Source organism: Burkholderia sp. BCC1999 (genome assembly GCF_905339975.1).
Classification (GTDB): Bacteria; Pseudomonadota; Gammaproteobacteria; order Burkholderiales; family Burkholderiaceae; genus Burkholderia.
The window spans coordinates 57,672-115,342 of the sequence record NZ_CAJPHP010000010.1 but is presented as its reverse complement, the minus strand read 5'-3'; the positions used below and the strand labels follow the sequence as shown (position 1 = coordinate 115,342).

General features: G+C 65.6%; 52 protein-coding genes (2 of these 52 cut by a window edge). 20 read left to right on the top strand and 32 right to left on the bottom strand.

The window, feature by feature from the left end; genetic code table 11:
* The 8 genes from U5809_RS16385 to U5809_RS16350 form a co-directional block, all read right to left on the bottom strand.
* Window positions 1-523, bottom strand: partial view of an aromatic ring-hydroxylating dioxygenase subunit alpha gene (locus U5809_RS16385; RefSeq protein ID WP_322087292.1) — the start only. 719 nt of this gene lie to the left of the window's left edge; only the first 523 of its 1,242 coding nucleotides appear in the window; the start codon lies at window positions 521-523; the stop codon falls past the left edge of the window.
* 52 nt (window positions 524-575) lie between these two features.
* Complete coding sequence (locus U5809_RS16380) at window positions 576-1,361, bottom strand: electron transfer flavoprotein subunit beta/FixA family protein (protein ID WP_322087291.1); 786 nt, start codon at window positions 1,359-1,361, stop codon at window positions 576-578.
* Entirely contained in the window at window positions 1,358-2,527 is a 1,170-nt protein-coding gene (locus U5809_RS16375) for an electron transfer flavoprotein subunit alpha/FixB family protein (protein WP_322087290.1), read from the bottom strand. The genes U5809_RS16380 and U5809_RS16375 overlap by 4 nt, the downstream gene beginning before the upstream one ends.
* 4 nt (window positions 2,528-2,531) lie before the next feature.
* Window positions 2,532-4,457 carry a (Fe-S)-binding protein gene (locus tag U5809_RS16370; RefSeq protein ID WP_322087289.1) on the bottom strand — a complete coding sequence of 642 codons (1,926 nt, stop codon included), beginning with the start codon at window positions 4,455-4,457 and terminating at the stop codon, window positions 2,532-2,534.
* A gap of 3 nt (window positions 4,458-4,460) precedes the next feature.
* Window positions 4,461-6,524, bottom strand: a complete 2,064-nt coding sequence (locus U5809_RS16365) for an NADH:flavin oxidoreductase (RefSeq protein WP_322087288.1) — start codon at window positions 6,522-6,524, stop codon at window positions 4,461-4,463.
* A gap of 68 nt (window positions 6,525-6,592) precedes the next feature.
* Window positions 6,593-7,126, bottom strand: a complete 534-nt coding sequence (locus tag U5809_RS16360) for a DUF5943 domain-containing protein (RefSeq protein ID WP_089475447.1) — start codon at window positions 7,124-7,126, stop codon at window positions 6,593-6,595.
* A 140-nt stretch (window positions 7,127-7,266) separates the two neighbouring features.
* On the bottom strand, window positions 7,267-8,238 hold the full coding sequence (locus tag U5809_RS16355; RefSeq protein ID WP_059239233.1) for a dipeptidase: 972 nt from the start codon (window positions 8,236-8,238) through the stop codon (window positions 7,267-7,269).
* 39 nt (window positions 8,239-8,277) lie between these two features.
* A complete protein-coding gene (locus tag U5809_RS16350) occupies window positions 8,278-9,552 on the bottom strand; it encodes a serine hydroxymethyltransferase (RefSeq protein ID WP_059239231.1) in 1,275 nt (424 codons plus the stop codon).
* A 448-nt stretch (window positions 9,553-10,000) separates the two neighbouring features.
* On the opposite strand from U5809_RS16350, the gene U5809_RS16345 reads away from it, so the two are divergent.
* Window positions 10,001-11,026: a GlxA family transcriptional regulator gene (locus U5809_RS16345; RefSeq protein WP_322087287.1), complete on the top strand. Its 1,026-nt coding sequence runs from the start codon at window positions 10,001-10,003 to the stop codon at window positions 11,024-11,026.
* 58 nt (window positions 11,027-11,084) lie between these two features.
* On the opposite strand, the gene U5809_RS16340 is transcribed toward U5809_RS16345, so the two are convergent.
* Window positions 11,085-12,497, bottom strand: a complete 1,413-nt coding sequence (locus U5809_RS16340) for a discoidin domain-containing protein (protein WP_322087286.1) — start codon at window positions 12,495-12,497, stop codon at window positions 11,085-11,087.
* 270 nt (window positions 12,498-12,767) lie between these two features.
* On the opposite strand from U5809_RS16340, the gene U5809_RS16335 reads away from it, so the two are divergent.
* Together U5809_RS16335 and U5809_RS16330 are read left to right on the top strand one after the other, a co-directional pair.
* A complete protein-coding gene (locus U5809_RS16335) occupies window positions 12,768-14,189 on the top strand; it encodes a PLP-dependent aminotransferase family protein (RefSeq protein ID WP_322087285.1) in 1,422 nt (473 codons plus the stop codon).
* 189 nt (window positions 14,190-14,378) lie between these two features.
* Complete coding sequence (locus tag U5809_RS16330; protein ID WP_322087284.1) at window positions 14,379-15,122, top strand: hypothetical protein; 744 nt, start codon at window positions 14,379-14,381, stop codon at window positions 15,120-15,122.
* A gap of 149 nt (window positions 15,123-15,271) precedes the next feature.
* On the opposite strand, the gene fdhA is transcribed toward U5809_RS16330, so the two are convergent.
* From fdhA to U5809_RS16290, 8 genes are all read right to left on the bottom strand, one after another.
* Complete coding sequence (gene fdhA / locus U5809_RS16325; protein WP_176048381.1) at window positions 15,272-16,468, bottom strand: formaldehyde dehydrogenase, glutathione-independent; 1,197 nt, start codon at window positions 16,466-16,468, stop codon at window positions 15,272-15,274.
* Between the two features lie 265 nt (window positions 16,469-16,733).
* Entirely contained in the window at window positions 16,734-17,924 is a 1,191-nt protein-coding gene (locus tag U5809_RS16320; RefSeq protein ID WP_322087283.1) for an efflux RND transporter periplasmic adaptor subunit, read from the bottom strand.
* A complete protein-coding gene (locus tag U5809_RS16315) occupies window positions 17,924-19,801 on the bottom strand; it encodes an efflux transporter outer membrane subunit (protein ID WP_322087282.1) in 1,878 nt (625 codons plus the stop codon). The genes U5809_RS16320 and U5809_RS16315 overlap by 1 nt, the downstream gene beginning before the upstream one ends.
* 2 nt (window positions 19,802-19,803) lie before the next feature.
* On the bottom strand, window positions 19,804-20,742 hold the full coding sequence (locus U5809_RS16310) for a glycosyltransferase family 2 protein (RefSeq protein ID WP_176048384.1): 939 nt from the start codon (window positions 20,740-20,742) through the stop codon (window positions 19,804-19,806).
* Window positions 20,743-20,752: 10 nt separating this feature from the next.
* Complete coding sequence (locus tag U5809_RS16305) at window positions 20,753-22,354, bottom strand: DHA2 family efflux MFS transporter permease subunit (RefSeq protein ID WP_322087281.1); 1,602 nt, start codon at window positions 22,352-22,354, stop codon at window positions 20,753-20,755.
* Window positions 22,351-23,634: a glycosyltransferase gene (locus U5809_RS16300; RefSeq protein ID WP_322087280.1), complete on the bottom strand. Its 1,284-nt coding sequence runs from the start codon at window positions 23,632-23,634 to the stop codon at window positions 22,351-22,353. The genes U5809_RS16305 and U5809_RS16300 overlap by 4 nt, the downstream gene beginning before the upstream one ends.
* Before the next feature lie 17 nt (window positions 23,635-23,651).
* Window positions 23,652-24,221, bottom strand: a complete 570-nt coding sequence (locus U5809_RS16295) for a methyltransferase family protein (protein WP_011547084.1) — start codon at window positions 24,219-24,221, stop codon at window positions 23,652-23,654.
* A gap of 67 nt (window positions 24,222-24,288) precedes the next feature.
* Entirely contained in the window at window positions 24,289-25,191 is a 903-nt protein-coding gene (locus U5809_RS16290; protein WP_322087279.1) for an alpha/beta hydrolase, read from the bottom strand.
* Between the two features lie 722 nt (window positions 25,192-25,913).
* On the opposite strand from U5809_RS16290, the gene betI reads away from it, so the two are divergent.
* The 3 genes from betI to betA are packed head-to-tail and all read left to right on the top strand — an operon-like array spanning window position 25,914 to window position 29,726.
* A complete protein-coding gene (betI, locus tag U5809_RS16285) occupies window positions 25,914-26,498 on the top strand; it encodes a transcriptional regulator BetI (RefSeq protein WP_322087278.1) in 585 nt (194 codons plus the stop codon).
* Window positions 26,499-26,530: 32 nt separating this feature from the next.
* Entirely contained in the window at window positions 26,531-28,000 is a 1,470-nt protein-coding gene (gene betB / locus U5809_RS16280; protein ID WP_176048389.1) for a betaine-aldehyde dehydrogenase, read from the top strand.
* Window positions 28,001-28,025: 25 nt separating this feature from the next.
* Window positions 28,026-29,726, top strand: a complete 1,701-nt coding sequence (betA, locus tag U5809_RS16275) for a choline dehydrogenase (RefSeq protein WP_322087277.1) — start codon at window positions 28,026-28,028, stop codon at window positions 29,724-29,726.
* Window positions 29,727-30,039: 313 nt separating this feature from the next.
* Here the strand turns inward: betA and U5809_RS16270 are convergent, their stop codons facing one another.
* Genes U5809_RS16270 through U5809_RS16260 form a run of 3 tightly spaced genes read right to left on the bottom strand, consistent with a single transcriptional unit; the run spans window position 30,040 to window position 34,794 of the window.
* Complete coding sequence (locus U5809_RS16270) at window positions 30,040-31,131, bottom strand: hypothetical protein (RefSeq protein WP_322087276.1); 1,092 nt, start codon at window positions 31,129-31,131, stop codon at window positions 30,040-30,042.
* Window positions 31,128-33,848, bottom strand: coding sequence for a toxin VasX (locus tag U5809_RS16265; RefSeq protein ID WP_322087275.1), 2,721 nt, complete (start codon window positions 33,846-33,848; stop codon window positions 31,128-31,130). Before U5809_RS16265 ends, U5809_RS16270 begins: the two co-directional genes overlap by 4 nt.
* Window positions 33,849-33,867: 19 nt before the next feature.
* On the bottom strand, window positions 33,868-34,794 hold the full coding sequence (locus U5809_RS16260; RefSeq protein ID WP_322087274.1) for a hypothetical protein: 927 nt from the start codon (window positions 34,792-34,794) through the stop codon (window positions 33,868-33,870).
* Window positions 34,795-34,994: 200 nt separating this feature from the next.
* Here U5809_RS16260 and U5809_RS16255 point away from each other — a divergent pair, with 200 nt between their 5' ends.
* The gene (locus U5809_RS16255) at window positions 34,995-35,135 is read left to right on the top strand and encodes a hypothetical protein (RefSeq protein ID WP_322087273.1); all 141 of its coding nucleotides are present in this window, start codon (window positions 34,995-34,997) and stop codon (window positions 35,133-35,135) included.
* Window positions 35,136-35,214: 79 nt separating this feature from the next.
* Here U5809_RS16255 and U5809_RS16250 read toward each other — a convergent pair whose 3' ends face one another.
* The 9 genes from U5809_RS16250 to U5809_RS16210 form a co-directional block, all read right to left on the bottom strand.
* Window positions 35,215-35,799: a dual specificity protein phosphatase family protein gene (locus tag U5809_RS16250; RefSeq protein ID WP_322087272.1), complete on the bottom strand. Its 585-nt coding sequence runs from the start codon at window positions 35,797-35,799 to the stop codon at window positions 35,215-35,217.
* Between the two features lie 6 nt (window positions 35,800-35,805).
* Window positions 35,806-36,300, bottom strand: coding sequence for a hypothetical protein (locus tag U5809_RS16245; protein WP_322087271.1), 495 nt, complete (start codon window positions 36,298-36,300; stop codon window positions 35,806-35,808).
* Window positions 36,297-37,439: an MGDG synthase family glycosyltransferase gene (locus tag U5809_RS16240; RefSeq protein ID WP_322087270.1), complete on the bottom strand. Its 1,143-nt coding sequence runs from the start codon at window positions 37,437-37,439 to the stop codon at window positions 36,297-36,299. Before U5809_RS16240 ends, U5809_RS16245 begins: the two co-directional genes overlap by 4 nt.
* A 360-nt stretch (window positions 37,440-37,799) precedes the next feature.
* Window positions 37,800-38,924: a hypothetical protein gene (locus U5809_RS16235; protein ID WP_322087269.1), complete on the bottom strand. Its 1,125-nt coding sequence runs from the start codon at window positions 38,922-38,924 to the stop codon at window positions 37,800-37,802.
* Window positions 38,925-39,159: 235 nt separating this feature from the next.
* Window positions 39,160-39,663, bottom strand: coding sequence for an activator protein (locus U5809_RS16230; protein ID WP_322087268.1), 504 nt, complete (start codon window positions 39,661-39,663; stop codon window positions 39,160-39,162).
* A gap of 121 nt (window positions 39,664-39,784) precedes the next feature.
* Window positions 39,785-40,609: an OmpW/AlkL family protein gene (locus U5809_RS16225; protein WP_322087267.1), complete on the bottom strand. Its 825-nt coding sequence runs from the start codon at window positions 40,607-40,609 to the stop codon at window positions 39,785-39,787.
* Between the two features lie 73 nt (window positions 40,610-40,682).
* The gene (locus U5809_RS16220; protein WP_322087266.1) at window positions 40,683-41,936 is read right to left on the bottom strand and encodes a DUF2957 domain-containing protein; all 1,254 of its coding nucleotides are present in this window, start codon (window positions 41,934-41,936) and stop codon (window positions 40,683-40,685) included.
* A gap of 71 nt (window positions 41,937-42,007) precedes the next feature.
* Window positions 42,008-43,621, bottom strand: a complete 1,614-nt coding sequence (locus tag U5809_RS16215; protein ID WP_322087265.1) for a DUF2957 domain-containing protein — start codon at window positions 43,619-43,621, stop codon at window positions 42,008-42,010.
* A 617-nt stretch (window positions 43,622-44,238) separates the two neighbouring features.
* Window positions 44,239-44,535 carry a cupin domain-containing protein gene (locus tag U5809_RS16210; protein ID WP_202589387.1) on the bottom strand — a complete coding sequence of 99 codons (297 nt, stop codon included), beginning with the start codon at window positions 44,533-44,535 and terminating at the stop codon, window positions 44,239-44,241.
* A gap of 423 nt (window positions 44,536-44,958) precedes the next feature.
* On the opposite strand from U5809_RS16210, the gene U5809_RS16205 reads away from it, so the two are divergent.
* The 4 genes from U5809_RS16205 to U5809_RS16190 all read left to right on the top strand — a co-directional run bounded on the left by U5809_RS16205 (window position 44,959) and on the right by U5809_RS16190 (window position 49,141).
* Window positions 44,959-45,903, top strand: a complete 945-nt coding sequence (locus U5809_RS16205; RefSeq protein WP_282508614.1) for an ABC transporter ATP-binding protein — start codon at window positions 44,959-44,961, stop codon at window positions 45,901-45,903.
* 3 nt (window positions 45,904-45,906) lie between these two features.
* Window positions 45,907-46,668, top strand: coding sequence for an ABC transporter permease (locus tag U5809_RS16200; RefSeq protein ID WP_322087264.1), 762 nt, complete (start codon window positions 45,907-45,909; stop codon window positions 46,666-46,668).
* Window positions 46,669-46,819: 151 nt separating this feature from the next.
* Entirely contained in the window at window positions 46,820-48,244 is a 1,425-nt protein-coding gene (locus U5809_RS16195) for an MFS transporter (RefSeq protein ID WP_322087263.1), read from the top strand.
* Between the two features lie 195 nt (window positions 48,245-48,439).
* Complete coding sequence (locus tag U5809_RS16190) at window positions 48,440-49,141, top strand: MBL fold metallo-hydrolase (RefSeq protein ID WP_322087262.1); 702 nt, start codon at window positions 48,440-48,442, stop codon at window positions 49,139-49,141.
* A 46-nt stretch (window positions 49,142-49,187) separates the two neighbouring features.
* Here the strand turns inward: U5809_RS16190 and U5809_RS16185 are convergent, their stop codons facing one another.
* Window positions 49,188-49,418, bottom strand: a complete 231-nt coding sequence (locus U5809_RS16185) for a hypothetical protein (RefSeq protein WP_046549636.1) — start codon at window positions 49,416-49,418, stop codon at window positions 49,188-49,190.
* A 206-nt stretch (window positions 49,419-49,624) separates the two neighbouring features.
* Here U5809_RS16185 and U5809_RS16180 point away from each other — a divergent pair, with 206 nt between their 5' ends.
* From U5809_RS16180 to U5809_RS16150, 7 genes are all read left to right on the top strand, one after another.
* Window positions 49,625-50,056, top strand: coding sequence for a YciI family protein (locus tag U5809_RS16180; protein WP_322087417.1), 432 nt, complete (start codon window positions 49,625-49,627; stop codon window positions 50,054-50,056).
* Between the two features lie 105 nt (window positions 50,057-50,161).
* Entirely contained in the window at window positions 50,162-50,968 is an 807-nt protein-coding gene (locus U5809_RS16175; protein WP_322087261.1) for a DinB family protein, read from the top strand.
* The gene (locus U5809_RS16170; protein ID WP_415877950.1) at window positions 50,965-51,165 is read left to right on the top strand and encodes a hypothetical protein; all 201 of its coding nucleotides are present in this window, start codon (window positions 50,965-50,967) and stop codon (window positions 51,163-51,165) included. The genes U5809_RS16175 and U5809_RS16170 overlap by 4 nt, the downstream gene beginning before the upstream one ends.
* A gap of 110 nt (window positions 51,166-51,275) precedes the next feature.
* On the top strand, window positions 51,276-52,154 hold the full coding sequence (locus U5809_RS16165; protein ID WP_322087260.1) for an alpha/beta hydrolase family protein: 879 nt from the start codon (window positions 51,276-51,278) through the stop codon (window positions 52,152-52,154).
* Between the two features lie 76 nt (window positions 52,155-52,230).
* Window positions 52,231-53,124: a LysR family transcriptional regulator gene (locus U5809_RS16160; protein ID WP_322087259.1), complete on the top strand. Its 894-nt coding sequence runs from the start codon at window positions 52,231-52,233 to the stop codon at window positions 53,122-53,124.
* Between the two features lie 141 nt (window positions 53,125-53,265).
* Window positions 53,266-53,592 carry a carboxymuconolactone decarboxylase family protein gene (locus U5809_RS16155; protein ID WP_322087258.1) on the top strand — a complete coding sequence of 109 codons (327 nt, stop codon included), beginning with the start codon at window positions 53,266-53,268 and terminating at the stop codon, window positions 53,590-53,592.
* A gap of 49 nt (window positions 53,593-53,641) precedes the next feature.
* Window positions 53,642-54,649: an aldo/keto reductase gene (locus tag U5809_RS16150; RefSeq protein ID WP_322087257.1), complete on the top strand. Its 1,008-nt coding sequence runs from the start codon at window positions 53,642-53,644 to the stop codon at window positions 54,647-54,649.
* A 101-nt stretch (window positions 54,650-54,750) separates the two neighbouring features.
* On the opposite strand, the gene U5809_RS16145 is transcribed toward U5809_RS16150, so the two are convergent.
* Together U5809_RS16145 and U5809_RS16140 are read right to left on the bottom strand one after the other, a co-directional pair.
* Complete coding sequence (locus U5809_RS16145) at window positions 54,751-54,981, bottom strand: hypothetical protein (protein ID WP_322087256.1); 231 nt, start codon at window positions 54,979-54,981, stop codon at window positions 54,751-54,753.
* A 207-nt stretch (window positions 54,982-55,188) separates the two neighbouring features.
* Window positions 55,189-56,088, bottom strand: coding sequence for a hypothetical protein (locus tag U5809_RS16140; RefSeq protein ID WP_176048409.1), 900 nt, complete (start codon window positions 56,086-56,088; stop codon window positions 55,189-55,191).
* A gap of 78 nt (window positions 56,089-56,166) precedes the next feature.
* Between U5809_RS16140 and U5809_RS16135 the strand changes: the two genes are divergently transcribed.
* Window positions 56,167-56,505 carry a helix-turn-helix domain-containing protein gene (locus U5809_RS16135; RefSeq protein WP_012339501.1) on the top strand — a complete coding sequence of 113 codons (339 nt, stop codon included), beginning with the start codon at window positions 56,167-56,169 and terminating at the stop codon, window positions 56,503-56,505.
* A gap of 1,047 nt (window positions 56,506-57,552) precedes the next feature.
* A protein-coding gene (locus U5809_RS16130; RefSeq protein ID WP_322087255.1) for a S53 family peptidase crosses the window boundary here: on the top strand, window positions 57,553-57,671 show its beginning. 1,810 nt of this gene lie beyond the right edge of the window; only the first 119 of its 1,929 coding nucleotides appear in the window; its start codon is at window positions 57,553-57,555; the stop codon falls past the right edge of the window.

Here is a 57,671-nt window from a genome sequence, read left to right as displayed (position 1 = left end):
GGTCGTGCGGCAGCAGGTACGGCTCCATCTCGGCGCGCATCTGCGCGAAGTCGACCGGCGGCTCGTCGGCGAGGCAGATGAAGACCAGGCCCGCGAGGTTCTCGACGTGCACCGACTTCAGGCTGTGCTTGCAGCGATCGAACTTCTCGCCCATGTGCTCGGCGAACATCAGCTGGCCCGTCAGGTTGTAGGTCCAGCTGTGGTACGGACACACGATGTTGCCGACCGAGCCCTTGTCCTCGTTGCACAGGCGCGCGCCGCGGTGACGGCACACGTTGTGGAACGCGCGGATCGCCATGTCGTCGTCGCGCACGATCAGGATCGAATCGCTCCCCAGTTCCACGGTCACATAGTCGCCCGGCTCGGGAATATCCGGCTCGATTGCCACCTGGATCCAGTGCTGGCGGAAAATCGCCTCCATGTCGAGCGCGAAGATGTCCTCGCTCGTGTAGAACGGTGCGTCGAGGCTGTGCCCTTCCTTGCGCCGCTCGATCAATGCACGAATGTCTGCCGATACTTTCATCGTTTGCTCCGGATTCCTTGCATCCCTGGGTTCTTGCCGACAGGCATCAAAATCAGTAGTCGATGAGCTGATGCTCGCGCAAATACGCGAGGATCACTTGTGCTTTTTCGACCGAACTCCCTTCATTTACGACGTTGCCGCCGCGGCTTTCCGTCGTCGTCGCGGACAGCATCCGGGCATGCCCGGAGCGCTTCTCGGCGGCGACCAGTTTTACGGGTTTACGCTCGACCGGACCGACCGTCCACGCGGCCGCATCGGCGTTCGCGCCGGGCGCCGCGAGCGCCGGCCGGATCGCGCCTGCGCGCAGCCGCGCGTACGCGTAGCGTGGCTCGGCATTGGCGAGTGGATGGACGGCAATCACGGCCGGCAGCGCGGCATCGACGCGCCGCCGCAACCCTTTCGGCAAAAATTGCCGGACGGCCGCGCGACCGCCTTCGACCGTCACGTCGACGGCCGAGCCGACCAGCGGATAGCCGAGCGTCGCGGCGATGCGGTAAGGCAGCATGCCGGTGTCGTACGCACCCTCGGCGCGCGTGCCGGTCAGCACGAGGTCGTAGTCTTCGATGCGCGCGGCGAGCGCGTGCACGGCATCGTCGCCGTCGCGGCAGGCCAGCACCTCGACCTCCCGCGCGCCGAGCGCGAGATATTCGGCAAGCGCCCCGTTCGCGGGGTCGCCTGCATGGATCACGTCGAGCGTCGCGCGATGCTGCTCGGCGAGCTGGCGGCCGGTTTCAAGTGCGGCCGCATCGTTGCGGCTGTAGCGCGCGACGCCGCTGACCGGATGCCGGCCAATGGACACGAGCACCGCGATGCGTTGCAAGGGACGGGGGGCGTTCATGCGGCAACTCCTTCCGGTTCACGGGTGCCGACCGCGGCCGGCGATTCGCCGCGCGCGGCACGCGCGGCCTGCACCTGTTCGATCAACGCGGCGATCGTCGCCTGCGCGTCGCCCACCACCGTCAGGTTCGCGCGCTTCGCGATCGGCGCGCTGCCGTCGAGGTTCACCGCGATCACGTGGCGGCAGTCCTTGATCCCCTGCAAGTGCTGCACCGCGCCCGAGATGCCGAACGCGATGTACACGCTTGCCTCGACCGTCTTGCCGGTCGCTCCGACCTGCTTGTCGCGCGTGAAATGGCCGTTGTCGACCGCGACGCGGCTCGCGCCGATCGCGGCGCCGAATGCACCGGCCAGCTGCTCGAACGCGCCGATGTCGGACACGCCGTTGCCGGCCGACACGATGAAATCGGCTTCCTCGAGCGCGACCTGCGCCGCATCGATTTCGTCGAGGCCGAGATCGCGGTACGGCTGCGTGGCGTCATGGGCCGGGCGGATGAAATCCGCGGCCAGGCGTTCGCCCGCACCGACGAACGGCAGCTTCGCGTCGACCGCGTTCTGCGCGAGCAGGATCACGTCGGGCAGCGCGCGCGTGGCAAACGCGCGCCCGGCCTGCGCATACGCGCCGACGTGCTTCGCGTCGATCTCGACGACGTGCGTCGCGACGCTCGCGCCGGCGGCTGCCGCGTAACGCCGGCCAAGATCGCCGTCACCCGTTGCGTTGTCGGGTACGAACACGTGCTTCGGTGCGAGCGCGGCCACACAGGCCTGCAATGCTTGCAGTTCGCTTTCGGGATCGAACGTGCGGCGATCGAAGCCGGTCAACTCGAGCAGCTTGTCGACGCCGAGTTCGGCTACGTCATCCTTCAACTCGCCGAACGCGAGCAGCGCGACTTCGGTTTGCGCGTCGGCGAGCACGGCTGCAGCGGCGATCGCCTGCCGCGAATGGTCGTCGAGCGCGCCGCGTTCGCCGTGCGCGACCACCAGCATCACGTGCTTCGGATCCTGCAGCGCGCGGCGCGGCTTCGCGGCCGCTGCGCCATGGCCGTGAGCGGCCCCGTATGCGACGTTCGCATCGGCGCTGCCTTCCTCGCCGAGCGTGATGCGCTTCAGGCCGGCGGCCGTGATGATGAACGGCCGGCGCGGATCGATTCGTTTGATCGTGTTCATCGATTCACTCCAGCGAGGCGGCGACGAGTTCGGCGACGTCGAGCACGTCGGGGCGCGGGCCCACGACGCCTTCGAGCATGGCCGTGCAGTTCGGGCAGGCAACCGCGACCACATCCGCGCCGATCGTACGTGCGTCGGCGATGCGGATGTCGGGAATGCGCTGCTTGCCGGGGATGTCGGTCAGCGGCGCACCGCCGCCACCGCCGCAGCAGCGGCCGCGCATGCCGTTGCGCTCCATCTCGACGACCTGGATGCCGATCGTCTTCAGCAGCTTGCGCGGCGCTTCCGTCTCGCCGTTGTAGCGGCCGAGGTAGCACGGATCGTGGTATGTCGTGCGCTTCTCCTGCAGCGCCTCGATGGCCTTCGGCGCGATCTTGCCGCTGTCGGCGAGTTCGGCGAGATAGGTCGTGTGGTGCTTGACCGTCACGCGCAGCCCGAGCGCGCGGTATTCGTTGCGCAGGCTGTGCATCACGTGCGGGTCGGCCGTCACGATCTGCTTGTACGACAGCGTGCCGAGCGTGCCGATCAGGCGCTTCGCCATCTGCTGGAACGTCGCTTCGTCGCCGAGCCGGCGTGCGACGTCGCCCGTGTCGGTCTCGGTCGAGCCGAGCACCGCGTAGTCGACGCCCGCCTTGTTCAGCACCTTCACAAACGCACGCAGCGTGCGCTGGTAGCGCATGTCGAACGCACCTTCACCCGCGACGAACAGCACGTCGACCGGCTTGCCCGGCTGCGCGACGGGCGCGCTCAGGTCGACCGACCAGTCGTAGCGCGCGGCCGTGTCGTAGCCGCCCATCGTGCCCGTCTCGCGCAGGTTCGCGAGCACTTCCTGGCCCTTGCCCGGCACCGTGCCGTGCACGAGCGTGCGGTTGCGGCGCATGTCGACGATCGCGTCGACGTGCTCGATCAGCATCGGGCATTCCTGCACGCAAGCGCGGCAGGTCGTGCACGACCACAGTGTCTGCTCCTCGATCAGGCCCGACACGATCGGGCCGTTCGGCTCGCCGCGATGCTGGCCGACCGCGAGGCCCGGCGACGGGCTGCCCGCGTAAGCCGCATCGGTGCCGCCGGCCATGCCGACGACAAGATCCTGGATCAGCTTCTTCGGGTTCAGCGGCTGACCCGACGCAAACGCGGGGCACGCGGCTTCGCACTTGCCGCACTGCACGCAGGCGTCGAAACTCAGCAGCTGGTTCCAGCGGAATTCGACCGGCTTCGCGACCCCGTATTCCTGATGCTCGATGTCCGGCAGCTTCAGTGCGGTCGGCGGCGTGGCCGTGCCGTTGCCCGTGAACGATTCACGCGTGGCGGCAAACCGTTCCTGGCGCGGGTGGAATGCAAGGTGCAGCAGGCCGGCGATCGCATGCTTCATCGGGCCGCCCTTCGCGGCGCCGACCGTCATCGTGAATGCACCGACACCGATCAGCACTGCGCAGAGCACCGCGAACGCACCCGACATCGCGCCGGTCGGCACCAGCATGAACAGCACGAGGCCGAGCGCGAACGAGCCGAGCAGCCAGGGCAGCGTATTCCACGGACCTTTCGACAACCGCGCGGGCACGTCCTTCGCCGCGCGCCGGCGCCACACGAACACCGCGCCGACCAGCATCGCGAGCGCCGCGAGGAAGATCAGCTTGTCGAGCCACGGCGAGTAGATCGCGAGGCCATAGTTGATGAACACCAGCGCAAGCGCGCCGATCGCGCCGCCGGCCGTCGCCACGTGCGTCTTCGCGATGTACGGATCGCGGGCGACTACGTGGTGCAGGTCGACGAAATAGCGCTTCGGGATCGCGAACAGGTTCGCGACGCCGAACGAGCCGGGTGCCGTGGCGCGGCCGAGCCGCCAGTAGGACGAGCGCTTCGCGACCGCGAACGCGAGCCCCGCCACCGACAGCCACAACAGGGCGGTAATGAGGAAGGACGGGTTCATCGTTTAGAAATCCTTCACGAGACGCAGCGAGTCGTAGATCGCACCGTGGACGTTGTGCATCGAGATGCAGTCGCCGACACGGAACAGCAGGAAACGGCCGTTGCCGAGTTCTTCCGACAGGCACGGTTGCGGCTCGGCCGCGAACAGCGTGTGCGGATCGATCTGGCCACGGTTCACCGATTCCGGCTTGAGCTTCCAGTACAGCTCGTCGTTCGGCGACGAACCGTTCTCGATCACCACCTGGTCGACCGCGCGCTCTTCCAGTTCTTCCGTGTACTCGTTGCGCAGCACGGCAATCATCTTGCCGTCCTCCTGATAAACGCGATCGAGCATCGTGTTCGGTGTCGGGATCACGCCGAACGCATACAGGCGGCGATAGAAGATCGGGAACGTCGTGCCGCCGCAATCGTCGGCGACCTTCACGTCCGGCGTGACGACCTCGACCTTCGAGCCGCGGCTCGCCATGAAGTCGGCCACGCCCGCGCCGGCATGCGTGCTCACGCCGTCGAACAGCAGCACGTTCTGCTTGGGCTCGACCTTGCCGGTCAGGATGTCCCACGAGCTGACGGCCAGACCTTCAGCCACGCCCCAGCCCGGCACCTGCCACGTGAAGCTCGACCCGCCCGTCGCGAGCACGACGATGTCCGGCTTCTCGGCCATGATCATCTTCTCGTCGGCGGCCACGCCGAGGCGGCGATCGACGCCCAAGCGCTTCGTTTCCATGTCGAACCAGCGGATGATCCCCGACATCTGTTCGCGCTGCGGCGCCTTGGCGGCGATCATCACCTGCCCGCCCACTTCCGAGTTCTTCTCGAACAGCACGACGTCGTGGCCGCGCAGCTTCGCGACGCGCGCGGCTTCAAGCCCCGCCGGGCCCGCGCCGACCACCACGACCTTGCGCTTCGGGCCGCGCGACTTCTCGATGATGTGCGGCATCGTCGCTTCACGCGACGTCGCCGCGTTCTGGATGCACAGCACGTCGAGGCCGTTGTACTGGCGGTCGATGCAGTAGTTCGCGCCGACGCACTGCTTGATTTCGTCTTCGCGGCCGTCGCGGATCTTGATCACCATGTGCGGATCGGCGATCTGCGCGCGCGTCATGCCGACCAGGTCGATCATGCCGGTCGCGAGCAGGCGCTCGGCCTGGCCCGCATCGCGGATGCTCTGCGCGTGCATCACCGGAATCTTCACGACCGACTTGATGCCGGCCGCGAGGTGCACGAACGGCTCCGGCGGCAATGCCATCGGCGGCATGCAGTTCGCGATCGTATTGTGCGTGTCGCCACCCGAGCCGACCACGCTCAGGTAGTCGATCAGGCCCGTCTCCGACATTGCCTGCGCGATTTCCTTCAGCGCTTCGTGGTCGAGGCCGTCCTCGTGGAATTCGTCGCCGCACATGCGCAGGCCGACACAGAAATCCTTGCCGACCGCCTCGCGCACGGCCGTCAGCACTTCGATACCGAAGCGCAGGCGGTTTTCCAGGCTGCCGCCCCATTCGTCGGTGCGGTGGTTCGAACGCTTGCTCCAGAACTGGTCGATCAGGTGCTGGTGGGCGGCCGAGATTTCGATGCCGTCCATGCCCGCTGCCTTCACGCGCTTCGCGGCCGCCGCGAAATCGCCGATGATGCGGCGGATTTCCTCGATCTCGATGATCTTCGCGTTGCCGCGGTGCACGGGTTCGCGCACACCCGACGGCGACATCAAGTGCGGCCAGTGCTCGCCGTGGAACGACGAGCGGCGGCCCATGTGCGTCGCCTGGATCATGATCTTCGCGCCGTGCTTGTGCATCGTGTCGGCGAGGCGCGTGAGCGGATCGATGATCTTGTCGGTCGACAGGTTCACCGATTTCCACCAGCCCTGCGGGCTGTCGATCGACACGGGGCTCGACCCGCCGCAGATGGCCAGGCCGACGCCACCCTTGGCCTTTTCTTCGTAGTAGCGGATATAGCGGTCGCCCGGCAGGCCGCCCGGCTCGGCATACACCTCCGCATGCGCGGTGCTGACGATCCGGTTACGCAGCGTCAGCTGGTTCAGCTGCATGGGTTTGAACAGGTGGGGATAACGCATCGCTGGCGACCTCTGGCGTTCGAATGTCTCGTGTTGCGGGTGTTGTTTTGTAGCGGTGTATCAGTGCGTCAGTGCGCGATCGGCGACACTTCGAAGACGCAGTGGTCGTGATGCTCGGCCGCGCACTGCACTTCCAACGATCGCGCACGCGGGGCGCCCTTGCCTTCCGGCGTCGTGTCGTTGACCCAGTCCATCGCGCCGGCGAACCAGCCTGCGAACATGTAGCAGAGCTTGCCTTCCTTGCCCGGCTGCTGGAGCACGAACGACGAATGGCGCAGCTCGATCTTTGCGCGCGCACTGGCCGGATCGGCCTCGATGATCGAGAACAAGCCCCAACCGCGTTGCGACAGTCGCTTCAGGTAGTGCTCGAACACGGCCATGCCGGTCAGCCCGTGCAGCTTTGCTTCCTTGTCGCACCAGTGGTATGCGGACTTGTAGCCGGCCTTGTAGAGGATCTCGGCATACGCTTCGACGCCGAGCGCTTCTTCGACGGCGACGTGGTTGTTCGTGAAGAAGTGGCGCGGCACATACAGCATCGGCAGCGCGTCGGTGGTCCAGACGCCGGTATCGGGATCGACGTTGATCGGCAGTTGCGGTTGCATCGTGGTGACTCCGTGAGGAAATTGGCCGCGCGGCTCAGTGCGCAGGCGCGACATCGTCCGCGCGCCCGCGCGGCTTGCGCGGGCACGTCCCGATTTTTCTGTTGTTGAATCGCGGGTGGCGGTTCGGCTCGAAGCGGCGCTTACGCGCCCCACACGTCCTTGAACACGCGCACCCAGTTCTCGCCCATGATCTTGCGGATACGCGACTCCTTCCAGCCGTGGCGTTCCATCGCCGCGGTCAGGTTCGGGAATTCGCCGATCGTGCGGATGCCGTCCGGGTTGATCACCTTGCCGAAGTTCGTCAGCTGGCGATAGCGGCCCTTGTCATGCGTCAGCATGTCGAAGAATTCCTTCGCGAAATCCTGCGTGAAGTCCGTGCCGATGCCGACCGCGTCTTCGCCGATCAGGTTCACGACGTAGTCGATCGCCTCGATGTAGTCGTCGATGTTCGCTTCGATCCCGCGCTTCAGGAACGGCGCGAACATCGTCACGCCGACGAAGCCGCCCGCATCGGCGATCTCCTTGAGCTGCACGTCGCTCTTGTTGCGCGGATGCTCCTTCAGGCCCGAGGGCAGGCAGTGCGAGTAGCACACCGGCTTCTTCGAGAACGCGATCGCTTCCGACGACGTGTTGCCGCCCACGTGTGACAGGTCGACCATGATGCCGACGCGGTTCATCTCGGTGATCACTTCGCGGCCGAAGTCCGACAGGCCGCCGTCACGCTCGTAGCAGCCGGTGCCGACCAGATTCTGCGTGTTGTAGCAGAGCTGCACGACACGCACGCCCATGTCGGCGAACGCTTCGATGTAGCCGAGGTTGTCCTCGAACGCATGCGCGTTCTGGAAGCCGAGGATGATCCCGGTCTTGCCTTCCTTCTTCGCGCGGAAGATGTCGTCCGTCGTGCGCACGAGCGTCAGCAGCTCGCCGTTGTCGCGGATCTTCTTCTTCATCACGCCGATGTTGTCGACGGTCTTGGCGAAGTTCTCCCACACCGACACCGTGCAGTTCGCGGCCGTGATGCCGCCACGGCGCATGTCCTCGAACACCGGCTTCTCGAACTTCGAAATGTTCAGTCCGTCGATGATGATGCTGTCCTGATGCAGCGTGCTCATATCTGCTCTCGCTCGTGGGTCTGTTCTTGTGGGGGTCGATCAGTAGATCGGGAAGCGTTCGCACAACGCGAAGATCTCGCGGCGCACACGCTGTTCGGTCGCGTGGTCGCCTTCCGGGTTCGCGCGCAGCGCGTCGAACACTTCGAGGATCAGGCGGCCCACTTCACGGAATTCCGCGACGCCGAAACCGCGCGTCGTGCCGGCCGGCGTGCCGAGACGGATGCCCGACGTGACGGTCGGCTTCTCGGTGTCGAACGGGATGCCGTTCTTGTTGCAGGTGATGCCCGCGCGTTCCAGCGCCTGCTCGACCGGCGCGCCCTTCAGGCCCTTCGGGCGCAGGTCGACCAGCAGCAGGTGGTTGTCGGTGCCGCCCGTGACGAGATCGACGCCGCCGGCCTTCAGCACTTCACCGAGCGCCTGCGCGTTCGCGAGCACGTTGTCGATGTAGGTCTTGAAGTCCGCATGCAGCACTTCGCCGAACGCGACGGCCTTGCCGGCGATCACGTGCATCAGCGGGCCGCCCTGCAGGCCGGGGAACACGGCCGAGTTGATCTTCTTCGCGATGTCCTCGTCGTTGGTCAGCACGAAGCCGCCGCGCGGGCCGCGCAGCGTCTTGTGGGTGGTCGACGTGACGACGTGCGCATGCTCGACCGGGTTGGCGTGGCGGCCCGCGGCGATCACGCCGGCGATGTGCGCCATGTCGACCATCAGCTTCGCGCCGACGCTGTCGGCGATCGCGCGGAAGCGCGCGAAGTCGAGCGCGCGCGGGTATGCCGAGAAGCCGGCGATGATCAGGTTCGGCTTGTGCTCGTGCGCCAGCGCCTCGACCTGGTCGTAATCGATCCGCATCGTGTCGCGGTTCACGCCGTACTGGACGGCGTTGAACCACTTGCCCGACAGCGCCGGCTTCGCGCCGTGCGTCAGGTGGCCGCCGGCGTCCAGCGACATGCCGAGCACCGTGTCGCCCGGCTTGGCCAGCGCGAGCATCACCGAGCCGTTCGCCTGCGCGCCCGAGTGCGGCTGTACGTTCGCATAACCGGCGTTGAAGATCTGCTTGACGCGCTCGATCGCCAGCGCCTCGACTTCATCGGCGAACTCGCAGCCGCCGTAGTAGCGCTTGCCGGGATAGCCTTCCGCGTACTTGTTCGTCAGTACCGAGCCCTGCGCCTCGAGCACGGCGCGCGACACGATGTTTTCCGACGCGATCAACTCGACCTGCGACTGCTGACGCTCGAGTTCCTTCAGGATGGCGCTGCGTACCGGCGCGTCGCGCTCGGCAAGGGGCTGCGAGAAGAAAGGCTGGGTGTTCGACATAGTGCGTCCGTGACGAAGAATAAAGGGCTGTAACCAAAGCTCAAGGCCCGCCCTGCCTGGGTTTCCCGCTGCGCCAGTACAAGGTTGCCGACGGCTCTATTCTTGTCGTTCGGATTTTCGGCGGATTGATGAATTTAGACGCGTTCTTTGCCTTTTCCGCCATGCACGTCCGTTTTATACAAGTGACCGGTCGTGCTTTTTCGGATGACCAACCAAAACGGCGTCGGCTGTTCACCTATGGATACGCACACGGGCAGTGCGTTTGCCGCCCGTTCGGGGTGCGGTGTCTCCCGGTTACGGTGCAGTGCAACATCGGCCTTACACCCAGACAACGTATGGAGCTAGGGTTTAGCCGTATGGCACGCTTGTTGCGCTCGCTCACACAATACCGCTGCCCGACCCGTGCTCCCCGGGCGTATAGCTATTAGAGATTCTAGGAACGCTCCCCATGTCGCCCGACCGCACAGCGTCGCTGTCCCACTTCGCGTTCATGCCGTTACCGAACTTCACGATGATCGCGTTCACCAATGCGATCGAGGTGCTTCGGATGGCGAACTACCTGAGCGGCCAGCCGCTCTACCGCTGGTCGGTGATCAGCCCGGACGGCGGCCCGGTCACGGCGAGCAACGGCCTCACGGTCGACACGGGCCCGGCCGAATGCGCGGGGCAGCCAGACATCGTATTCGTGTGCGGCGGCGTCGACGTGCAGCGTGCGACCACGCCGGCCCACCTGTCGGCACTGCGCCGCTTCGCGCGCTCGGGCATCCCGCTTGGCAGCCTGTGCACGGGCACCTATGCACTCGCGAAATCGGGGCTGCTCGCGGGCTACGCGTGCGCGATCCACTGGGAGAACATGTCGGCGCTGAAGGAAGAGTTTCCGGACACGTGCTTCCTGAAGGAACTGTTCGTGATCGACCGCGACCGCATCACGTGCACGGGCGGCGTCGCGCCGCTCGACATGATGCTGAACCTGATCGCCGCGCGCGTGGGCACTGCGCGCGTCACGCAGATCGCCGAGCAGTTCATCGTCGAACACGTGCGCGACACGAGCGCGCAGCAACGCATGCCGCTCGTCGCACGCCTCGGCTCGGCGAACAAGTCGCTGTTCGAAGTGATCTCGCTGATGGAGAACAACATCGAGGAGCCGCTGTCGCGCGAGGAGCTCGCGCGGCTCGCGAACATGTCGCAGCGGCAACTGCAGCGCCTGTTCCGCGAGCACCTCGGCATGACGCCGACGCATTACTACCTGACGCTGCGGCTGCGCCGTGCGCGCGAGCTGCTGCTGCAGACCGACATGTCGATCATGCACATCACGATGGCGTGCGGGTTCCAGTCGGCGTGCCATTTCAGCAAGAGCTATCGTGACGCGTTCGGCGTCGCGCCGACCCGCGAGCGCCGCAAGCAGGTCGCGCCGCTTGCGCAGGGTGCGGCGAGTGCGGCCCCCGCGTTTCCCACCCATGTACTGCATGCGTGAGCGATGCTGTGCGTGACGCATGAAAAAAACGGCCATCAAGGCCGTTTTTTTATTGTGCTCAGGATCCCCACACCTGCATTTCATAGAGCGAGTAACCCCACTGCGTCGCGCGCTGCGCGCCGAGCATCCGAACGTAACGACCGCTGCCGTTGAGATTCGGCAGCGTGACGTGGGTATATGAAACGCCGTTGCTCGTCGAATAGATCGTCGTCCAGTTGACGTTGTCGTTCGACGTCTGGATCTGATAGACGAGCGCGCCCGCATCCCAGTACAGATCGACGTGATCGATGTGCTTCACCGCGCCGAGATCCACGGAGATCCACTGCGAACCGACACCGGCGCCTTCCGGCGAATCCCAGCGCGTGCCCGTGGTGTTGCCGTCGAACGCTTTGTCGGGCGTGAGCGACGCGTTGTAGCTCGCCGATGCGGCAGCCGGACGCCCTTGCGACAGCAGCGTCGGCTGCGTGGCGGCCGGGCCGCCGTAATAGCTCGACCCGAGCTTCGCCTTCGTCGTGTCGGCATTCACGCCGAACTGCGACAGGCTCCAGCGCTGGCCGGTCGTCACGTCACCGACGTAGAGCTGATAGCCGCCCGCCGTCGTCGACGAGAAGAACAGGTAGTTCGTGCCGCTCACCGGCGCCGGATCCGAGTTGTTGCTCACGCAGTCGTTGAGCGCCAGCGCGTTCGGCGTCGAGGCCGGGTCGGCCGTCTTCGAATAGATCTGGTCGGCCCCGCCGCTGTCCTTCCAGCGCGCATAGAACACCATGCCGTCCGCCCGCACGATCGGGTAGTAGGTCTGCAGCCCGGCCGGATGATCGAACACGGCGGTCGCGCCGGTCGCGATCGTGCGCTTCATCAACCCCATGTTCGAGCCGCTGCCGGTCGCGTAGTACACGGCGCTCGCATCCGGTGCGAGGTACGGCATCGAGTATTCGGTGCCGGACGGCGCGTTCGTCAGGCTCACGACCGACGTGAACGTCGGGCCCGCGCTCGTGTACGACAGCGTCGCCTGCTTCACGTCGCCGTTCTGCTTGAACACGAGCGACTTGCCGTCCGCGCTGAATTTCGGGTCCTCGTTGCGCGTCGCACCCGTGCTGTTCGTCAGGTTGACGGGCGGCGTGCTGGCGCCGAGCTGCAGCATGAACACGTTCCATGCGCCGTTGCTGATGCCCATGAACGCGAGCCACTTGCCGTCGGGGCTGAACACGCCGTTCATCGGATCGGTGATGCCCCACGTGCTCTTGCTCAGTTGCGTCAGCGTATGGGCCGAGAAGTCGTAGAGGAACAGCTGGCTCGTGCCGTCGCCGTACTTCACGTAGCTGTGATAGACGAGCTTGCCGGTCAGCGCGGCGGGAAACGTCGTATTCGGCTGGGCGGCGGGATTGCTGACGCAGGCAGCCTGTGCGGCGGCGCCGAACAGGGTGAGGGCGAAGCCGGCCACGAGGCCGGCGGCGAGAGTCTTCAGTTTCACGCTGGATGCTTCCGGATAGGGTCAGGACGCCGCAGGCGAGAACCCGTGCAAGACACGCGTGGGTCACGGTGCCGCCGCCATGCAGCGTGGATTCCGTCTCGCCCGGACATCGGGAATAAAACGTGCTGCAGAATGCCCGCTTGTCAGACGAAAGAACAGCATCAGAGCGCTCAAAAAACATACGGATCAGCGATTGGGGGCGCGCTTGCGTGCGGCGGGTGCCGTGCCCTACTCTTTTTTCAGCGAGGCTTCGAGCGGCCGGGGGCAGGCATGAAGCGATATGCGGCGCTGGCACAGACGATCGCCGACGCGATCCGGCGCGGCGACCTGGCAGTCGGCGCGCGCATCCCCACCGTGCGCGCCGCGTGCCGCGCATATGGCGTGAGCCCGTCCACCGTGTTTCGCGCGTACTACGCGCTCGAAAGCGAGGGTCTGATCGTCGCGCGAGCCCGCTCCGGATATTTCGTTGCGAACCTGGAAGACAAACACGTGCGGTTCGGCCACGATCCGCCGCGCAAGCCGGCCGCCACGCCAGCCGGCGACGACGACACGCTGCTCCGCCTGCTCGACTCGCTCAAGTGCGACGACATCGTCCCGCTCGGTTCGGCCTTCGCCAGCTATTCGCTGTTCCCGATGAGCAGCCTGTGGCGCTACATGGCGTCGGCGGCCCGCGGCATGGACCGCACGAAACTGCTGTCGGGACTACCGCCCGGCAATGACGCATTGCGCCGGCAGATCGCGTTGCGTTACCTGAACGCGGGCGCCGCCTTGCCGATGGACGAGATCGTCATCACGACCGGCGCGCTCGAAGCGTTGACGCTCTGCCTGCAGGTGCTGACACGTCCCGGCGACATCGTCGCGATCGAACGGCCGGCATTCCACGCGGTGCTGCACGCCGTCCAGCGCCTGCACCTGAAAGCCGTCGAGATTCCGGTCGACCCGCGCACGGGCCTCGATCTCGATGCACTCGCGCAAGCGCTCGACACGCATCCGGTGCGCGCGTGCTGGTTCATGACGTCGTTCCACAACCCGACCGGCGCGACGTTGACCGACGAGCGCAAGCGCGCGCTGATCGACCTGCTCGCGGCGCGCGGCGTGCCGCTGATCGAGGACGACGTGTACAACGAACTGCATTTCAGCACGGCGCCCACGCGCCCCGCGAAACTGTATGACGACAGCGGGCTCGTCCTGCATTGCGGGTCGTTCTCGAAATGTCTCGCGCCCGGGTTCCGGATCGGCTGGGTCGCGGCCGGGCGCTACGTGCGGCAGATTCGGCAGGCGAAGGGCGCGAGCGCGCCGGCCGCCGACGTGCCCGCACAGCTGGCGATTTCGAGCTACCTGCGCGACGGCGCATACGACCGTTTCCTGCGCAAGCTGAGGCGCAATCTCGCCGCGCACCAGGCGCAAATGCTCGCGGCCGTGCGCGCGTATTTTCCGGCGGACACCGAAGTATTCGCGCCACGTGGCGGGTATTTCCTGTGGATCGAACTGCCGCCGCGCGTCGATGCAATGCACCTGTTCGACGCTGCGATGGAAAGCGGCGTCAGCATCGCGCCGGGACCGATCTTTTCCGCGACCGGCGGATTTCGCCGCTACCTGCGGCTCAACTACGGCCGGCCGTGGACGCCGGCCGTCGAGCGCGCGATGGAGACCATCGGGACGCTCGCGGCGCGGCAACGACACGACGGCTAGCGCCAGACGCACGGCTCGGGACGACCGACATCGTCCTTGCGTTTCACGCGCAAGCGACAAAGAATGAAGCGACAGGTAGCTGCGGACGAATGGATTCCACGCGTCCGATGTTATGGAGAATCACATGAACACCGAACGCGAACGATCGTCGACGTGTGCTCCGTTGATGGCGCCCGCCGGCCGCTGACGATGCGTGTCCTGCCCAACCGGAACGTCCGTACGCGCGATGCATGGCGCGTCGTGTCGAACGCACGCGCCGAATCGCGGCACGCCGCGCGTTGCCGGTGCAGGGAGTGCGGATTCGTCACGCCCCATGCACTCGAGCGCTGCCCCGCCTGCGGCCAGTGGGACTGGCCGTTCGATCCGATTCGTCATACGCCCGATCCTGCGCACGCCGCACAAGCGCCGCATACCGTCCGTTCGTGGTCGTCGCGTGTCGCGCACTCGCTGCGCAACGCGGCGCTCCGCCGGCCGAGCGCATCGAGCGCACCGCTCCTGAGCATCCTGACACTCGTGCTGCTGGTCGGCGGCTATGTGGTGGTCGACCGCACATGCAAGGCCGATCCCGTCTGCCGAGGGTCCGCGACCGAATCCGGCTTGCATACAGTGAACGAGCCGATGCTGCCGGTATTGCCGACGCCCATTTTTCCATTTCATTCGCCCGACGGCACGCCGCAACTGGCTGCCATCCCGCCACACGACGACGCAAACGCCAGCCCGCCTGCCGGCAAGATGCAGGTTGCGCACGCCGCACCGTCGATGCGCGCCCCCGACCGGACACGCGCCAGCGCAGTTCGCGTGGCGGACTGGAAAGGCAGCCGCGATGCCGCGCATCGCACGCATCCGATTCGCCGCGTGAGCCTGCATACCCGCCACGGGCGGTACACCGCATCCGGCCACGCAGAGATCGCGAAACTCTATCGCGGCCACTGAGTGCGGAGTCCGGCCGTTCGCGCCTGCCGATTCGCTATCCGAACCAATCTTCGGCCCCTCGATCGCCCCGCGCCCGAAACAAAAACGGGCGGCCCGTTTCCGGAGCCGCCCGTTTTCCTTCAGCACGTAGCGTATCGAACGCTAGCGCATCACGCCGCCAGCAACCCGTGCGGGTCGATGACGAATTTGCGCGGCGCGCCGCCGTCGAACTTCTTGTAGCCTTCCGGCGCCTGGTCGAGCGAGATCACTTCGACGTTGACGATCTTCGCGATCGGCAGCCGGTCGAACAGGATCGCCTGCATCAGGTTGCGGTTGTACTTCAGCACCGGCGTCTGGCCCGTGAAGAACGAGTGCGACTTCGCCCAGCCGAGGCCGAAGCGGATGCTCAGGCTGCCGTGCTGCGCCGCCTTGTCCTTCGCGCCCGGATCGTCCGTCACGTACAGGCCCGGGATGCCGATCGCGCCGGCCGGCCGCGTGATTTCCATCAGCGAGTTCAGCACCGTCGCGGGTGCTTCCTCCGCATGGCCCGACGAACCGTGGCCGTGCGCCTCGAAGCCGACGCAATCGACCGCGCAGTCGATCTCGGGTACACCGAGGATCTGCTCGATCTGCTCGCCGAGCGAAGCGTCCTTCGACAGGTCGACCGTCTCGAAGCCCATCGCACGCGCATGCGCGAGACGTTCTGCATTCATGTCGCCGACGATCGTGACGGCCGCGCCGAGCAGGCGCGCGGATGCGGCGGCAGCCATCCCGACCGGGCCCGCGCCCGCGATATAAACCGTCGAGCCCGGCTTCACGCCCGCGCTCACCGCACCGTGATAACCGGTCGGCAGAATGTCGGACAGGCAGGTCAGGTCGCGGATCTTCGACATCGCCTGATCGCGGTCCGGGAATTTCAGCAGGTTGAAATCGGCATACGGCACGAGCACGTACTCGGCCTGGCCGCCGATCCAGCCGCCCATATCGACGTAGCCGTACGCACCGCCGGCACGCGACGGATTCACGTTCAGGCACACGCCCGTATGCGTGTCCTTGCACATCGCGCAGCGACCGCAGGCGACGTTGAACGGCACCGACACGAGATCGCCGATCTTCAGCGTCTCGACGTCGCGGCCCACTTCGACCACTTCGCCGGTAATCTCGTGACCGAGCACGAGGCCGACCGGTGCGGTCGTGCGGCCACGCACCATGTGCTGGTCGGAGCCGCAGATGTTCGTGCTGACCACTTTCAGGATCACGCCGTGGCCGATCGCGCGGCCGCTCGGGTCGACCATCTTCGGATAATCGATTTTCTGGACTTCGACCTGACCCGGCCCAAGATAGACGACACCTCGATTGCTGCTCATCGTATTGTCTCCATGTCTCGTTGGATGGCGCCGCGGCGCGCCGTCTCATGCGGCGCACACGCAACGTGCTGTTCGAGAGTAGTCCCGGAGGCAGGGGCGCCGATGTCTCAAACGCGACATGCGTTTGATCGGCGCCGACATCGATGGCGGAAATACGAAAGTCGGGCGGGAAACGACGGGACGGCGCCGGGCGGAACGCGGGACGCGCGCCGTGCCGGGGGGCGGACCGGCGCTCGCGGCCGGCCCTTTCCTTTTCCGACGGGTGTCAGCCGCCCTGATTCTCGCGGATGATCGCGGCAGCCGCCGCTTCCGCGTCGCTCGCGACGCCGTCGTGCACGCGCGTGCTGACGGCCGGCGTCGGCGGCTCGCTGTCGAGCGCGTGGCCGTTGCGGTCGCGCGTGTCGACCGTCGCGCGCATCGACAGCCCGACGCGCAGCGGATGCGCGGCGAGATCGCGCGAATCGAGCGCGATCACGACCGGCACGCGCTGCACGACCTTGATCCAGTTGCCGGCCGCGTTCTGCGACGGCAGCATCGAGAAGGCGCTGCCCGTACCGGCCGAGAAGCCCTGCACGCGGCCGCGATAGGCGACCCGCGAGCCGTAGAGATCCGACACGACCTCGACCGGCTGGCCGACGCGCATGTGGCGGATCTGCCCTTCCTTGAAGTTCGCCTCGATCCACAGTTGGTTGAGCTGCACGACCGACATCAGCGGCACGCCGGGCCCGACCTGCTGGCCGACCTGCACCGAGCGCTGCCCGATCGTGCCGTCGACGGGTGCGACGATCGTCGTTCGTTTCAGGTTCCGGTACGCGAGCTTGAACTGCGCGGCCGCCTGCACGACGGCCGGGCTTTCGTCGACGGGCAGCTTGCTGCCGAGCGCGCGCGCCGCGTCGAGCTGGGCCTGCGCGGCCGCGAGGTTCGCCTGCGCACCGGCCACCGCCGCGCGCGCGCGCGCCAGTTCCTCCGGCGCGACGATCTCGACCGACGCACCCGAGCGGGCGACGAATGCGCGCTGCGCGAGCGACAGGTCGGCGCGACGCGCATTCACGGCCTCGACGTACATCGTGTTCGAGATCTTCGCGTTCGCGACCTGCCTCACGGCCTGCGCGAGCTGCGCCTTCGCCTGCGCGAACGCGACGGATGCCTCGGTGTCGTCGAGCCGCACGAGCGTCTGCCCGGCGCGCACGGTCTGCGTATCGGCCACCAGCACGTCGGTCACGGCGCCGGGGATCTGCGCGGCGACCTGCACGATGCTGCCCGCGACGTACGCGTCGTCGGTGTCTTCGTAGTAGCGGTCGCTCAGCAGCCAGTACGCGATCCACGCGATCGCGACCAGCAGCACGATCGCGAAGAACGCGGTGAAGCGCTTGCGACGCGTCGCGCGGCGCGCATCGAGTGCCGGGTCGGTCTGTGCGGCCGGCGCCGCCGCGGTATGAAGGTTGTCGTGGTGCATCAGTCGCTTTGCGTAACGATCAGTCGATCGTGCTGGAACAGGGGGATCGGCTGGGTGACCGACGGGGCCGGCGCCGCGATCGGCGCCGCCGTGCGCGCGAGAACGGGCGCGCCGCGAGGCGTCGCGCCGACGGCCGGCATGCGTGCCGCGTCGTCGCGTCGTGCAGACCCCGCATCCGATGCTGCGACGACCGGCCGGACGGCCGCGCCCAGCGCACGTGCATCGGCCGACGGCCCAGCCACCGATCGGCTCACGGTCGCGGCGGTGGCCGGTGTGGTCGCGGCGGTCTCAGTCGCGACGGAGGACGCTGCAGGTGCCGTGGTCGAAGCGCCTCGTTTCGCCGCCCCGCTGCGCGCCCGATGCATGGCCGGCGTCTGCGCCTGCGCCACCGTTGCGCCCGCATCGAACCCGCCGCCGAGCGCGCCGATCAACCCGACGCGCAGCGTGCGCTGCCGGCCAAGCAACGCAATCATCTGCGTGCGCTCGTCGATCAGCGTGAGATCCGCGACATCGACATCCTTCTGCATCAGCACGCCGCGCCGGTGGCGATCGGCCGCGATCTGCACGATCTTCTGCGCGGCCGCGACCGCGTCCTGCTGCTGCGTCACGAGCGTCTGCGACGTCTGCAGCGACGTGACGAGCTGCGCGACCTGCCCGAGCGCATCGTCGACGGTCTTGTTGTACAGCCCGATCGCGACGTCGGCCTGCGCAACGTCCGCGCCGAGCTTCGCCTTCAGCCGGCCGCGATCGAAGATCGGCAGCGAGATCGCCGGGCCGACGGAGCCGGCGAGCGAATCGCGCGAGAACAGCGATGCGGGTGTCAGCGCGAACACGCCGCCGAGCGCGACGAGGTTCACGTCCGGATAGAACTGCGCACGCGTCGAATCGGCATTCGCGAACGCGGCTTCGACACGCAGCCGCGCGGCGACGATGTCGGGCCGGCGGCCGAGGAGATCGGCCGGCAGCCGCGCGGGCACGGCGCCGCCCGCGAACGCGCCGACGCGCGGCCGCTGCAGCGCGAGCCCGCGCTCGGGACCGCGGCCCGACAGCACGCCGAGCTGCAGTTGCGCGAGCTTGATCTGCTCGTCGTTCAGCGCGATCTGTTCGAGCAGGCGGCTGCGCTTGATCGACGCGTCGCTCGCGTCGTACGCGTTGTCGAGGCCGCGCGCGGTACGCTCGCGCAGCACGGCCGTCACACGCTGGCTGATCTTCAGCTTCTGCTGCAACAGGTCTCGCACCGCGTACGTCTGGTCGAGCTGGCAGTACACGGTGACGATCGCGACGGCGAGTGTCAGCCGGACCTGTTCGGCCTCGACGCCCGCCGCGTCGCGCAGCGACATCAGGCTCTTCGTCGCCGCGCGGTTCTTGCCCCACAGGTCGAGCTGGTAGTTCAACCCGACGAAGATCGACGACGGCGATACGTTCGGATCGCCGAAGATCTGCACCGGCACGCGATAGCCGCCGGCCGTCACGTCGGCGATGTCGCCGGGTTTCGGCATCCGCGCGCGGCTGATCGTCGCGCCGGCAGTGCCCGTGAGCCCGGTCAGCGAATCGAATTGCTGAAGCTGCGCCTGTGCGATGCGCAACCGCGCCTGCGCGACCTGCACATCGGGACTGTTCTGCGACGCCTCGGCCACCAGGTCGTCGAGCTGGGGATCCTGAAGCTGCTTCACCCAATCCGGCGCCGGCCACGCGCCGTTCGCGCCGGGGCCGACCGTATGCGCGAGCGCATCGCCGGCCGGCGCGCGCAGCGACAGCGACGGCAGGAACCCCGACGGCACGCAGCCCCCCAACGCGAACAGCATGGCTGCCGCCGCGATCGTCGAGCCGCCCTTCATGCCACGCGCCGAACCCGCCGCTTTCCTCGAATGCCGCATCGTCACCCCTGCCGAACGCGCTGCGCACGCGCGGCCAGACGCGGCCGTGTGCGTTCGAGCGGGCCGAGCCTGCCGAACAGGCCGTCCGCGACGCCGAACAGGATGCCGGCGAGCTTCGCGCGCTTGTCGCGTTCGACGAGCGCGATCTGCACGACCTGCCATACGGTCAGCAGGTTCGGCACGATCGCCACCGGAAAACGCAACCCGTACTGCATCCCGAGCTGCACCGCATTGCGCGCGCTGTAGTAGCGCCGTTGCCACGAATGATTCATCGACGTCATTTCAAAAGGGCCGATCGCGTGCCGCTGCTTCGCGCCGATCCGGTGCGGCAGCACCAGCGACGGCACGACATAGAGCGGCACGTTGCGCGATAGCGCGCGGAAGCTGTATTCGGTGTCGACGTGATCGATGAACAGCGTCTCGTCGAAGCGGCCGAGCAGGTCGAACGCGTCGCGCGACACCACGCAGCCCGACGAGATCAGGAACGCGCAGCGCTGCAGCGGCGCGCCCGGCTCGATGCGCAGGCGGCGCAGCCCGATCCCGTTGGTCGAGAGCTCCGGCAGGAAGCTGCGCGCGTTTTCGTCGAAGATGCGCGGGCCGGCCAGGAACGCGCGCCCGGCCAGCCCCGCGCAGACGTCGCGCATCACCGGGAAATACGCGGCCGGCACCGACGAATCCTGGTCGAACAGCGCGACCGCGTCGATGCGGTCGCGAAACAGCGCCGCGAGCCCCGCGTTGTACGCGCCCGCGATCCCGCCGCGATTGCCGTGATGCAGCAGCGCGATACCCTCCCGCTCGCACAGCTCGCGCGCCCGCGCATCGGGCTGCGGCGTGTTGTCGACGACGAGCAGCGCATCGCAAGCGTGCCGCCATGCGCGGAGCGCATCGAGCTGCGCATCGCTCGGGTGATACAGGATCACGAGTGCGCCGAGTGTCGTCATGGTCTTCTCCTCAATGCCCGAACGACGCGGCCGCGCCGCGCTTCGGCCGCGTCAGCCACATCATCGCCGCGAGTGCGAGACACGTCATGCTCGCCATCCAGAACATGTCGTTGGTCGCCATCATGTACGCCTGCTGCATCACGACCTGGTGCAGCGTCGACAGCTCGCGCACGCCGTCCACGCCCATCGCGTTCAGCGAGTGCACGAAGCGCTGCGTGTTCGCCGATGCGTGCGTGACCGATTGCGACACGACGTCGTAGTGATAGGTCGCGCGGTTCTCCCACAGGGTCACGCTCATCGCCGTGCCGAACGCGGCGGACAGCGTACGCAGGAAGTTCGACAGGCTCGACGCGGCAGCGAGCCGGTCGTCCGGAATGCGCGACAGCGTCGCGGCGGTCAGCGGAATGAAGAAGCACGGCAGCCCGATCCCCTGGATCAGCCCTGGCGCGGCGATCTGCGCGAACGTCATCTTCAGCGTGAAATGCGCATCCCACGCGAGCACGGCCGCGAACACGAGGAAGCCGAACGTCGCGAGCACGCGCGCGTCGAAACGGTGCGCGTGAATCCCGACGAGAATCGAGAACACGAGCGCGAGCACGCCGAGCGACGCCGTCGCGAGCCCCGCATGAAACGCGTTGTAGCCCATCACGGCCTGCATCCACAGCGGGAACACGACGCCGACCACCGAGAAGCTCATCATCCCGAGCGAGATGATCAGCACGCAGAACGAGAACGTGCGGTCGCGAAACAGGCTGAGATCGACGACGGGATGCGCTTCGCCCGCCTCCCAGATCAGCAGCGACACGATCGCGAGCGTCGCGACCACCGCGAGCGTGACGATCAGCGGCGAACCGAACCAGCCACGGTCGTGACCGAGGTCGAGCATCGCCTGCAGCGAACCGACGCCGATCACGAGCAGCACGATGCCCGGCACGTCGACCGGGCCGGCCGCGCCGCGCTGCGCGTCGGGGCGCAGCATCGCGGTGCACACCGCGAACGAGAACAGCCCGATCGGCAAGTTGATCAGGAAGATCCACGGCCACGAGAAGTTGTCGACGATCCAGCCGCCGACCACCGGCCCGAAGATCGGCGCGAGCAGCACCGTCATCGCCCACAGCGCGAGCGCGATCGTGCGTTTGTCCGGCGGGAACGTGCGCAGCAGGATCGTCTGCGACAGCGGCACCATCGGCCCCGAGCACAGACCCTGCAGCGCGCGGCAGATCACCAGCACGTGCAAGTCGCGCGCGAGCCCGCACAGCAGCGACGTCAGCGTGAACAGCAGCACCGCGCCGACGAACAGCCGCAGCTCGCCGACGCGGCGCGCGAGCCAGCCCGTCAGTGGCACCGCGATCGCCGCCGCGACCGAGTACGAGCTGATCACCCATGTGCCCTGGCTGTTCGATACGCCGAGACTGCCGGAGATCGCCGGCACCGCGACGTTCGTCACGGTCGAGTCGAGCACCTCGATGAAGGTCGCAAGCGACAGCGCGAACGTCAGCAGCGCGAGCCGGATGCCGCGCACCGGCTGCGCGGCCGGCGCGGGCACGGGCGCTGGCGCATCGAACGCGGAAGGCGCGACGGGCCGGTCGTGAAGCGGCGATGCGGTGCTCATGCGCCGGCCGCCGCGACATCGGCCCGCGTGGTCACCCGCCCGCGCTTCGGTACGAATCGTTCGATGAAATCGGCAGCCGCGCCGCAGCCGTCGGGTGCGGCCGCGAGCAGCGCGCGCGTGCGCTTCGCATGCACCGCGAACGCCGGTTCGGCCAGCACGCGCGCGAGCGCCGCGCCGAGCCGCGCGCCATCGACCGGGCCGTCGACGCGCACGCCGCAGCCGTTCATGACGACGCGTTGCGCGTTGTCGAACTGGTCGTGCGCGAACGGCGTGACGACCTGCACGATCCCGGCCTCACACGCGAGCGCCGCGGTGCCGATCCCGCCGTGATGCACGAGCGCGCGGCAACGCGGCAGCAGCGTACGCATCGGCACGAAGCGGCGCACGAGCAGCCGGTCGTCGTGCGACGCCGCGTCCTGCGGCGTCAGCAGGATCCCGCGCGCGCCGGTCGCGCGCAGCGCGTCCGCCACCGCGCGCGCGTATGCCGCGTGATCGACGCGTGTCGAACCGGCCGTGAACACGACCGGGGGCTCACCGGCCGCGAGAAACGCATCGAGTGCCACATCATCGTCAGGTGTCGCAATATCGTTGAACAGCGGAAAACCGCTTTGAAAATGGTTCGACGGCCAGTCGGGCTGCGGCGGCGCAAACCAGCCGGGAAACAGGCACAGCACGCCGTCGGTCGAATGCAGCCAGCGGCCGAGCACGCGCCGCGCGGGCGCGAGCCCGAGATCGCGGCGCACCGCGTCGAGCGCCGGACCGCACACGCGGTCGAGCACCTGCCGCTCGATCAGCGTCATCAGCGCCGACTTCACCGGCAGCGGCCAGCGCGCGGGAATCGTCAGGCGCGGGTGCGTCGGCGGCGCATGCGCGGACAGCAACGTCGAGGGCGACACCTGCACCGACACGTACGGCGTGCCGTGCCGCTCCTGCATGAAACGCGCGGAGAACGCCCATAGCGTGCCGACGAGCACCGTGTCGGCATCGGTCAGCGCATGCAGCGTGTCGTAGTGCGGGCGCAGCGTCGGCGCGATCACCTGCCACAGCGTGCGGAACGACGTGCGCGGATCCCATAGCGCCGGGTTCTCCATCGCGGCGTCGTATTCGGCCGCGGTACCGACCGGCACGAATGCGAACCCGCAGCGGCGCACGGCCGCCTCGAACGGCGCGTGCGTGCAGAACACGACGTCGTGACCGCGCGTCGCGAGCGTGCGCGCGACGCCGAGCAGCGGATGCACGTCGCCTGCCGAGCCGATCGCGGTCACGATCATCTTCGCCATCGCGCGCCTCGCGGGTATCAGTAGAAGCCGGGAATCAGCGCCGCCACTTCGCGGCGGTACTGCGCGTACGCCGGCCCGAAATACCCGGTCAACCAGCTTTCCTCGACGCGCACCTTGTACGCGAGCGACGCGAACACGAGCAGCACGCCGATCGCGCCGCGCCATTCGCCGCCGATCAGCGCGGCGCCGACGAGCGCGATCAGGCAGCCCGTGTAAATCGGGTGACGGACCAGCGCATACGGCCCCGTGCGGACGAGCTCGTGGTCTTCCTTCAGCGTGACCGACACACTCCAGTTCGTGCCGAGATGCAGCCGCGCCCACACCGAGAACAACAGCCCGGCCACCAGCACCGCGAGCCCGCACTGCGCCTGCAGCCCGAAGCGCTGCCAGTCGGGCACGAGCGCCTGCCACGACGGATCGGGCAGGATGATCAACGCGCCGCCGACGATCAGCGGAATCGACTGCAGCGTGCGCGAGCGCGATGCTTCCTTGCGCACGGTCGTCTTCACGCCCTGCGACGTGGCGATCCAGTAGGCGAGCCATGCGGCCCACGGAACGACGATGGCGATGGTCTGAACGATATTCACGGCTGGCCTGCCTCGTTGGGATGGGAATTCGGATGCGCCGGATGGGCCCGGTGCACGACGGTTGGCGTCACGACGACAGCGCATGCATCGGCGCGGGCACGCACGCATGCGCGGCCGCGCGCGCCATGCCGGCCGCGACGGACGCCTCGCCGCAGAAGAAGTCGAGCAGCGCGGTGCGCGTGTATTCGCGCTGCGCGCGGCCTTCGATGTCGAGGAAATGGCCGGCGTCCGGCACCGTCGCGAACCGCGCGCGCGACACATGCGCGCCGAGCTGGCGCACGTCGGCCGGCGTCGTGTAATCGTCGCGCTCGCCGTTCAGGAACAGCAGCTCGCAGCCGATGTTCGAGAACTCGCTGAAGTAGCGCTCGGGCTGCAGCGACAGGATCTGGTCGACGTGGAACGCGACCTGGTCCTGCTCGTCGCGCGGCAGGCGCGTGAGATACCGGTAGTTGTACAGCTTCATGATGCGCGGCAGGTAGCGGCCGACGGTGTCGTTCAGCAACTGCGCGGCCTTCAGGTTCTCGCCGGCCGCGATGTGATCGCGGGCACGCGTCACGTAGTCGACCATCGCGTCGTTCAGGAACGGCGAGAACGAGCAGATCGCCGCGCGCCGCACGCTCGGGCAGCCACGTGCGAGCGCGAACAGCGACGCGACGCCGCCCCACGACACCGACACGAGGAACGCCGGCGCGAAATGCTCGACCAGGTATTGAAGGATCGCGGCTTCGTCGTCCTTGGTCAGGATGTAGCAGCCCGGGTTGTGCTGGCGCGACTGGCCCGCATACGGCAGGTCGAAGCAGATCGTGTTCATCCGCTCGCCGAGATACTGGACGGTCTGCCCGAACGACGCAGTCGTCGCGAGCGCGCCGTTGACGAGCATGGCGGTGTCGAACGCCGGGTCGAACACGTTCCGTTCGACGTAGACCTTCAGACCATTCGGTAGCGGGACCACGTGTTTTTCGGTCGGCATCGTCGTTCTCCGGTGAATGCGGCGTCTCGACGTCGCGGCATGCTGCAGGTGCGCAATGGCAGGTGACGGCCCCGTGCGCGGTACGTCATCGCGCCCATTGCCGACGCACCGCGGCAAATGCCGACGGCGCCCATTCATTCCTCTTGGTGCGGCGCCATACTAATACGGTCGATATTACTTACTCAAGTCATTCCAAGGATCCCCTCTACTCTGTTAGGAAATGCCCATGATTCAAATTTTTTTATCAATTTTTATGGTAGATGAATTCTCTCGAAAGGTACCCGCAATCGTTTGCGCGCAATCGACCCAAGTGTTCAAAAAATCAATATTTTACTTTAAATTCAATTATGTAAATCAATTCAATCGCCTGATTGAAACGGTTTCAGGAAAGCTGCGTATCCTCACGATCCGAATTGATAATTTCACATTGCGAATAATCTTGCAGATCTCGACACTCTTTCGATTTGTAATCACCCCAGGAGTGGAAACTGTCCCCTGCATTGCGTCATCTTTTCGGAAACCGTTTTAAACAGATTCCAATTTAATTAACCTTCTTTCAATTCGTTTTTCCGCACTTGCACATGACTGCGGACGCGGCCGGACGCCCCTCGTCGAACACGATTTCATCGTCGGACCCCGCTTTTTTGTTGATTGAACGATCAATAAAAAACCGCTAAGCTCTCGACCTACATGGACGGCCCGTCCGGGCGAAGGGAGTCGCGATGCCGAAAGTCGGAATGCGGGAGATTCGCCGCGCACAGTTGATCGATGCCACGTTGCGCTCGATCGACGAAGCGGGCCTGCCCGGCACGACGCTCGCATCGGTCGCGCAACGCGCGAACATCTCGACGGGCATCGTCAGTCACTACTTCGGCGACAAGGACGGCCTGCTCGAAGCGACGATGCGGCACGTGCTGCGCGACCTGTGGTCGGCCACCACGCGCCGCCGTGCGAGCACGCGCAAGGACCCGCGTTCGCGGCTGCGCGCGATCGCCGCCGCGAACTTCGACGACACGCAGGTCAGCGCACCCGTGATGAAGACGTGGCTCGCATTCTGGTCGCAGAGCATGCACGACCCGATGCTCAAGCGCCTGCAGCACGTCAACACGCGGCGCCTGCATTCGAACCTGTGCGCCGAATTCGCGAAGGCATTGCCGCGCACGAAAGCGCGCGAAGCCGCCAGCGGCCTCGCCGCGCTGATCGACGGCCTGTGGCTGCGCGGCGCGCTCGCCGGCGGACCGATCGACACCCGAGCTGCATTGAAGCTCACCCACGATTACATCGACCTGCTGCTCGCGTCCGCCTGACGCGTCACGCAGTCGCCCTCAAGGAGATCCTCATGTCCGTATTCGGTTTGCAGCGCCTCTACATCGGCGGCGGTTACGTCGACGCCACGAGCGGCAAGACTTTCGACACCTTCGATCCCGCCACCGGCGAACTGCTCGCCCAGGTGCAGCAGGCCAGCGCGGCCGACGTCGACCGTGCCGTGGCGTCCGCGCAGGAAGGCCAGCGCGAATGGGCCGCGATGACCGCGATGCAGCGCTCGCGCATCCTGCGCCGCGCGGTCGACCTGCTGCGCGAGCGCAACGACGAGCTCGCGGCACTCGAAACGCGCGACACCGGCAAGCCGATCGGCGAGACGCTCGCGGTCGACATCGTCACCGGCGCGGACGTGATCGAGTACTACGCGGGCCTCGCGACCGCGATCGAAGGGCTGCAAGTGCCGCTGCGCGCCGAGTCGTTCGTCTATACGCGCCGCGAGCCGCTCGGTGTGTGCGCGGGTATCGGCGCGTGGAACTACCCGATCCAGATCGCCTGCTGGAAGACGGCGCCCGCGCTCGCGGCCGGCAACGCGATGGTGTTCAAGCCGAGCGAAGTCACGCCGCTGACCGCGCTGAAGCTCGCGGAAATCTATACGGAAGCCGGCGTGCCGGCCGGCGTATTCAACGTCGTGCAGGGCGACGGCTCGGTCGGCGCGCTGCTGACCGGCCACCCGGACATCGCGAAGGTGTCGTTCACGGGCGGCGTCGAGACGGGCAAGAAGGTGATGTCGCTGGCCGGCGCATCGTCGCTGAAGGAAGTGACGATGGAGCTCGGCGGCAAGTCGCCGCTGATCGTGTTCGACGATGCGGATCTCGACCGTGCGGCCGACATCGCGGTGACCGCCAACTTCTTCAGCTCGGGCCAGGTCTGCACGAACGGCACGCGCGTGTTCGTGCACCGTTCGGTCAAGGACGCGTTCACGCAAAAGGTGCTCGAACGCGTGAAGCGCATCCGCGTCGGCAAGCCGACCGATGCCGACACCAACTTCGGCCCGCTCGTGTCGGCCGCGCAACTCGACAAGGTGCTCGGCTTCATCGAAAGTGGCAAGGCCGAAGGCGCGAAGCTGCTCGCGGGCGGCACGCGCCTGACCGACGGCCACTTCGGCAGCGGCCAGTACGTCGCGCCAACCGTGTTCGGCGATTGCCGCGACGACATGAAGATCGTCCGCGAGGAAATCTTCGGGCCGGTGATGAGCATCCTCGATTTCGAATCGGAAGACGAAGTGATCGCCCGCGCGAACGACACACACTACGGCCTCGCGGCCGGCGTCGTGACCGAGAACCTGTCGCGTGCGCACCGCACGATCCACCGCCTCGAAGCCGGCATCTGCTGGATCAACACGTGGGGCGAATCGCCGGCCGAGATGCCGGTTGGCGGATACAAGCAATCCGGTGTCGGACGCGAGAACGGCATCACGACGCTCGAGCACTACACTCGAATCAAGTCGGTGCAGGTCGAGCTCGGCCGCTACAACCCGGTGTTTTAAGGATCACGAAAGGAGACTGACCGTCATGACGACACGCGAATACGACTACATCATCTGCGGCGCGGGTTCCGCGGGCAACGTGCTCGCAACGCGCCTGACGGAAGATCCGGACGTCACGGTGCTGCTGCTCGAAGCGGGTGGCCCCGACTACCGCTTCGACTTCCGCACGCAGATGCCGGCGGCGCTGGCCTACCCGCTGCAGGGCCGCCGCTACAACTGGGCGTACGAAACCGATCCCGAGCCGCACATGGACAACCGCCGGATGGAATGCGGCCGCGGCAAGGGGCTCGGCGGCTCGTCGCTGATCAACGGGATGTGCTACATCCGCGGCAACGCGCTCGACTACGACAACTGGTCGACCCACAAGGGCCTCGAGAACTGGACCTATCTCGACTGCCTGCCGTACTTCAAGAAAGCCGAGACGCGCGACGTCGGCCCGAACGACTATCACGGCGGCAGTGGCCCCGTGTCGGTCACGACCAGCAAGCCGGGTGTGAACCCGCTGTTCGAAGCGATGGTCGACGCGGGCGTGCAGGCCGGCTATCCGCGCACCGACGACCTGAACGGCTATCAGCAGGAAGGCTTCGGCCCGATGGACCGCACCGTCACGCCGAAGGGCCGCCGCGCGAGCACCGCGCGCGGCTATCTCGATCAGGCGAAGGTGCGGCCGAACCTCGAGATCGTCACGCATGCGCTCGCCGATCGCGTCCTGTTCGACGGCAAGCGCGCATCGGGCGTCACGTACCTGCGCGGCAGCGAACGCGCGACCGTACATGCGCGCCGCGAGGTGCTCGTGTGCAGCGGCGCGATCGCGTCGCCGCAACTGCTGCAGCGTTCGGGCGTCGGCCCCGGCGCGTGGCTGAAGGCACTCGACATTCCCGTCGTGCTCGACCTGCCCGGTGTCGGCCAGAACTTGCAGGATCACCTGGAGATGTACATCCAGTACGAGTGCAAGGAGCCGGTCTCGCTGTATCCGGCGCTCAAGTGGTGGAACCAGCCGAAGATCGGCCTCGAGTGGATGCTGAACGGCACCGGCCTCGGCGCGAGCAACCACTTCGAAGCGGGCGGCTTCATCCGCACGCGAGACGACGATCTGTGGCCGAACATCCAGTATCACTTCCTGCCGGTGGCGATCAACTACAACGGCTCGAACGCGATCGAGATGCACGGCTTCCAGGCACACGTGGGCTCGATGCGCTCGCCGAGCCGCGGCCGCGTGAAACTGCGCTCGCGCGATCCGAACGACCATCCGAGCATCCTGTTCAACTACATGGCCGAAGCGCTCGATTGGCGCGAGTTCCGCGATGCGATCCGCGCGACGCGCGAGATCATGCGGCAGCCCGCGCTCGACCGCTATCGCGGCCGCGAGCTGAACCCGGGCGCCGACTGCAAGAGCGACAAGGAGCTCGACGCGTTCGTGCGAGCGCGCGCGGAGACCGCGTTCCATCCGTCGTGCTCGTGCAAGATGGGTTACGACGAAATGGCCGTGGTCGACGAAGAAGGCCGCGTGCACGGGCTGGAAGGGCTGCGTGTGGTCGATGCGTCGATCATGCCGATCATCACGACCGGCAACCTCAATGCGCCGACGATCATGATCGCCGAGAAGATCGCCGACAAGATTCGTGGCAAGCAACCGCTCGCGCGCGTGGACGTGCCGTACTTCGTCGCGAACGGCGCGCTGGCGCGCAATGTCGCGAAGGCCGTGCGGCAACCGGAAACGGTCTGACGGGGGCGACGCCGATACAAGGCATGACCGGGATTCGCATGAAGTCTGCTCTATCCCGGTCTGCATTCTCTGTGACGCGCACGTGTCCGTTTAAAGCGGGTTCGATCGATATTGCATTCTGCCGAAGGGACGTCCCTTTCGCGGCAGTCATGCCGATCTTCGAAGCCAATTTATGCCGCTTGGTATCGTAACGGTGGCGGCAGATGCCTCATGCCGGGCAGGCCTTCGATTCACCCTCGGTCCGCGTGATGCACCCCGCTTTTCGCTCCGGGCAATGAAAACCGTTGTGTTGGACGCCGAGTTTCCGTGGCCTCTATCGAGACACGCCCCACTCCGGGACTGGACGCCCCTTGGCGTCAACCAGTTCGTAGCCGCGATCACCGGCATAGCGGTAGAACACGTCCGTGCGAGATTTGACAGGCGTCGTGTCGAAGCCACTTAAATCCGCATCCGGAGCACACAAGCGTTCCACCTCTTCGGGCCAGCGATAGGCGGCCCTCTTGCGTGCCACCCACCAGTCGATCAGCGGCCCCGTCGCACACCAGTAGAGCAAGCGTACAAAGGGGCGACTGACATACAGGTCCCACCAATCCGGGTTGGGGGTGCTCACGGGAAAACCGCTCGGTTTGTGTACACGACCGAGTCTTTGCAAATGATCATCTGGTTGAATCGCCTCCAGGCCGTGCTCCATGTAGCGACGGATGAACTCGAGGCGAGCCAGATTGGCCCAAAAGGTCGTGCCGTCGGCCGAACCGAAATGACTATCCACACTGTATGGCTGGCTGTAGTACCTTCGAATGAATTCTTTTGATACCTTTCCAAAAATCTGACGAGGATGAGGGAAGTAAAGACGCAACTGGAATTGGCCATTCAAACTTTGCCCTAACTCTGTGAATGGCCGCACGTCACGCCAATTTACATGTAGAACTTCGCCTTTGACTCCGAGCATGTGAATAACCTGTGCTTTTCGGTTGAACCGCGGCGACAGAGATGTTGCTCCGACGAAGCATAGCCCAAAAAAATATCCTACAAATAGGATAAAAGCCGTGTAGAAAATTAAACTTGGGAGTAGGGCCTCAACATAGTTTCCCTCCGCCACACCTACCGCCACTGATTCGTCTAACAACCCATAGATGACAAAGACGAGGACGAAATGGTGCATCAGCGCGCAGAGGTACAGGACAAGCGAACATCGCCCACGCCAGAAATCTGGCTCGATATAGCGCTCGTTGAACATGCGCGAATCCGACACGTCGTCACTGAAACATACCCTGGATGGCCACATCGCTATCGTGACACCCGGCAAACCGATATGGTCGCTTTTCGCGCGGAGAGCCCCGATCTGTTTTTCGAATCCCGCTGCATCAGGCGGCTGCAGGCTGGGATCGTCCTGACTCGTAGTCATAGGTAGTTGCTTTCGGGTAGGCTGTACTTGAGTTCAGTAAAGTGGTTCGGCCAGTACTCGACTTTCGTTTGACCAATCAACGTATCGTTCGACAATGTGATGACACCAACGCCGGCCCGATCGACCACCAGCCTCGGGTCCTCATAAGTCGCGACACGACCCAGCGCACCGTGAACTTGAGTCAGTTTGTATTTGCTAATCTGCGGCCTCCACCCTGGAAGGGTGATCGTGATGCGACGCAGTTCCGCTAATCCCGGAGCCGTTAACGTACCGACGGTGTTGAGAACCTGTACGTTGGTCGTGATGGTTGGCTTGAGGAACAATGTGTAAAACGCGTGTAATTCCTCGACATCGTTCTTGAACGGCTCCAACGGCGCGCGATTGAAGTAACTGCTGTTGTGTTGATTGCCCCAAACACTGCGGGCGATCCACTCGGCCACCGCTTGTTCGGCGGCCACGTGATCATGAAGAGCACGAGCGCCCGAGTAGAGGCCATCAAGCGCTAGTAACGCCCACCCCAAGATTCCTGATCCCGTCCGTGCGACAGCGAGCGGGACTTGCGCAACCGTAACGCCGGATTTAGCGAGGTTGACAAGCCATTTAGGCCGAACCTTTCCAAGTACGTAGAGACCACCAAGGCTCGCTGCTGCTCCAGCGGTCGCACTACTGACAGCGCTCCAAGCTGCGACCTCACCTTTCTCAGAGCCATTGCGCACATTGCGAAAATCTCTGATTGCCATAACAAGTGCAGCAACTGCCGCCGATCCAATGGCCCAAAACTCCAATTTGTTAGCCGATGCAATCAACACCTCAGACTTCGCCCCTTGACCAGCCTCCCTCGCAAGATTCGCCAACCGATTCCGATACACCTGCGCCATGAACAAACTGCTGGAGCCGAGGCCGAGCACCTTACCGCCAGCATCCAATGCGCTCGCCAAAATCAAGCCATCCTCTTTGCCCAGTGCATTGAACGCCACGGCCGCGTTATAGGTAGACACCATAACGGCGAGGCCGCCGATGCCCACGCGCGTGTTATGCGCCCGGCGAAGATTGACAGGTGCTTTCGCCATGTCGTTCAACGTTTGTTGGACGTCCTGCGTCTCGTACAGCACGAGCATTTCGTTGGCTTTTTGGGCAACGGTGCGTGGCCGGAACCCCTCCCCACCCCCGATCCCCAATTGGTCCCGCACCCAAGTGCCCGCGTCCTTCAGCTTGACCGGTACCGCACCTGCCAATTGACCATCCAGCGCTTCGAACGCAGGACGGTACGCGCTCGTCCAAAACTGCGCCGGGCTATGCAGTTTGCTCCTGGCAATCAATGCGCCAATCATTGCGCTCAACTGCTGCGACGCGGCATCCGCCGGAATCGACTTCAACAGCGTCTGCGCACGGTCGATGGCCGTGTCGTTGATGAGACCACCAGCCACGGCACCACTGTTGCGCCAGTCCACCCAGTCGCCCACTAGCGGATTTCCGAGGGTGAGATCGTGCAGCCAACCCGTCAGGCCATCCGTCGTCACGCACTTTTGCAGGTATGCTTCGCCCTTCGGATGATGAACCAGACCTGTCAATGTGCAGGCGCCGACCTGGCGCCTGTCGATAAAGTTCTCGATGTCCTTGTTTTCGTAAAGCGTCAGCAGCGTGGTATAGGCTGGCTTGACTGACTGAAATGCCTCCCACAAATCCGCCGCAGCCACATCCACCGCTTTCTGGAGACTGGTCAACCGTTTCGGATGTTGCTTGATGAACGCGTCGTAAGCTCGATGGTCGGCGAAGCGCATGCGACTGGCATAGCCGGCTTTGCCGCGCTGATAGGGATAATCGGCATGTGTCCTGACGCCCCCTATCGTCACGCTCGCCACGGCTTCTTGGATCGCACGCTGTCGAGCTGCATCGGCAAGCGATTCGATCATTCCCCATACTCTCAGCTTGCGCGCAGCCTCCGTCACATACGGCTCTTGATCCTGAAGCGCCGCGCCCACCAATTGATTGAGATCCATCAACATACCTACCGGATCAGGCAGTGCCACGGCGAGCAGATCCACGTCCTTCTGAGGAAGCGCAGCAACCCGCATGGCATCAGCGACAGTTTGTCCAGCCGCCTTCTTCGGCAAGCTCGCACTCCAGGGATAGACCTGCCCTGAAAGCTCCGGTAGCGCCTGCGGAAGGTGATCGGCAGCGAAGCAGTGGGCTTGCTTGCCACCGAGTGGTTTGATCTTGCGCATCAACAAATCCCGCCGTGCTGAATCACGCTCTATTTCACACAGCGCGCGATGACTGAGCATGCTGTCGCTCACCATCAGCCACACCGAACCGCTCGCCTGCTCCTTGGGAATGAGCACATACGGCCGGTCGGTACCCCCGTCGATTCGCGCATGGCGCCCCGGGAATTCGCCCCGATAGTCCTTCTCTGTCCACCACAGAGAAGTGAAGCGCCCGTTTTCAGTCACTCTGTATTGCCGCGTCCACATACGTCCGTTCTTGACGTAACGAACATAGAGGTAACATCCCGGCCGCAACATGCGAAGCCCCTGCTGCTTCCCTGCCGAAAGTGCCGGGTATGGACTGCTCAACCCGGTGCTCGTATGACACGGAGCGTCCGCCACGCCATATCGCAATGGATAGACGGGGATACCGTGCTCGCACGGCGGCGGCGAGATGGCTTTGCCGACTTGTTTTTCGCTGGGATGATCCGGGCCTAACGCCTTGTCGTACATGGCTGCCATAATCCTTTCCTTACACCGTCAAAGCGAGGGTCTTGAGCCGCGCTTCGGCTGCGAACAGCCGCTGCTTCCCATCCACCTGCCGCTGGATCAGGAGGTCACGCAACGTGGCATCCTTGGCAAACAGTTCATGCGAATACCGGAAGCGCAGTTCCATGTATTGGCGCACATCGCGCTCCGTGGTGAGCGCCAGTTGGTCGGTCGCTTCGTTGGCAAATTGGGCCAGATGCCGCCATAGCACCGGTTCATTATCCGGATGGCTGTAGGCCGGAAAGCGTTGACGGAACGCGCGGGCGCAGTCGCGCATGAACCACGCAAGGCTGGCCTGATCGAGTGCGATCTCGTCGCCCAACGTCAACGCGACGTGCCCTTCTCGCACTGATGTCGGGCGATCGGTAGCCGGCACATCGGCAAACAGCCACTCACCCGCATGCTCGTCGCCCGCATACCAGATGAGGCGTTTGATGGGGCCGAACAGCTCGGACAGACGACTTGCCGGCAATCCTTCGCACAGTTCTTCGAGTGGTCGCCCGGCATGCAGGCCGACGCTGATCGGAAAGCCATCGGATGTCTCCAGCAAACGCAATCGCTGGAGATGGAAAACCAAGGCGTCCTCTTCGTCGGGACCCAGCAGGATAAATCCGGCCTGCTGGCATAGCCAGCATTCGATGGCGTATGCATAGAGCGGTTCGTCAAGGGGAACCAGCAGCGGCCCCTGGCGGTAGCCCGGACTGCCATACTCCCAGGAGGTATCGCGCCAGACCCAGCGATACTGGAACCGCCTGGTCACGGCCTGCACTTCCTCTTCAAGCGAATCGCCGTGAGTACCGCTCAGGCAAAGCCACGGACGTGGCCCCTGCGTCAACGTCGTCCAGTTCGTATGTGGCAGTGCCTCCACCACTCGGCGAGACCATTGCTGCAGTTCAAGCTTTGTGATCATCAGGGTTCCCCTTGCCTGTCCCGCTATAGCGAATAGCGTCGGCGCCTGTTGGGCGGGGATCAAAAGTACCGGGCAATCGCCCTGACGTCTATCGGACGAATCCGAAATTCATCGAGCGATTTTCATAAGCATTGCATACCATCCAACAAGCATGAAGCGCGATATTTATATCGGGACATGAGCCTGGATGACGTGAAACAATGCGCCAATCGACGATCGATATCCCTGACAAGATTCGTGGCAAGCAACCGCTCGCGCGCGTGGACGTGCCTTATTTCGTCGCGAAAGGGGCAATGGCGTGGATTGTCGCGAAGGCGGCGCGGCAGCCGGAGACGGTTTGACGATGGCCGGCATGCCGTCCGGTCGCCCAAAAAGAAACGCCGCTGACGCTCACCGTCAGCGGCGTTTTTCCCTTCCGGCTCAGCCGTTGTTCACTTCCTGCCGCAACCGCTCGACATCCACGTGCTTCAGGTAGTTCGTGATGTTCTGCCAGATCGGATGGAACCCGTAACCGCCGTGCTGCAGCTCGTCGAGCGCCTGCTCGCGCGTCCAGCCCTGGTACACCATCCGGTACAGCGCGGAGACGAGACCGGTGCGATCGGCACCGTGCTGGCAATGGATCAGCACCGGGCCGTCCTGGTCGGCCGTTCGCAGCGCCTTCAGCGCGGTGACCATGTCTTCGTCGCGAATGTCCCAGGTGTTGATCCGGATGCGCTGCATCTTGATCTGCGTGCCGGCCAGAATCGTGTCGTCCGCATGAAACGAACGGAAGCTGATGACCTTGCGGATGCCGAGCTTCTGCAGCTCAGGTACGTCCGCGCGCGACAGCTGCGCGCTGCGGTACAGCGTCGGCGTGATGCGATGCAGGTTGTTCACGTGCGCATCGACCACGCTCTGCGCCCACTTGATCGGCCGGGCCGGCACCTCGGAGGCCGGGTCCGCATGGGCCGGCTGCACGAGCCCGGCGAGCGTGACGGCGAGCGAGGCAATGAAGGCGATTTTCATGTCGGTTCAATAGAATGCGCGCTTGCGCTCGCGGGACAGGATGAACAGCACGATCGCGGCCGCGCTCATGGTCCAGTAGTCGGTCGGCGCCACGCCCAGCCAGTGGATATGCCACGGCACGTTGGACGGAGTGAAGCGGGCCAGGCCGTAAGCCGGATTCAGGACGAACCACAGGAAATCCTCGGTCAGCCAGAACACCATGATGCACGCAACGATCCGTGCCTCGATGCGCCACGACCATCGCGCGTTGAAGATGGGCGGCAGGTGGAAGAACAGCGCGACGAACGGGAACACCCATGCGTGGTAGCCGGTCATCGGCCGCCCGCCCCAGAAGATGTCGAGCAGCCAGTGATGCTCGATGCGCCAGGTCGGCAGGTTAGCGGCCCAGCCCGCGCTGCCCTCGATCTGGATCTCGACGTTCGCGAAGAAGTACGCGAGCAGCATGACCCAGGCAACGACGAACAGCGTATGGCGCGTCGGGACGAAACGCGCAACGCTCATGCGGCGGGCTCCAGGCCCAGCACGCGGTCGAGCACGAAACGGCCGGCCAGCGGCCGCCCGAGCGGCGCGAGACGGCGGCGCATGTCGGCCAGGCGCTCCGGCGCCTGCAGCAGCGCGCGGATCCGGTAGACGAGCGCGTCGTCGTCGATGGCCTTCAGTGCGACGCCCTGTTCGAGCAGGAAATCCGCGTTGCGCTCTTCCTGGCCCGGAATAGGCGAATTGACGATCATCGGCAACTGCATCGCGAGGCATTCGGACGTCGTCAGGCCGCCCGGCTTCGTGATCACGAGATCGGCGCACGCCATCAGGCGTTCGACCTGCTGCGTGAAGCCCTGCGGAAAGAGCCGCCCCGGATGCCGCGCGGCAAGTGCCTGCAGCGACGCGAGCATCGCCTGGTTCTTGCCGGCCAGCGCGATCAGCTGGAAATCGGCGTCCATCTCGAGCAACCGCGCGGCCAGCACGTCGAGCCCGCCGAGGCCGGCGCCGCCGGACATCATCAGGAACGTCCGGCGCGCGGGATCGAGGCCGAACTCGGCCGCGCAAGCCGCGCGATCGAGCGGCTGGCCGAACGCCGGCATGATCGGAATGCCGCTGACGTACACCGTTTCCGGCGCCATGCCGCGTGCGTGCATGCGCCACGCGATCTCGTCGTTGGCCGCGAAGTAGCCGCGCATGTGCGGCACGACCCACATGCTGTGCAGGTCGAAATCGGTGACCTGCACCCACACCGGCGTATCGATGCGCGCCTTGCGAATCTCGCGCGACAGCAGCTCGGCCGGCAGGAAATGCGTGCAGATGATCGCGTCCGGGCGCTGCCGCTCGATCTCCGCGAGCAGCTGGCGGCAGTTGAGCCGCTCGATCGCGCGCCGGATCTTCTGCGACGGCGCGGCGGGATCGACTTCGTCCGTCTTCTGGTACAGGTAGCCCCACAGCGCCGGCTGGCTGCTGACGAGCTTGATGTAGAGATCGGTGTACAGCTTGCGGAAGCCGGTGGACACGAAGTCCATCACGTCCAGGTGCGTGGCTTCGATGCCGGCCGGATGGTGGTCGGCGAACGCGCGAATCGCTTCGGCCGCGCGCGTATGCCCGGCGCCGGCGCTGACGCTCAGGAGCAGGATTTTCTTGTTTTGCTTTGACATCTGACTGACCGTTTCGATGATGGTGGCCCGGATGCGGGTCGGCCACGGCGCGCTGGCGCGGCGGCGTCTTGCATCCGGCTTTCAACAAGCCTGGCGGATCTTCAGCGGTGCGGGCAGGCGGCCGGCTCGGCCCGGTCGATCGCCCGCATCGTCTGCGGAATCATACTGCGTCCGGTCGATGGGGTTCGGAACGGGCGGTGGCGCGCGGGTGACCAGGTAGGGATGGTGTGCGATCGCGCATCGATGCCGACGGTGTGACGCCCCGCTCGCGCGTGCGAACGGGGTTCGGTATTTCCTCTACACGAGCGGGGCGCTCGTGCGGGGTGATTCCTGTCGCCTCGTTTCGGCAAAGGCTTCGTGTCAGCCGGTCTTGCCCTCTCCTTCACCGAACCGGGAGATCGCGACGGCCCGCGTCCGCATCCGCTTGGCGCGGACGATCGGGTTCCAGCGCGAAGTCAGGCTCATCGCGTCGCGCAGGCGCTCGAACGCGGCATCCTCCTTCGCCCCGAAGCGGCTGACCGCCGGCCACGCGAGTACGTGATCCAGCCACGTTTGCCATGTGTCGCCGTGGAAACGGCGGCCGATTTCGCGCACAGCGTCCGGTGCCGCGATCACGATGCCTGCCAGCAGGTAGTGGGCCCAGAAGCTGCCCGCGCCGACAAGTCGGTCGAGCCTGCATACGGAAAGTGCGGCGAGCAGCCCGTCCGCGGATGCAAGATCGGCACGATGCGTGCGGATCGCCCGGGCAACGAGGTTGTGCCGACCGCCGTACGCGGCAATCGACACGCCATTCCCGGCGGCAAGCTCGGCCGAGAACATCGCGAGCGCAGCCATCTCGTCGATGCGCGCCGCGTCGTCGCGCGGGCCGCCTATGCGCAGCACGATCGCGTCGATGACGACACCGGGGCCGGTCGCTGCGTCCGTGCTCGTTGCCGCGAAAGCGCTCAGTCGTTCTCTCAGGTTCTTCGCTGGCGGCAGCTCGTCGTGGCTGGCATTGTCGTGTGCGATGTGGCCAACGGTGCCTTCGTTGCTACATTCGATACCGTCGGCAATCCGTTCGAGTGCGGCCCAGCCGACGTCGGGATCGTCGAATGCACACGCATCGATCACGCCGTGCGCGGTGTCGAATACGGCGCGCGAGCCGGGGCAGCTGCGTTCGGCTTCGGCGAGTTGCTGCGCGGAAGGGACGTGCGAGCACGCCCCGAGCGGATCGGCCGGGTCGCATGCGCAACCGCCGCCGTCCGTTGCAATCCACGGGACGAGCCGGTGCAGGATCGCAGCAGCTTCGTGAGACAGGTCGGCACCTGCGCGCATGCGTATCGCGTGCGACGCGACGACGGTCGTGTCGCCGGCGTCGCCCGCCGCCAGCGCCGCGCAAGCAGTCGTGTCGAGATGGTCGATCAGGTACTGCAGCCACGCAGCCGTGCGCAGCCGGTCAGGCGTCGCACCGCGGGCCCCGCCATACTTTGCTGGATCGGTAAGCATGGGTCTTCCGGGATAGTTCTGGCCAATTGGAATTGTGTTGTTTCAACCGAATCGGACGACGAGGTAAGTCGCACCGCTACTGCGAGACCGCACGCATCGGGTCGCGACACGTGCGGCCATCTTGATATATGGCGGCCTTCAACGAAAAACACGACCGCCCTGGCGAATGCATCCACCCGCCGCGCAACCCGCACGGCCCTCGCGCGCAGCGGGCACTCGCTTCGATCCGCGACGCTTACTGCACGTGGAACTTCGGCGACGTCAGGACCGTGCCGCTCACCGTGCAATCCGGCGTCAGGGCGGACTTGTCGAACGTCAGCGACGAGTTCGCATCGGTCCACGCCGTCACGACCTTGCTCGGCCCACAGGTGCCGAGCAGCGTGACGTTCACCTTCACGTTGTTGATCGACAGCTGCGTCGTGCTGTCGGCCTGCCCGGTCCACGGTGCGGCGCTCGTCGCGCTGCCGCTGATCAGGCCGCATGTCGCGCCACCCGAGAACGTCGTCGACGTGATGTTGACGATGCCGGTCGACGTGATCGTGCCGTTGAACGTCGCGTTGCAATTCGCGTTGATCGCCCCTTTGGCAAGGACCGTCAGCCCCGTCGCCGAGAACGGCTCGCCATTCGGATTCATCGGCTGGCCGTCGGCCCGCGAAACGGTCACGGCGAAAGCAGGCGCGGCCGAAACCGCGGTGAAAGCCACTGCAGCAACAAGCGATACGATTTTGCGAATGCTCATTTGAACTGCCCCCTCTCTTCACAAATGGCGGCACGCCGCCAGGAACGCGACCTTCCAGCCGGAACGAACCGGCCAGCCGGTCGCAGGAAACCGCCGGCACGCGTCATGCGCGCCGGTCGGCTCAGAACTTGTAGGAAATCCCGACGAACGTGATCAGCGGATCGGCCTTCAGCCGCGTGCGCGTGGTCGCGAGCGTCGACCCGTCGGCCGCCTTGATCACCAGCGACGAGTAGGTCTTCAGCGGCATGTAGGTCAGCGTCGCCGTCAGCCCCCAGTGCTTGTCGATCGCATAGCTCGCGCCGACGTTGTAGACCGGCGTGAACGACGACGACGCCTTGCCCTCCACCGACGTCGCACCCGGCTTGCCGGCGCCGGCCGCGAGCACGCTGCCGAGGTTCTCGTTGATGTCCTTCGCGAAGTTGCCGTTCAGTTCGATGTTGCTGAACCAGCTGTAGGCCACGCCGATCCCGACGAACGGGCGGAACTTCGCCGTCGGCGCATTGAAGTAGTACTGAAGGATGATCGTCGGGCTCCACTGCCGCGCGTTCTTCACGGCCGGCTGGTTCGCCGACTTGTCCATGTCGACGTTGCCGAGCGCGCCGGCCGGGCCCGGCGGCTTGATCACGCCGTGTCCGGTCAGCGTAAACTCGGGCGGCACGCCGAGCACCGACGTCACCGCGATGTGGTCGGTGAAGAAGTGCGTGAGCGTGAGGCCGACCGTATCGGCATTGTTGACCGTCAGGCTCGTGCCCGGCGACGTGAACGAACCGGGCAGGCGCAGCGGCCCGTTGATCGGCATGCTCGCGAGATTCGTCGTCAACCCGTTGGTCGAATCCTGCGGCATGATGTGCAGCCAGCCCAGCGTCGCGACGTTGTCGCCCGCCTGCTGGGCCGATGCGAGCGTCGACACGCCTGCGACGATACCCGCGACAATCAGCTTCTTCATGAAGTCTCCCCCTCATTCTGTCGGGGCGCCGCGCATTCGCGCGCGGCGCCGCCGTGTCTCCATCCACACACGGTCACTGCACGAACGCGCCGACCGTGAAGTACGGGTTGCTCGTATCGGCCATGTCGAGGAACCCGAACACACCGCCGGTGAACACGAACTTGCCGGTCGCCGGCCCCGATGCCGCGTCCGCATGCACGGTCGTCACGACGCCCGGCACCTTCTGCGTGTAGTCGAGATTCAGCGCGCGCGTGAGCGCGGCCTGCGACGCGTTGAACGGATCGAGCAGCGTGGCTTGCGCGCCGATGAGCGCGGTCGCGCGGTAGTTGAACGCACTGTCGACGCCCGTGTACTCGCCGTCCTGCGAGCCCTGCGCGATCGGCGTCTGCGGGCTCAGGAACGAGATGCCCGATTCGTCGTCCGCGCTCGGCGGGCCCTGCGTGAGGTCCGCGTTCGCGGCGCCGGTGCGGATGAAGATCGGCACGAGCTGGTTGCGCAGCTTGCCGACAATCAGGATCCCCTTGCCGGCTTTCGCCGGATCGAGCGCGGCGAGCGTCGGCGGAATCTGCGGCTGGTAGTTGAGCGACTGGAATGCCGGCGCGTCCGGGCGCAGCGTGAACGGCTGGTTCACGGTCGCGCTCGACGCGAGCGGCTGCCCGCCGTTCTTCTTGCCGAAGTTGTCGGTTTCCGTATAGCTGCCGTCCGCGTTGATCGTCACCTTCTGGTCGAGCGCCACCGGCTGGAAGTTCTGCGACGGCACCTGGTGATAGCCGAGCTGGTTGTACGTACCGGCGATCTTCGTCAGGTCGGTTTCCAGCGACGAGAAACTGATGAACGGGTAGTACGGAAACGTCGTCTTCGGGATCTTGCCGACGCCGATCACGCCGTCGAACTGGATCGTCGCGCCGGGGATCGCGCCGCCCAGCACGCCTTCGCCGAGGAACAGCCGCGCGGGCCGGCTCGGGTCGAGGCTCGCGTTCTGCATCCGGAACGTGCACTGGTTCAGCTTCACCGTCGGCAGCCCCGTTTCGTCGGCCAGCGTGCCGTCGACCACATTGGCGGGCGCCATGTCGCGCGTCGGCTGCACGGTGCCCGTGGTGGTCGGCACCGGCGACGCGAGGTAGGTCATCCGGTACGTCATCTTCGTCGTGTCGAGCTGCACTTTCACGAGCTCGCCCGATCCCGACCCGCCGATGAACACCGTGTTGTAGTCGATCGTCTGCGGGCACAGCCGGACCACCGGCGCGGGCGGCGGGTCGCCGTCTCCGCCGCATGCCGCCAGCACGGGCGCGAGCGACGCCGCGGCCATCCAATGTTTCAAATTCATAGGAATCCTCTTGAAATTCGATTCGCCGGCGGCGACGCATGCGCCGCCGGTGTTACGTGTTCAATGCAGGGTTACTGGACGAACGCGCCGACCGTGAAGAACGGGTTGACCTTGTTGTTGTTGACGACCATCGCGTAGACGTTTCCAGCCGTCACGAGCCAGCCCGTGTCGCCCTTGCTGAAGATCGCCACGTTGCCGTTCGCACCCTTCGCGTTGAAGTCCTGCGTGGCAGTCACCTTGATCTTGCCGGGCGTGGCCTGCGTATAGTCGAGCGCGAACTGCGAGGTGACCGACGACGTCTGCGGATCGATGAACGCCGCGGTATTGCCCTGGAACAGCGTGGATGTATAGTTCGCGGCCATCGTCGACACGGCGGTACCGTCGTTGCAGGTGCCCGCTTCCGGCAGGAAATTCATGCCGTTGAAGGTGCCGGGCAAGTCCGGATGCGGGATATTGACGTCGAAGCTCGGGCCGGCTGCCGCAGTGGCGCCCGTCACGCCTGCTGACGTCACGATGCCGCACGCCGACGCGCTGGTCGCACCGATGTACCCGCCCTTCATCGAATTCGCCGCGATCGCCTTGGCCGAAGAGAGCATCGAGATGCCGACTTCGGCATCGGCAACCGACGCAAGGACGTTGCTCTCGTCGACATGCGTGTAGCCGACACGAATCACGACCGGCACCAGTACGCCATTCAGCTTGCCGACGATCATGATGCCCTTCGCCTGGCTGGGAGACAGAATCACGATGGCCGACCCCTGTCCGGCAAACGGATAGGTGACCGCGCCGAGTGCACTGGCCTTCGCATTGCTCACGAAGACATTATCGGCCGATCCATCCGCGTTCTTGCGCAACGTCCATGGCGTTCCGGTGGTCTGACACGAGTAGTCGCTGCCCGACGTGATCGTGCATGATCCATCCGAGTTGAACGTCTGGTTCCAGTTGATCACGTCGGGTTGCCAGCCGACGGGCCCCAGAAAATTCTGATAGTTGGAGCCGACCGGCGACAGGTGAATGCCCACCTCGTTGTAGTTGCCCGCGACCTTCGTGAAGTCGGTTTCCGTTTCGATGAAACCAATGAAAGGATAAAAATCGAACGTGCGTGACGGCACCATGCCCAGTACCAGTCCCGGAATCGGCTCGAGGCCCTTGAACGCAATCGTCGCTCCCGGAATCCCGCCGCCCACCACGCCATTGCCGACGAACAGCATCGGCGGATCCGCACGATTGATCGTCACCGAATACGCGCCGTCGCTCGTCGCGCCGCTGTCGAGCACGAACGCGCAGCGGTTCTGCTCGGCGGTCGGGAGATTGGTCGGATGATGGAACGCACCGCTGATCGTCAGGCCCGCACGCGTGTTGTTGACTTGCCCTGCCGAGGTCGGCACCGACGATTCGATGAACTGCATCTGATAGGTGAGCTTCGTCGTGTCGAACTTCACCTTCACGTATTCGCCGCTGCCGGCGCCGCCCGTGTACGTCGTCGTGTAATCGAGCGCGTCCGGACACAGCTTCGTCTTGACGGGCGGCTCCGTGATCGGGCCGCTCGGTCCGCACGTGCTGCCCGAGCACTGCGGCACGTTGATCGGCCCCGGATCGTCGCCGCCGCCGCAACCGGCGACGAACGGCAGCACCAGCACCGCGCACGACAGAATCGCCTTCCGCCATTCAGGAATGCAAATCATCAACCCCTCCTTTTCAGGTACGACAAGTCTCGTCCGGCCGGGCTGCTTGGCCCGCCGGTTGGTATCGCGCCGCCGCACGAACGCGCGGTGCATGACGGTGCGCGCAAGACCGCCGCGATGCCGGTCAGGCAAATGCGGCACGGGCCGCGGCGGCAGACAAGCGCGCTCCCGCGGCGCCGTCATGCGGCACGGCGCCGTCGGAACGATCGGAACGGAAAGTGGTTCGCCGCTACACGGCGAGGTGACGACGCAGGCACGCGACCTGAGTCGCGCCTGCATTCAGCGAAAAATCGGGAAACGGCAGTCCGGCTGGCCCCGCGGATAGGCGTCTCATGGTGTGGTCTCCATACGTACGCTTGATTCGTTATCGTGATGCGTCGTTTGTCGAGACTATGATCGGACCATTCAAACAAGTAAATGGATGCAGAGTTCCAAACGAATGAAACCGCGCGATCCTAGCGTTTACACGGTATTTGACAGATTTTCAAACAGCCTTCATTTTATTTGCTCAGACAAATACCGGAGCCGTGGAACACGCGTTTGAACAGCCACCGCCAATCCGCGCCGAGCCAAGCCAGCCGGCCTTCGGCGTCCCGCACGCATGTTGCGGCGCAACCTTACACGTCGATGATCGCGAGCGTGCCGTGGCTGCCGGGCAGCACCGCGTGGCGGGTGCCGGCATGTGCGAGATACATCTGCCCGGCCTCGACCACGACCGTTTCCGCTTCGACTTCGAGCATCAGCGTGCCGTCGAGCACCAGCAGCCCCTCGTTGTAGTCGTGCACTTCCGCTTCGTACGGCTGCGCATCCATGCGCAGCACCTTGATCCGGGCCGGCCCGACCTCGCCGACGATCGTGGACTTCCATGCGGCGGCCTGGGCGTCCGCCACGGATTTGAAATCGATCAAAGACATGCGCCCCGCTCCGTGAACGATGAAAAGAACGCATTATCGCGAGCGCGATGCGTGCCGTCCCGGTACGGCGCACGGGCCTTCGGGCAGCACAGTCGGCGCGCCGCACGCGCGAACACGCGGTCACGGCCGGATTCACGAAAAATGCGTCGAATTGTTCGTTTAATTAAAATAAAACCCATCCTTATTGATCGATATGCGCTTGAGTCACGCAAATCCGGCACTGGCAATGCCCGGCTTTTCCATCAGAATGCATTTCGATCTTCCGATTGCTAATATGGCGGTCCCGCGATCCCGCACCACAACGCCGTTCGACATGACGCCCGTTCGCCATGCCGTGCCCGGTCCCGGCCGCTTCGCAGCGGCGGCGACACCGGGCACGCACGGCGCACTGCGTCGCGCCGGCCGGCCGTGCCATCCGTGAGCATGCAACCGATCCTTTCCGTCTCCGACCTCTCCAAGACTTACGCGTCCGGCTTCCAGGCGCTGAAGCACGTGACCCTCGACATCCGCCCCGGCGAGATCTTCGCGCTGCTCGGGCCGAACGGCGCCGGCAAGACCACGCTGATCGGCTCGATCTGCGGCATCGTCACGCCGACCGAAGGCCGCGTGACGGTCGGCGGCCACGACATCCGCGATCAATACCGCGCGGCCCGCGAAATGATCGGCCTCGTGCCGCAGGAGCTGACCACCGATGCGTTCGAAACCGTCTGGGCGACCGTGTCGTTCAGCCGCGGGCTGTTCGGCAAGGCGCCCGATCCCGCGTACATCGAGAAGACGCTGAAGGCGCTGTCGCTGTGGGACAAGCGCGACAACAAGCTGATGACGCTGTCGGGCGGCATGAAGCGCCGCGTGATGATCGCGAAGGCGCTGTCGCACGAGCCGCGCATCCTGTTCCTCGACGAACCGACGGCCGGCGTCGACGTCGAGCTGCGCCGCGACATGTGGAAGCTCGTCGATTCGCTGCGCGAAAGCGGCGTGACGATCCTGCTGACCACGCACTACATCGAGGAAGCCGAGGAGATGGCCGACCGGATCGGCATCATCCTCGGCGGCGAGCTCGTGCTCGTCGAGGAGAAGCGCGAGCTGATGCGCAAGCTCGGCAAGAAGCAGCTGACCGTGCAGCTCGAGCACCCGCTCGCGGACGTGCCGCCCGCGCTCGTGCCGTTCGGGCTCGAACGCGCGGACGACGGCGCCGCACTCGTCTACACGTACGACTCGCATCGCGACGATGCGAGCATCGCCAAGCTGATCAACGCGCTCGGCTCGGCCGGCATCGGCTTCCGCGACCTGCACACGACGCAGAGCTCGCTCGAGGACATTTTCGTCAGTCTGATCGACAACCGCCGCAACGGCGTGCAAGGAGCCTGACGCATGAACTGGCATGGAGTCCGCGCGATCTACCGCGCAGAAATGGCCCGCACGCGCCGCACGCTGATGCAGAGCATCATCGCGCCGGTGATCTCGACGTCGCTGTATTTCGTCGTGTTCGGCTCCGCGATCGGCTCGCGCATCAGCGACGTGAACGGGATCGGCTACGGGTCGTTCATCGTGCCGGGCCTCGTGATGCTGTCGCTGCTGTCGCAGAGCATCTCGAACGCATCGTTCGGCATCTACTTTCCGCGCTTCACGGGCACGATCTACGAGATACTCTCCGCACCCGTATCGTACTGGGAGATCGTGATCGCGTACGTCGGCGCGGCCGCGTCGAAGTCGATGCTGCTCGGCGTGATCATCCTCGCCACGGCCGGCCTGTTCGTGCCGCTGCACATCCTGCATCCGTTCTGGATGGTGCTGTTCCTCGTGCTGACGGCGGTCACGTTCAGCCTGTTCGGCTTCGTGATCGGCATCTGGGCCGACAGCTTCGAGAAGCTGCAGCTCGTGCCGCTGCTGATCATCACGCCGCTCACGTTCCTCGGCGGCAGCTTCTACTCGGTCGACATGCTGCCGCCCGCGTGGCGCGTCATCACGCTGTTCAACCCGATCGTCTACCTGGTCAGCGGCTTCCGCTGGTCGTTCTACGGGCTCGCCGACGTGCACGTGTGGATCAGCCTCGCCGCGACCGGGCTGTTCCTCGTGATCCTGCTCGCGATCGTCGCGTGGATGTTCCGCACCGGCTACAAGCTGAAGAACTGACGTGGCACGCGCCGCCCGCCGATGACGCATTTGGGCAAGCAGGCGGCGTTTTTCCTCTGATGCGGCAGTTTGTGGTCGCGTCTACTGAACGTGAAGCATCGGGGCCCTGGAGCATGCGCTGCGCGGCCCCTTTTTCATTTCAGAGGACGCCATGCCCGCCGCCACCGCTCCCGCCTCCGCCGCCGCCCGGCTCGAACGCCTGCCGTTCTCCGGCTATCACAAGCGCATCTTCTTCATCATCGCGATCGCGTTCTTCTTCGACTCGGTCGACCTCGGCACGATGACGTTCGTGCTCGGCTCGATCCGCAAGGAGTTCGGGCTGTCGACCGCGGCCGCCGGCCTCGTCGCGAGCGCGAGCTTCTTCGGGATGGTGATCGGCGCGGCCGTCGCCGGCCTGCTCGCCGACCGCTTCGGCCGCCGGCCCGTGTTCCAGTGGAGCATGGTGCTGTGGGGCGCCGCGTCGTACCTGTGCTCGACCGCGCAGAGCGTCGACGCGCTGATCGTCTACCGCGTGCTGCTCGGCATCGGGATGGGGATGGAATTCCCGGTCGCGCAAACTTTGCTGTCCGAGTTCGTGCCGACCGAGAAGCGCGGCCGCCTGATCGCGCTGATGGACGGCTTCTGGCCGCTCGGCTTCATCACGGCCGGCATCGTCGCGTACTTCGTGCTGCCGCAGTTCGGCTGGCGCACCGTGTTCGCCCTGCTCGCGATTCCCGCGGTGTTCGTGCTCGTCGTGCGCCGCATCGTGCCGGAATCGCCGCGCTGGCTCGAGCATGCGGGCCGGCACACGGAAGCCGACACGGTGATGCACACGATCGAGGCGAAGGTGATGCGCTCGGCCGGCGTCACGACGCTGCCGCCGCCATCGCGGCTCGCGGAACCGGTTGTCGCACGCGGCCACGGCGCGCTGCGCGAGATCTGGAGCGGCGTGTACCGTCGCCGCACGGTGATGGTGTGGCTGCTGTGGTTCTTCGCGCTGCTCGGCTTCTACGGCCTCACCTCGTGGCTCGGTGCGCTGCTGCAGCAAGCCGGCTTCGAGGTCACGAAATCGGTGTTCTACACGGTGCTGATCTCGCTCGGCGGCGTGCCGGGCTTCCTGTGCGCCGCATGGCTCGTCGAACGCTGGGGGCGCAAGCCGACCTGTATCGCGTCGCTGATCGGCGGCGGCGCGATGGCGTATGCGTACGGCCAGAGCGCGCTGTACGGCGGCAGCACGACGCTGCTGATCGTCACGGGCCTCGCGATGCAGTTCTTCCTGTTCGGGATGTGGGCCGCGCTGTACACGTACACGCCCGAGCTGTACGGCACCGGTGCGCGCGCGACGGGGTCGGGCTTCGCATCGGCGATCGGGCGCGTCGGTTCGCTGATCGGGCCTTACGTGGTTGGCGTCGTGCTGCCGGTGTTCGGCCAGGGTGGTGTGTTCACGCTCGGCGCGCTGTCGTTCATCGCGGCGGCAATCGCCGTGTGGACGCTCGGGATCGAGACGAAGGGGCTCGCGCTGGAACAGCTCGCGGCCGGCGACGGGACGGGTGGCAACGGGCGGTATCCGGCGACGGCAGCGGACAAGCTGTCCTGACCGACGGGGTTCGCTTTCAGGCCGGGAACGCGTTCGGCGCCGTTCCCGGCCGCTGCGCAAACTGACGGGCTTCGCATCCGGTGCGACGCTGCTAGACTGCATCGACGTACCGGTTCACGCACGGCCCTTGCCCGACAGGTCGCGACGCTCGCGCGACGGTGCCGTCCCGTCCCTCCCCGCGTGAGGATTGCATCGATGGACCACGCCCGTATCGAAGAAATCCGCAGCGGCCTGTTTCGCGCGACGACCTACATCGACAAGCAGAAGCTCGGGTTCAGCCAGTTCTTCGTCCGCGCGCCGGACGGCGACGTCGTCTGCATCGAAACGGGTACGCGCGCCAATTTTCCGCAACTGAGCGCGAGCCTCGCGACCGTCGGCATCATGCCGTCGAAGGTGAGCAGCGTGATCGTTCCGCATTTCGAGGTCGACGAGATGGGCGCGCTGCCCGACTTTCTCGCGGCCAATCCGGCGCTCGTCGCGTACGGCCATCCGATGTGCACGCACGGGCTGGCCGATATCTTCGGGGTGCGTGTGAAGCCGCTGAAGGACGGCGAACCGACGAAGATTTCAGGCGTCGACGTCGTGCCGGTCTTTACGAAGCATGTGCACCAATGGGATGCGCTGGTCGTGTACCTGCCGGCGTACAGGGCGCTGCTGTCGTCGGACATCCTGATGCGCTTCGGCGACGAGGAAACGGACGATCCGTTGCCGGTCATCCTCGACTCGATCCGGCGCTCGGACTACCTGCCGTCGCTCGCGCACATGGCGAGCGCGCTGCGCCGCATCGAGGCGCTCGATCTCGACATCATCCTGCCAATGCACGGCCCGGCGATCACGCACGACATCCCGCGCGTGCTCGCCGGTGCGATCGCGCACTGCGAAGCCGCCGCCGCGTAAGCCGCGGCGGCGGCCATTCAACGTTGGTGCATGCAGCCGGTGCCGGTCAGGCGCCGGCGACGACGAACTCTTCGGCCGCCTTGCGCTGAACCGCGGCCATCACGGCCAGTTCGCGCTTGCTGCGCGTGTCGCCGGACACGACACCCGTCGCGTTCTTCGCCTTCGCGCCCAGCGGGAAAAACACAAACGACGCGCCGGCCGGCGCGGCCGGTTCCGCACGCAGGCGTTTGTTCAGGATCTTCAGGTATTTCTTCTTCGAGACTTCTTTAGCAGCCATGGCATCCTCCGCGTCAACGTGGTGAGGATCAGCATACCAGTTTTGGCAGCGCGCTCCGCGGCGGCGCCCGCCGGTTCGCCCGCCGTCAAAATTTCTTCGTGCGCGATGTCGATTCGCGTGATTCCCGCGCGTCGTGTTGTCGTAACCGATCGTTTTGCCGTCGATTCGCCGGCGGTCCCCCGATTCATTATTCAGGAGATAAGACAATGCGCGTCATGGTCATCGTCAAAGCCACCGCCGATTCCGAATCCGGCCGGATGCCCGACACCCAATGCATGGCCGAAATGGGCCGCTTCAATGAAGCGCTGGCGAAAGCCGGCATCCTGCTCGCCGCGGACGGTTTGCACGCAAGCATGCGCGGCAAGCGCGTGCATTTTTCCGGCAAGGACCGCTCCGTCGTCGACGGCCCGTTCGCCGAAACGAAGGAACTCATCGCCGGCTACTGGCTGTGGCAGGTGAAATCGATGGAAGAAGCCGTCGAATGGGTGAAGCGCTGCCCGAACCCGATGCCGGGCGACTCCGACATCGAAATCCGCCCGCTACTCGAGGCCGAGGATTTCAGCCCGGCATTCATCGCCGAACTGCAGGCGCAGAAAGCGCGGCTGAGTGCGGAACTCGACGCACGGCAGAAATCCTGAGCGGCAGGCGGGCGCAACCCACGCGCCCGCCCCGACGAGCCGGTTGACGGGCGCCCTCTTGGTAACGTATCGTTTTGACACGTTACCAAGAGGGCGCCATTCGTCATGCATTCCCGTTTCGACCGTTTCCGCACAACCGCGCTCGGCGCCCAGCTCGAAGCGCTGATCGAACAACCCGAGCGCTATCTCGAGTTCGCGGCGCTGTCGCGTGTGGGCGTCGCCGCGATCGGCGCGATCCAGGACGAGATCGCCGGCAAATTCCCCGAAATCGAAACCGATACGACGGCCCGCCAGTTCTGCGGCGCGATGGTCGCGGAAGTCATGCGCCGCCACAGCCACGAGGTCGTGCAGGCACGCGGGCGGCTCGGCGGTACGCTGTTCAGCTATGGCACGGTATTCAGTGCATTTCCGCACCGGCTGCCGTTCGCCGACGTCGTCGCCACGCTGGCCCGCATGCCCGACCGGCTCGCCGCCTTTGCCGCGCACGTGCCGGCCGCATTGGCCACGCGCCGCCCGGCCGGCACCGGCTTTTCGCTCGTCGAGCATGCGTGCCACCTGCGCGACCTCGACGCCGTGTTTGCCGAACGCATCGACGTCGTGCGCACGGCCGAGCTGCCCGTGATCGAGTCGGTCGACGGCACCGTGCTCGCCGCGCAGCGTGACTACCTCGCGCAGCCGCTCAACCCCGCCGTCGACGCATTCCGCACGCACCGCGCCGCGCTATGCGCGACCGCCGCCGCGCTGGAACCGTCGCAGCTCGCGCGCTGCGGGCTGCGCGACGGCATCCGCCGCATGTCGCTCGACGAACTCGTGCGCGAACTGCTCGACCACGACCGCACGCACGTGCTCGAACTCGACGAACTGCTCGTCGAACTCGACTTGCCACCCCTTCCCTCCGTATCCGCCGAATGACCGAGCCCACGCCCGTCGAATTCATTCACGGCTTCATCGGCACGTTCGACGTGCGTGGCTGGCACGTGCCCGACTGCGCGCTCGCACGCTGCGCCGGCTTCGACGCGATCGCGGGCCGCGGGTACTTGATCCCGGCCGAGCGGCCTGATGCGTTTCGCGATGCAATCGGGCGCATCGTCTGCGCGCCGCCCGCCTGACAACTCGTAGGATTCGCCGAAATATGGTTGAAAGGCGCGGTTGCTAGAGTCGCCGGAACAGGGTTTTCCCGGCGCACGGCGCCGGACTGGGTCGACACATGCAAGGATCGATGAACCTGGCGCGTACCTTCTGGCTGCTTCTGCTGCTGGCCGTCACGAGCCCTGCCTTCGCGTTTCATGCGCGGGTCGTCGCGATCCCGAGCGCCGCGATGAGCGAGACGCTGAAGGCGACGGTCGTGCTGCCCGACGATTACGCGCGCGGCAACCGGGGCGACGAACGCTATCCGGTCGTCTACCTGCTGCACGGCTCGGGCGGCGACCATACCGACTGGACGTCGAACACGCACATCGCCGCGCTCGCCGACCGCTATCACGTGATCCTCGTGATGCCCGACGGCGGGCACGAAAGCTGGTACATCGACAGCCCGTTCGATTCGGGCAGCCGCTACGAAACCTTTATCGGCGATGAAGTCGTGTCCTACGTCGATCTGCATTTCCGCACGATCGCGGCGCAGCGCGCGCGCGCGATCACCGGGCTCAGCATGGGCGGCTTCGGCGCACTGCGCATCGCACTCGACCGGCCCGACACGTTCGGCGCGGTCGGCAGCATCAGCGGCGCGGTCGATCCGCGCTGCTGCGCGGACGAGCCGGGCATCGATCACGTGTTCGGCGATCCCGAACGCCATCCGTCTTTCTGGAACCGCAACGTGATCGTCGAAAGCGCGCGCGCGTTCGTGCGTGCCCATCTCGACCTGACGATCGATTGCGGCCGCGACGATTCATTCGTCGGCTCGAACCGCACGCTGCACGAACGACTGCTCGCGCTCGGCGTGCCGCACGACTACACGGAGCGGCCCGGCGGTCATACGTGGGATTACTGGGCGAATGCGATCCGCTACCAGATGCGGTTCTTCGCGACCTCGTTCCAGCATCGCGGCTACGCGTACCGTCCCGCACCTGCCGCGCCGGGCATGACACGCGCGGGCTGACGCGCACGCCGCGCCGCCGCGCGGCCCGGTGCACGTGGTGGTACGATGCGCGGGCATCGACCATCCGACACCTTCCATGCCGCGCGACAACTTTGCGGACCTGCTCGCCTTCATCGCCGTCGCACGCGAGCGCAGCTTCACGCGTGCGGCCGCTCAGCTCGGCGTGTCGCAATCGGCACTCAGTCACACGATCCGGTCACTCGAAACGCGCCTCGGCGTACGGTTGCTCACGCGCACGACGCGCAGCGTCGCGCCGACCGAAGCCGGCGAACGACTGCTGCGCAACCTCGCGCCGCGCTTCGACGAAATCGAGGCCGAGCTGTCGGCGCTCGCGGAACTGCGCGACAAGCCGGCCGGCACCGTGCGCATCAACGCGACCGACTATGTGATCCGCACGCTGCTGTGGCCGAAGCTCGCGCCGATGCTGCGCGATTATCACGAACTGAAGGTCGAGTTCGTGACCGACTACGGGCTGTCCGACATCGTCGCCGAACGCTTCGACATCGGCGTGCGGCTCGGCGACCAGGTCGCGAAGGACATGATCGCCGTGCGCATCTCGCCCGACCTGAAGATGGCGATCGTCGGCGCGCCCGCGTATTTCGCGGAACGTGCCCGACCCGAAACGCCGCAGGATCTCGTCGCGCACGACGGCATCAACCTGCGCCTGCCGACGCATGGCGCGCTGTACGCATGGGAACTCGCGCGCGGCGACGAGTCGCTGCAGGTGCGCGTCGACGGGCAGGTCACGTTCAACGGCACGTACGAAATGCTCGACGCGGCACTCGCGGGCTACGGGCTCGCGTATGTGCCCGCCGAACTCGCGGCGCCGCATGTTGCCGCCGGCCGCCTCGACAGCGTGCTCGACGACTGGTGCCCGACGTTCCCCGGCCATCACCTGTATTACGCGAGTCGGCGGCAGTCGTCGCGCGCACTCGCGGTGATCGTCGATGCGCTGCGCTATCGCGCATGAGCCGGGCCGCGGGCAGCCGCGACCCGCTGCGATTCATGAATCCGGTCGATAAGTGCATGCGAATTATTGGGGATTATCGATAGGCGTGCCGGTGACTACCATCGTCGGTGTTCCCCATGTCCCCCCCCCCCGGAGCCCTCGATGTCCGAACCGATCTCTCCCGCGCACAAGGCATTCGGCGCCATCGCGCCCGCCCTCGCCGATTACACCGACAACGTGCTGTTCGACGACGTCTGGCAGCGTGCCGGCCTGTCGCCGCGCGATCGCAGCCTTGTCACGGTCGCGAGCCTCGTGTCGCTGTATCGTGTCAACGAACTGCCGTTCCACCTGAAGAAAGCGCTCGACAACGGCCTCACGCGCGACGAGCTGATCGAGGCGATCACGCACCTCGCGTTCTACTCCGGCTGGCCGACCGCAAGCTCGGCGCTGCCGATCGCGCAGCGCGTGTTCGACGAAGCCGGCGTTTAAGCACGGCCCTTCATTCAACCGGCAGGCGCACGCCTGCATGGAGCCTCACATGGATTACCGCTATCTCGGGCGCAGCGCGCTCAAGGTGTCGCCGCTGTGTCTCGGCGCAATGATGTTCGGCGGCGAGACCGACGAAGCGACATCGGCGCGCATCATCGACAAGGCATTCGACCAGGGCGTCAACTTCATCGACACGGCCGATGTCTATCACGCCGGCCGCTCGGAACAGGTCGTCGGCCGCGCGATCGCGCCGCGTCGCGACAGCTGGATCGTCGCGACGAAATTCGGCTATCCGGCCGGGCCGGACGCCGGGCCGAACCGGCAGGGCCAGTCGCGCAAATGGATCTTCGAATCGGTCGACGCGAGCCTGAAGCGGCTCGGCACCGATTACATCGACATCCTCTATTTCCATCGCGCGCTGACCGACGCCCCGCTCGACGAAGGCATGCGCGCGATCGCCGACCTGATCCGGCAAGGCAAGGTGCGCTACTTCGGGCTGTCGAACTTCAAGGGCTGGCGTATCGCCGAGATCGTGCGGCTCGCCGATCAGCTCGGCATCGATCGTCCGGTCGCGAGCGAACCGCTGTACAACCTCGTCGATCGCTCGGCCGAAGTCGAACAGCTTCCGGCCGCCGCGCATTACGGGATCGGCGTCGTGCCGTACAGCCCGCTCGCGCGCGGCGTGCTGACCGGCAAGTACGCGGTGGATGCGCAGCCGCCCGCCGATTCACGCGCGGGGCGCGGCGACCGGCGCATCCAGCAGACGGAATGGCGGCCCGAATCGTTGCATATCGCGCAGCAGGTGGCCGCTCACGCGGCTTCACGCGGCACGACGTCGGTCGCGTTTGCGCTGGCGTGGGTCATGAAGAACCGCATCGTCAGCTCCACGATCGCGGGGCCGCGCACCGAAGCGCACTGGGACAGCTACATCGATGCGCTGACGCTCGAACTCGGCCCCGACGACGAACGATTCGTCGATGCACTCGTGCCGCCCGGGCACGTATCGACGCACGGCTACACCGATCCCGGCTATCCGGTCGAAGGCCGCAAGGTCTGAAGTCGGAGCGGGATGATGGACTGACATGCCGGGCAACACGCCCGGCATGAGGTGGCTCGCGCGTCGCCCGACGCGCGAAAAAAACGGCAGCGACGAATCGGTCAGTTGCCGTGCGCGGTGTCTGCGCCAACGATGCGATCGAAAAATTCCTGGGCACGCGCCAGCTCGTCGAGTGCGCGATCGAGGCGCGACATCGCGCGTGCGTATTCGGCCGACGAAGCTTCGTCATCGCTTTCGCCACGCACCGCGCGAAACGCCTGGTCGACGTTGCGCGTGGCTTCGACAAAGCGTTGCGCGGCCTGCGCTTCCCGCGAACAGATGTGGGTCGACATCGACACTCCTCCCTCAGGATTGCAGTGTGAAGCACGCCGACGCTCAGTGTGCGTGGTGCGCATGTCGGCGGCGTGAACCGCGACCCATCGCGCGTCGACGCGTCGGCCGCCGCGCAGCGCGCTTCGTGCCGATTGTCCCTCTGCGCCCGCCGATCCGCTACGGCGAGATTGCAACAAAGTCTTGCGCGACCGGCTTCTCGCTGTTCGTCACGCGCGCCCGATGCGCGGATGGGCAAGCCCTGCAAATGCAGCCACTTCTCCCGGCGACAGGTCGAACAGGTCGCCGGTGAGATCGCGCGGATGCTCGGCCGCGGGACGGTTGCGCAAGCGCGCCCCATGCGTGGGCGCAACATACGCGGCCGCCGTTTCGATCGGCGGCACGTCGAACAGATCGCGCGTGACGCCGCGCACGGCGTCCGTCGGCGAACGGCCGCGCAGGCGCGCGACGAGTTCAACGAAGCGATCGAAATCGCCTGCGCGCGTGGCCTTGTTCACTTCCGCGAGATCGCGCGCCTTCAGTACGCACGGCTGCGCGAGCCGCACGAAATACGGTGCCTCGAGCTCGACCGACAGCGCGAGCGGATAGCTCTTGCCCGTCTGCTCCTTCGCACGCCCGACACAATCGACCACGGCCGCACCCTGTGCGGCACCGAGCGGCTTGCCGGTGCTCACGCTGCGCAGATGATCGGGAAACACGCGCAACTGCGTGCCGACCGTCAGCGCGGTGGATGACGCACACACGAGTGCGTAGTGCTGTTCGCGGCGCCGGCCCGACGGCAATGTCGAGCGGCTGGCGATGAACGTATGCGGCGGCAACGGCCGCACTTGCCCGCTCGCGTCGACCCAGGCATTCCACAGCAGCGCGTCCTTGCGCTCGCCCGCGCGCGGGCGCGAGGCGACCGGCGAAAACAGCGCGAGCAGCGAGCCCGTGCGATGCGCGGCGACTTGCGCACTGCTGCCGAGCGGCTGGTTGATGCCCCACAGAAAACGCCCGCCCCCGAGCCGGCGCTCCCATTCCTTGCGGAGCACGACGGTCGGCAGTTCCTCGCCGGACTCGGTACCGATCTTGGTCCAGCAGAACGTGGGTGGGAGGTGTTTCAGTGTCATCAACTTTCTCGGGATACAGCCTCGCTGGTGACAGCAAGCCCATTCAACAGCCGTAACTGTATAGGTATAATGCATCGCATGGAAGCCCCGGACCAAGATTTTCCCGTTCAAGACCTGTTGCGCCGTCTGATGGCAGATACACGCTCGTCCAGCGAAATTGCGCGACTTTCCGGGGTCAGCCAGCCGACCGTATCGCGCCTGCGGCTATCGAATGGGCGGCGGCTGCGCCGCAGCGCGCCATTCAACAAGCTATGCAGTTTCTATGGAGTCGATACGGAGCCGTCGCGCCGTCGTTATAACGACCTGCTGCGCGACGCGATCGTCGACGCATGGGACGGGTCGGACGAGCACGGGCGCGCGCTGCTGGTCGTGATCCAGGGGCTGAAGGATCTGCAGGCGAAGGCGGATGACGGGTGATCGCCAGCCAGTGATGCATGGCACATGGCGCGCGATCGGCGCGCCGCTGCCGGAATCGCGAAAGCCGGCGAGAAGGACAAGAAGATGCCGCGCAACACGATGCGTGTTCCACGCAAATACGGGCGATATGTCCCGTTTGAATCAAGGAGAATCGGGCGTTGCGCCGGACGCGCGCTTCCCCGCTCACGCCATCAAGCAAACCTCGAGAACCGGTTTCAAACGCCACCGCGAAATTGCAGCGGCAGCAGCGTCTGTTCGCAACGCCCGAGCTTCGCCCGGACTGCGTCAAGCCTCACTCGTCAAGGATGACGAATGACTTACATAATCGCTTCGCGTTTATAAAAAACACGCTTTGAAGCGATTATCTAAACTTTTTAAATCTAATCAAAAAAAGTTTGACGCGTCGTTTTCTTTCTTGCTATCTTTCCCCGCAAGAAATACCGCCGCGAAATCGAATTCACATCGGGAAATCAACGACCCGACAATTAACTTCCGTTTTTATTACGTCTTGCAAGGACGGTAGCCAATTCGTAAGTCGCGATATCTGCTCGCGACGCAAAGCTCCCGCTTCACCGGTCATCCCGCTCCGCTTCAGGCGGACGAGGACGATATCGACATCTCACCCGGCTGACCGGGACATTCGATCTCGCCCGCAGCACCTCACACGAAACACGCGTACCCCGTCGGCGACCGACAATGCATCGCCCGTTTATACGGATTACATACATTGGATTCCTAATTAAGTGATAACGCGTTGAAGTGCATTCGCAGCAGATTGCAGGGAACGAGAAGGTCGGCACGCGCGCCGTTGCGGCGACGCGGGCCGGCACGATAGAGGACCGTGCGCGGCATCGACGTTCGCGATGAGCGAATCCGATACCTGGACCGGCCTCCAGTCTTGATGGTGGGAGGGGGAGGAAAACTTATGTCGCCTTGAATCACGCCGGTCGGTCCGGTCTTGCGTCAGGTTGCATGCGCCGCCCTGCCGCTACCCGCGATCCGGGTCGCGCGCTGCGCCGGTTCTTCGTCGAAATCTCGGAGCTCACAATGCAGAGAACTCAGCACGTCAATCGCACACTCTCGCAACGCTTTGCCCTCGCCGCACTGCCCCTCGCGGTAGCCGCCACGCTGGCACCGCTGCCCGCCCAGGCCGCAACCAGCTGGGT

Coding starts and splice junctions, on each gene's coding strand:
- U5809_RS16215 (WP_322087265.1), bottom strand. CDS start 43,621: ATGATTTGCATTCCTGAATGGCGGAAGGCGATTCTGTCGTGCGCGGTG.
- U5809_RS16260 (WP_322087274.1), bottom strand. CDS start 34,794: ATGATCACAAAGCTTGAACTGCAGCAATGGTCTCGCCGAGTGGTGGAG.
- U5809_RS16225 (WP_322087267.1), bottom strand. CDS start 40,609: ATGAAGAAGCTGATTGTCGCGGGTATCGTCGCAGGCGTGTCGACGCTC.
- U5809_RS16200 (WP_322087264.1), top strand. CDS start 45,907: ATGAACTGGCATGGAGTCCGCGCGATCTACCGCGCAGAAATGGCCCGC.
- U5809_RS16245 (WP_322087271.1), bottom strand. CDS start 36,300: ATGAGCGTTGCGCGTTTCGTCCCGACGCGCCATACGCTGTTCGTCGTT.
- betA (WP_322087277.1), top strand. CDS start 28,026: ATGACGACACGCGAATACGACTACATCATCTGCGGCGCGGGTTCCGCG.
- U5809_RS16185 (WP_046549636.1), bottom strand. CDS start 49,418: ATGGCTGCTAAAGAAGTCTCGAAGAAGAAATACCTGAAGATCCTGAAC.
- U5809_RS16235 (WP_322087269.1), bottom strand. CDS start 38,924: ATGCTTACCGATCCAGCAAAGTATGGCGGGGCCCGCGGTGCGACGCCT.
- U5809_RS16230 (WP_322087268.1), bottom strand. CDS start 39,663: ATGAGCATTCGCAAAATCGTATCGCTTGTTGCTGCAGTGGCTTTCACC.
- U5809_RS16140 (WP_176048409.1), bottom strand. CDS start 56,088: ATGACACTGAAACACCTCCCACCCACGTTCTGCTGGACCAAGATCGGT.
- U5809_RS16365 (WP_322087288.1), bottom strand. CDS start 6,524: ATGCGTTATCCCCACCTGTTCAAACCCATGCAGCTGAACCAGCTGACG.
- U5809_RS16320 (WP_322087283.1), bottom strand. CDS start 17,924: ATGCACCACGACAACCTTCATACCGCGGCGGCGCCGGCCGCACAGACC.
- U5809_RS16310 (WP_176048384.1), bottom strand. CDS start 20,742: ATGACGACACTCGGCGCACTCGTGATCCTGTATCACCCGAGCGATGCG.
- U5809_RS16135 (WP_012339501.1), top strand. CDS start 56,167: ATGGAAGCCCCGGACCAAGATTTTCCCGTTCAAGACCTGTTGCGCCGT.
- U5809_RS16220 (WP_322087266.1), bottom strand. CDS start 41,936: ATGAATTTGAAACATTGGATGGCCGCGGCGTCGCTCGCGCCCGTGCTG.
- U5809_RS16370 (WP_322087289.1), bottom strand. CDS start 4,457: ATGAACCCGTCCTTCCTCATTACCGCCCTGTTGTGGCTGTCGGTGGCG.
- U5809_RS16375 (WP_322087290.1), bottom strand. CDS start 2,527: ATGAACACGATCAAACGAATCGATCCGCGCCGGCCGTTCATCATCACG.
- U5809_RS16360 (WP_089475447.1), bottom strand. CDS start 7,126: ATGCAACCGCAACTGCCGATCAACGTCGATCCCGATACCGGCGTCTGG.
- U5809_RS16300 (WP_322087280.1), bottom strand. CDS start 23,634: ATGGCGAAGATGATCGTGACCGCGATCGGCTCGGCAGGCGACGTGCAT.
- U5809_RS16290 (WP_322087279.1), bottom strand. CDS start 25,191: ATGCCGACCGAAAAACACGTGGTCCCGCTACCGAATGGTCTGAAGGTC.
- U5809_RS16210 (WP_202589387.1), bottom strand. CDS start 44,535: ATGTCTTTGATCGATTTCAAATCCGTGGCGGACGCCCAGGCCGCCGCA.
- U5809_RS16345 (WP_322087287.1), top strand. CDS start 10,001: ATGTCGCCCGACCGCACAGCGTCGCTGTCCCACTTCGCGTTCATGCCG.
- U5809_RS16160 (WP_322087259.1), top strand. CDS start 52,231: ATGCCGCGCGACAACTTTGCGGACCTGCTCGCCTTCATCGCCGTCGCA.
- U5809_RS16195 (WP_322087263.1), top strand. CDS start 46,820: ATGCCCGCCGCCACCGCTCCCGCCTCCGCCGCCGCCCGGCTCGAACGC.
- U5809_RS16145 (WP_322087256.1), bottom strand. CDS start 54,981: ATGTCGACCCACATCTGTTCGCGGGAAGCGCAGGCCGCGCAACGCTTT.
- betI (WP_322087278.1), top strand. CDS start 25,914: ATGCCGAAAGTCGGAATGCGGGAGATTCGCCGCGCACAGTTGATCGAT.
- U5809_RS16180 (WP_322087417.1), top strand. CDS start 49,625: ATGCGCGTCATGGTCATCGTCAAAGCCACCGCCGATTCCGAATCCGGC.
- U5809_RS16330 (WP_322087284.1), top strand. CDS start 14,379: ATGCGTGTCCTGCCCAACCGGAACGTCCGTACGCGCGATGCATGGCGC.
- U5809_RS16355 (WP_059239233.1), bottom strand. CDS start 8,238: ATGAGCACGCTGCATCAGGACAGCATCATCATCGACGGACTGAACATT.
- U5809_RS16305 (WP_322087281.1), bottom strand. CDS start 22,354: ATGAGCACCGCATCGCCGCTTCACGACCGGCCCGTCGCGCCTTCCGCG.
- U5809_RS16205 (WP_282508614.1), top strand. CDS start 44,959: ATGCAACCGATCCTTTCCGTCTCCGACCTCTCCAAGACTTACGCGTCC.
- U5809_RS16150 (WP_322087257.1), top strand. CDS start 53,642: ATGGATTACCGCTATCTCGGGCGCAGCGCGCTCAAGGTGTCGCCGCTG.
- fdhA (WP_176048381.1), bottom strand. CDS start 16,468: ATGAGCAGCAATCGAGGTGTCGTCTATCTTGGGCCGGGTCAGGTCGAA.
- U5809_RS16250 (WP_322087272.1), bottom strand. CDS start 35,799: ATGAAAATCGCCTTCATTGCCTCGCTCGCCGTCACGCTCGCCGGGCTC.
- U5809_RS16240 (WP_322087270.1), bottom strand. CDS start 37,439: ATGTCAAAGCAAAACAAGAAAATCCTGCTCCTGAGCGTCAGCGCCGGC.
- U5809_RS16315 (WP_322087282.1), bottom strand. CDS start 19,801: ATGCGGCATTCGAGGAAAGCGGCGGGTTCGGCGCGTGGCATGAAGGGC.
- betB (WP_176048389.1), top strand. CDS start 26,531: ATGTCCGTATTCGGTTTGCAGCGCCTCTACATCGGCGGCGGTTACGTC.
- U5809_RS16350 (WP_059239231.1), bottom strand. CDS start 9,552: ATGTCGAACACCCAGCCTTTCTTCTCGCAGCCCCTTGCCGAGCGCGAC.
- U5809_RS16170 (WP_415877950.1), top strand. CDS start 50,965: ATGACCGAGCCCACGCCCGTCGAATTCATTCACGGCTTCATCGGCACG.
- U5809_RS16165 (WP_322087260.1), top strand. CDS start 51,276: ATGAACCTGGCGCGTACCTTCTGGCTGCTTCTGCTGCTGGCCGTCACG.
- U5809_RS16335 (WP_322087285.1), top strand. CDS start 12,768: ATGAAGCGATATGCGGCGCTGGCACAGACGATCGCCGACGCGATCCGG.
- U5809_RS16175 (WP_322087261.1), top strand. CDS start 50,162: ATGCATTCCCGTTTCGACCGTTTCCGCACAACCGCGCTCGGCGCCCAG.
- U5809_RS16190 (WP_322087262.1), top strand. CDS start 48,440: ATGGACCACGCCCGTATCGAAGAAATCCGCAGCGGCCTGTTTCGCGCG.
- U5809_RS16270 (WP_322087276.1), bottom strand. CDS start 31,131: ATGACTACGAGTCAGGACGATCCCAGCCTGCAGCCGCCTGATGCAGCG.
- U5809_RS16255 (WP_322087273.1), top strand. CDS start 34,995: ATGCGCCAATCGACGATCGATATCCCTGACAAGATTCGTGGCAAGCAA.
- U5809_RS16155 (WP_322087258.1), top strand. CDS start 53,266: ATGTCCGAACCGATCTCTCCCGCGCACAAGGCATTCGGCGCCATCGCG.
- U5809_RS16380 (WP_322087291.1), bottom strand. CDS start 1,361: ATGAACGCCCCCCGTCCCTTGCAACGCATCGCGGTGCTCGTGTCCATT.
- U5809_RS16265 (WP_322087275.1), bottom strand. CDS start 33,848: ATGTACGACAAGGCGTTAGGCCCGGATCATCCCAGCGAAAAACAAGTC.